This window comes from Streptomyces sp. A0592, from assembly GCF_004795115.1.
Lineage (GTDB): Bacteria > Actinomycetota > Actinomycetes > Streptomycetales > Streptomycetaceae > Streptomyces > Streptomyces erythrochromogenes.
Genome location: NZ_SSBM01000005.1, coordinates 283,235 through 339,833, shown reverse-complemented (window position 1 = coordinate 339,833; position 56,599 = coordinate 283,235). Strand labels below are relative to the sequence as shown.

Here is a 56,599-nt window from a genome sequence, read left to right as displayed (position 1 = left end):
GGATGCCCGGCGGGATGCCGCCGCTGGCCCACTGGGGCCTGCGCTTCAGCGCGTACCTCCTCGACGCCCTGATCATCGCCGGCCCGATGTACGCGCTCACCGGCATCGGCGTCGCGATCGACGGCGGCGAGGGCGGCGTCGGCGCGGTCCTCGGCCTCGTCGGCTTCCTGTACGCGATCGGCATGCTCTTCTTCCAGCTCTACAAGGAAGGCACCACCGGCCAGACGATCGGCAAGAAGGTCGTCGGCATCAGCCTGCACCGCGAGGCCGACGGCGCCACGCTCGGCTTCGGCATGGCCTTCGTCCGCAAGCTGGCGCACTTCCTCGACAGCATCTCCTGCTACCTCGGCTGGCTGTGGCCGCTGTGGGACGCGAAGAAGCAGACCTTCGCCGACAAGGTGTGCAGCACCGTCGTCGTCAAGGTGAACCGGAACGGCTGAGCGGCCACCGGCCACCGGCACCACAGCCACCGGCCGCACCGGCCCACCGGCAGCACAGCCACCGGCCGCACCGCCCCACCGGCCCCACCGGCTACGGAAGCCCCGGTGCCGGGGTCGCCTGCGTGAACTCCGCGCCGGCGACCCCGCACCAGGGCACCGTCCCCACCGGCCACACCGGGCCGACCGCCTCCCCGTACTCGGTCGCGCCCGGGGCCACGCCCGGGATCCGCACCAGCGCCTGGGCGGCCCGCCGCCCCGGATCCGCCTCGGCCCGGTCGCGGAACTCCACCGTCACGACGTACGCGCCTGCACCCTCCGCCCGCCCGGTCGCCTCCACCGCGGCCGCCACCCGCCGGCTGGCCGGATCGACACGGCAGCCGGTGACCCGTACGTCCTGGACCGCCGCCCGCGGCGGCGCCTCCTGCGGTTCCCCGCCGCTCGCCCACACGTACAGGCCCAGCGGGGCGAACACCAGCAGCCCGGCGATCGTCACCAGGCCGACCAGCCAGCCCTGCCACTTCAACGCGCTCACGCCCATGCCCCCGATCCTCCCGGGCGGCCGCCCCGCCCACCAGCACCCGCGAACTCACACAGCATTTCGAAGTGGGACCGCCTGGACACCTGACGTTCACTCAAGACGGCGCGGAATGTGGGTTTCCGTGAGCACGCTGCACCCGTGAGACGCATCCTAGGAATCCTCCTGGGCCTCCTCCTGATCGGCGGCGTGCTCTACGTCGCACTGCAGGGGCGGGAACACCCCAGATCCACGGCAACGAAGACCGTGCGTGGCGTCATCGGTTCGGAGAAGTCCGACTTCTTCCGCGACCCCGACGTCGTCAAGGCCCTTGCCGCCAAGGGCTACATCGTGAAGACGGAGACCTCGGGCTCCTGGGCGATGGACCAACTCGCCCTGAAGGAATTCGACTTCGCCTTCCCCGGCAGCAGCGAACCCGCCAAGGAGGTCGCGGCGGCCGCCGGGCTCAAGGGAGCCCAGGAGACCAAGCCCTTCTACTCCCCGCTCGTCGTGATCGCCAGGCCGGAAGCCGCCCGGGTGCTGGCCGCCGGCGAACTCGCCACCATGACCGGCAAGAACTCCGGGACCCTGCTGATGGGCCCCTTCCTCAAGGCCGCCGCCGAGGACCGCACCTGGCAGCAGCTGCCCGGATCCTCCGCCCACGCCGAGCTGACCGGCACGGTGTTCGTCAAGACCACCGACCCGGCCTCCTCCAACTCCGGCGCGCTCTTCCTTGCCGCCACCTCCAACGTCGCGAACGGCAACAGCGTCGTCTCCGACGACGCCGGGATCGAGCGCACCGCGCCCCTGATGCACAAGCTGATCTCCGTCCAGGGCGCCCTGGAGACCAGCAGCGACGACCCCTTCCGGGCCTTCATCAGCGGCAGCGGCGAACCGCTGATCCTGGTGTACGAGTCCCAGGTCGCCTCGCTGCTGCTGCAGAAGCAGAACCCGGGCGAGATGGTGGTGCTCTACCCGGACACCACCGTGAACACGGCGCACACCTTCGTACCGCTCAGCGACGACGCGAAGGAGCTGGGCGCGCTCCTGGCCACCGATCCGCGGCTGCGCGAGCTGGCCGTGCTCCGCGGGTTCCGCCCGCAGGACGGCGTGGCCGAGTTCACCGCCGCCACCGCCCCGCACGCCGGCTACCTCAACCCGGGGCTCACCGGGATCCGCCAGGTCGGCACACCCACCGTCAAGATCCTCATGGCGCTCGCCCAGCGCGCCAAGGGCTAGGGGGACTTCAGACCCATGACTTCGACACCTCCCGGGGACACCCCGCTCGTCCTCAGCGCCCCCGAGCCCGTCGCCCCCGTCCGCAAGGAGCAGGCCGCCGGACTCGTACCGCTCCAGGACGGCGTCCGCGACGAGATGGCCCGCCGGGCCGGGGAGTACGTCGGCTCGCTCGCCGGGATCGACGCCCGCTCCCCCGAGTTCGCGCAGCGCATCGGCGAGATCACCGCACTCGGCTCGTCCGACGTCCGCACCGCCGCCCAGCAGTCCAACCGGATGCTGGAGCGGGCCGTACGCTCCCTCGGCTCCGACGGCGGCGGCGACGCCCAGGCACGCGTCGCCGGTTCCCTGGTCGAGCTGCGGCGCACGGTCGAGGACCTCGACCCGCGGGACGCGCCCGCCAAGGGCGCCCGCAGGCTGCTGGCGAAGCTGCCGGGCGGCAACCGGTTCCGCGACCACGTGGCGAAGTACGCCTCCTCGCAGGCCACCCTGAACCGGATCGTGGGGGCGCTGCGCAGCGGCCAGGACGAGCTGCGCCGCGACAACGCGGCCCTGCACACCGAGCGCTCCCGGCTGTGGGAGACGATGGGCAGGCTCCAGGAGTACGCGGTGCTCACCGAGGCTCTGGACGGCGCCGTCGCCCGGCGGGTCGCCGAGACCGAGCCGACGGACCCGCAGGGAGCGGACGCGCTGCGCGCGGACGTGCTCTTCCCGGTCCGGCAGAAGCACCAGGACCTGCTGACGCAGTTGGCCGTCTGCGCCCAGGGCTACCTGGCGATGGACGTGGTCAGGCGCAACAACGACGAGCTGATCAAGGGCGTCGACCGGGCGGCCACGACCACCGTCTCGGCGCTGCGCATCGCGGTGATGCTGGCGTCGGCGCTGGAGAGCCAGCACAAGGTGATCGAGCAGGTCAACGCCCTGAAGGGGACCACGGAGGACCTGATCCGCGGCAACGCCGAGATGCTGTCCGCGCAGAGCGGCGAGATCCAGCGGATCGCGGCGGATCCGGCGGTGGGCGCACAGACCCTGCGGACGGCCTTCGCGCAGATCTACAAGACGCTGGACGCGATCGACACCTTCAAGGTGCAGGCAGCGGAGAACATGGCGGCGACGGTGGAGTCCCTGGCCGGTGAGCTGCAGAGCGCGTCGGCGTACCTGGAGCGGACGCGGACCGCCGGTGCCCTTGAGGGCGGTGCCCTGTGAGCGCGGCCGGGCGGGCCGTCCCGGGCGTGGCAGGGGCTCTGCCCCTGCCCCCGCGGCCGGGGCGCCGGCCGGCCCGGACGGGCCTCGCGCTCGCGCTCGCCCTCGCCGTGCTCGCGGCGGCGACGGCCTGCACCTCCGACGAGCCCGCGGGGCCCGCGGAGACGGCCTACCAGGAGGGCACCCTGCGGGTGTTGGCCTCCAGTGAGCTCGCGGACATGGAGCCGGTGCTGGAGCAGGCCCGGAAGGCGACCGGGGTCACCGTGAAGCTGACGTGGTCCGGGACGCTGGACGCCGCCGAGCAGGTCGCCGCCGGGCAGGCCGACGGCCGGTACGACGCGATCTGGCTCTCCTCCAACGACTACCTGCGGCTGCGCCCCGAGGCCGCCGGGAAGCTCTCCAGCGAGACCCCGGTGATGTCCTCGCCCGTCGCCCTCGGGGTGAAGCCGGAAGCACTGGCCCGGCTCGGCTGGAAGCCCGGGGAGGTGACCTGGCCGGCGGTGCACGAGGCCGTCGCCGCCGGGAGGCTGACGTACGGGATGACCGACCCGGTGCGTTCCAACTCCGGCTTCTCGGCGCTGGTCTCGGTGGCCTCGGGGCTGTCGGGGGCGCAGGCGGCGCTGAGCGACGCGGACGTGAAGGCGGCGACGCCCCGGCTGAAGGAGTTCTTCGCCGGGCAGAAGCTGACGTCGGGCTCCTCGGGCTGGCTCGTGGCCGCGTACGGCAGGCGCGGGGACGTGGACGCGCTGGTGAACTACGAGTCGGTGCTGCTGTCCATGAACCGTGACGCGAAGGGCTCCGGAGCTCCACTGACGGTGGTCCGGCCGCGCGACGGTGTGGTCACGGCCCACTACCCGCTGACCCTGCTGACCTCGGCCCCGGCCGGGGCCCGTGATGCGGGGCGGGCGCTGACGGACTGGCTGCGCGGCCCGGAGGCGCAGCAGGCGATCACCGGGCAGACCTTCCGCCGGCCGGTCGCGGCCGGGGTGGCGCCGGCCGCCGGGCTGGACCAGGACAAGCGGCGCGAGCTGCCCTTCCCCGGCTCGCGCGTCGTCGCCGACGGGCTGCTGGCCAGTTACGAGAACGAGCTGCGCCGGCCGTCGCGGACGGTGTACGTGCTGGACACCTCGGGTTCGATGAGCGAGGAGGACCGCATCGGGCGGCTGCGGTCGGCGCTCACCGACCTGACGGGCACGGGCACTTCGGGTACGGGGCGGCGCTTCCGGGACCGCGAGGAGGTCACGCTGCTGCCGTTCGGGTCGAAGGTGAAGGAGGTGAACACCCACGTGGTGGAGCCGGGCAATCCGGGGCCCGCCCTGGACGCGATCCGCCGGGACGTGAAGTCGCTGGAGCCGGACGGCGGGACGGCAATCTACAGCAGCCTGGAGGCGGCGTACGAGCAGCTCGGCAAGGGCAGCGCGGACGCCTTCACCTCGATCGTGCTGATGACGGACGGCGAGAACACCGAGGGCGTCGGGGCCGAGCACTTCGACTCCTTCTACGCGAAGCTGCCCGAGGCGCAGAAGCGGACGCCGGTCTTCGCCGTGCTGTTCGGCGACTCGGACCGCAAGGAGCTCACCCGCATCACCGAACTGACCGGCGGGAGGCTCTTCGACGCCACCGGCGGGAACCGTTCGCTGGCCGGAGCCTTCGAGGAGATCCGTGGCTACCAGTAGGGCGACCGGGGTGACGAGGGCCCTGACATACCTGGAGTCGAGGAAGAACCTGACCGGCTCCGTCTGCGGGGTGGCCGGGCTGGCCCTGGCCCTGGCCGGGGTGGCCGGCGCGTACTGGCCGCTGGTGGTCGCCGGGCTGTATGGGGCGGGCGCGCTGATCGCCCCGCCGGAGCGGACGGCGCCGCCGCCCTTCGATCCGCGTGAGGAGCTCGGCGTGCTGCGCGAGGACTTCGGGAGGCTGCGCGGCTACGTCGCCGAGGTGGAGCTGCCGTCGGGGCCCGGGGAGGCGCTCGCCGGGCTGCTGGAGCTGTACGGGGCGCTGCTGGAGCCGGGGTGGGTGGCGGATGTGCTGGCGGCCGAACCGGAGGCGGTGCACGCGGTGTCCCGGGCGGTCCGGCAGGACGTGCCGGAGAGCGTGGACGCCTATCACCGGACCCGCTGGTGGAGCCGGATGGCGCCGGGCGGCGAGTCGCCGGAGCGGCACCTGGAGCGGCAGCTGGGGCTCCTGCGCGAGGAGGCGCAACGCGTAACGGCGGGCCTCCACGAGGTGGAGGCCCGCCGTCAGCAGACGCACACGACCTACCTGGAGGAGCGCGGACGCTCCTGACAGGGCAGGTCGGTGCTGCGGTGGGCGCCGCTTGGTCGGGGGCTCCCACAGCGGTGGGACGCCGCTTGGTCGGGGGCTCCCACGTTCATCGGCCCTTGTTCAGGGCGTGCCCTTCCTCAGGGCGTGTCCCGGCTCAGCCCAGGCGCTCCACGAGGGCGTGGTACTGCTCCCACAGCTCCTTGGGAGTGTGGTCGCCGTAGGTGTTGAGGTGCTCGGGGACCAGGGCGGCCTCCTCGCGCCAGACCTCCTTGTCGACGGTGAGGAGGAAGTCGAGGTCCTCGGCCGGGAGGTCCAGGCCGTCGAGGTCGAGGGAGTCCTTGGTCGGCAGGATGCCGATGGGGGTCTCGACGCCTTCGGCGGTGCCGTCGAGGCGGCCGACGATCCACTTCAGGACGCGGCTGTTCTCGCCGAAGCCGGGCCACACGAACTTGCCCGCGTCGTTCTTGCGGAACCAGTTCACGTAGTAGATCTTCGGGAGCTTTGCGGCGTCCGCGGAGGCGCCGACCTTGACCCAGTGGGCCATGTAGTCGCCCATGTTGTAGCCGCAGAACGGCAGCATGGCGAAGGGGTCGCGGCGCAGCTCGCCGACCTTGCCCTCGGCGGCGGCGGTCTTCTCGGAGGCGATGTTCGAGCCGATGAAGACGCCGTGGTTCCAGTCGAAGGACTCGGTGACCAGCGGCACGGCGGAGGCGCGGCGGCCGCCGAAGAGGATCGCGGAGATCGGGACGCCCTTGGGGTCCTCCCACTCGGCGGCGATCGTCGGGCACTGGGAGGCCGGGACGGCGAAGCGGGCGTTGGGGTGGGCGGCCGGGGTCCCGGACTCCGGGGTCCAGTCGTTGCCCTTCCAGTCGATCAGGTGGGCGGGCGCCTCTTCGGTCATGCCCTCCCACCAGACGTCGCCGTCGTCGGTGAGCGCGACGTTGGTGAAGACGGTGTTGGCGTACATGGTCTTCATGGCGTTGGCGTTGGTGTGCTCGCCGGTGCCGGGGGCGACGCCGAAGAAGCCGGCCTCGGGGTTGATCGCGTAGAGGCGGCCGTCCTCGCCGAAGCGCATCCAGGCGATGTCGTCGCCGATGGTCTCGACCGTCCAGCCGGGGATCGTGGGCTCCAGCATGGCGAGGTTGGTCTTGCCGCAGGCGGACGGGAAGGCGGCGGCGACGTACTTGGTGTCGCCCTCGCCGGCCGGCGGGGTGAGCTTGAGGATCAGCATGTGCTCGGCGAGCCAGCCCTCGTCGCGGGCCATGACGGACGCGATGCGCAGGGCGTAGCACTTCTTGCCGAGCAGGGCGTTGCCGCCGTAGCCGGATCCGTAGGACCAGATCTCACGGGACTCGGGGAAGTGCGAGATGTACTTGGTGGTGTTGCACGGCCACGGCACGTCGGCCTCGCCCTCGGCGAGCGGAGCGCCGAGGGTGTGGACGGCCTTGACGAAGAACCCGTCGGTGCCGAGCTCCTCGAGGACGGCCTTGCCCATGCGGGTCATGGTGCGCATGGCGACGGCGACGTAGGCGGAGTCGGTGATCTCGACGCCGATCGCGGAGAGCTCGGAGCCGAGGGGGCCCATGCAGAACGGGACGACGTACATCGTCCGGCCCTTCATGGAGCCGCGGAAGATGCCCTTCTCCCCCGCGAAGATCTCCTTCATCTCGGAAGGAGCCTTCCAGTGGTTCGTGGGGCCCGCGTCCTCTTCCTTCTCGGAGCAGATGAAGGTGCGGTCCTCGACGCGCGCGACGTCGGAGGGGTCGGAGGCCGCGTAGTAGGAGTTCGGGCGCTTCGTCTCGTCGAGCTTCTTGAACGTTCCCTTGGCGACGAGCTCCTCGCACAGGCGCTCGTACTCGCCCTCGGAGCCGTCGCACCAGACGACGCGGTCCGGCTGGGTGAGGGCTGCGATCTCGTCCACCCAGGAGATCAGCTCCTGGTGAGTCGTCGGGATGGTGGGAGCCGCGTTGTCGCGCGCCACGATTGCTCCTTGTTGAGGGGTTTGTTTGGTGTAGGCCCCGTGGGGGCTGCGACCCGGACGCTTCGCGCTCCGCTCATCCGGTGTCGACCGCACTCATCTGATCATCCGGTGGATGTGCGCATATGTCCAGAGGGCCTCTCACGTGAGCATTGCCACGTCCGTCAATCTTCCGTAAAGAGGATGAGCAGAAACCTACGGGCCCGTAGGTAGCATGGCGCGCATGACTTCTGACGCCGCCGCCGTCCCCTCCCCCGAGGCCGCCGCGGCCTCCGAGGCTTCCCCGGTCGTCGAGGCCGCGGAAGCCGTCGAGTCCGCGATCGAGGCCAAGCCGCTGCTGCGCGGCTGGCTCCACCTCGGCATGTTCCCCGCGGTGGTCGTCGCCGGCCTCGCGCTGATGGCCTTCACCGACTCGACCCGCGCCCGCGTCGCCTGCGGCGTCTACATCCTCACCGCCTGCCTGCTCTTCGGCGTCAGCGCGGTCTACCACCGCGGGACCTGGGGCCCGCGCGGCGAAGCCATCCTGCGGCGGCTCGACCACGCCAACATCTTCCTGATCATCGCGGGCACCTACACCCCGCTGACCGTCCTGCTGCTCCCGCCCTCCACCGGCCGGACCCTGCTGTGGGCGGTGTGGATCGCGGCCGCCGCCGGCATCGCCTTCCGCGTCTTCTGGGTCGGCGCCCCGCGCTGGCTCTACACCCCCTGCTACATCGCCATGGGCTGGGCCGCGGTCTTCTTCCTGCCCGACTTCATGCGCACCGGCGGCATCGCCGTCCTCGTCCTGGTGATCGTCGGCGGCCTCCTCTACAGCGTCGGCGGGGTCATCTACGGAATGAAGCGGCCCAACCCCTCCCCCCGCTTCTTCGGCTTCCACGAGGTCTTCCACTCGCTGACCCTCGCGGCCTTCGTCGCGCACTACGTCGGCATCTCGCTCGCCGCCTACCAGCACTGAGCCCGCCGGAGGGGCCCGGCCGCACGCTGGCGGCCGGGCCCCTCCTTCGTGCCCCGCGTTCAGCAGGCGCGGCCGTCGCCGTCCGGGTCCAGCCGCAGCGGATCACTGCCGTTGACCTTCAGGCGCTTCGGGTACTTGTGGGAGGCCAGCCACTCGCAGCGGGCCTTCGTCGTCGCCTCCACCCCGGCCGGGAACCGGGTCGGCACGCACACGTTGGCCGTGCCGTAGTGCCGGTCGCAGCCCGCCACGCTCGGCGCGACCGGGACGGAGTCCCGCTTCGCCGGGTTCTGCTTGGCCGGCCCCAGCCTGTCCGCGAAGGCGTGCTCGTGCGCGGACGGCTGCTCCTGGGCCGCGGCCAGCGCGGACGGACCGCCCAGGTGCACCCACGTCGCGATCGACGGGACGCCGTTCGCGTCGACCGCGAAGAGCATGTACCAGCCGGGCGGCGCCAGGTTGGGGTTGCTCGTGACGTTCAGGTCGACGGTGGTGCCGTCCACCGTCATCGGCAGGTCCACGAACCGCTGGTTCGGGTCCGAGGAGTGCGTCACCGCCGCCGGGCGGATCAGCTCCGCCTTGGCGATCGGCCGGTTCACGGTGATCCGCTGCGTGTCCCCGTACACCCACTGCGTGTCGATCACCGAGGTGATCTGCGGACGGGCGCCCTTGAACAGGTACGGCGGCGTGTAGATCGACACGTTGTGGTTGTAGGTGCCGTTGCCCGGGTTGTCGCCCACCGACATGACCCGCCCGTCGGGCATCAGGAACGACGCCGAGTGGTAGGTCCGCGGGATCGGGTCGGTCGCCAGGCCCGCCTGGTAGCTGTTGGTGGCCGGGTCGAAGAACGAGGCCTCGAAGACCGGGTCGGCCCGGTCGTGCAGGCCGCCGCCCGTCTCCAGCACCTTGCCGTCCGGCAGCAGCACCGCCGAGACGTACATCTTGCCCTCGGCGCCGGTCTGCGGCCGCTTCCCGGTGCCCGTGTCGACCAGGCCCTGGGGCAGGTCCGGACCGGCCGTGTAGGCGGGGCTCGGCTGCTTCAGGTCGATGATGTCGGTGATCCGGTTCGCCGCCGGATTGCGCTCGTTGTTGCCACCGCCGATCGTCAGGACCCGCTGGTCCTGGGCCGGGGGCAGCAGCACGCTCGCCGACTCGTCCCGCTCGTCCTTGTTGCGCAGGCCCGGCACGTCGGTGATGGTGTTGGCGTCGTAGTCGTAGATCGAGGCACCCGTCCCCGGGGTGCCGTTGCCGAAGGTGTGGCTGCCCGAGTAGAAGAGCCGGCCGTCCTGCATGAGGATCATCGACGGGTACAGGCCCCAGTACGACCAGGTCTGGTTGACCTCGTTCATCGGCAGCCACTTGTTCTGCGCCGCCGAGAACTTCTCCGCGGTCACGTTCCCCGTGGAGTCCTCCTTCAGCCCGCCGAAGGAGATCACGTCACCGTTGCCGAGGACCGTCGCCGACGGGTACCAGTGCCCGCCGTTCATGTCGTTCGTCCTCGTGTACGTCTCGGTGACCGGGTCGAAGGTGTACGAGTCCTTCAGCCCCTGGTAGCCGATCGAACCGTCGGCCGACGGATAGCCCTTGTTCCCGCTCATCACCAGCACCCGGCCGTCCGACAGCTGCACGTGACCCGCGCAGAACATGTCGACCGGCGTCGGGATCGTCCTGAACGACCCGTTCGCGGGGTCGTAGACGGCGGACGTGAAGGTGCCCGCGTCGAACTGGGCGATGTCGTTGCCCGAGCCCGCGATCAGCAGCACCTTGCCGCCCCCAGAGCCTCCGGCCTGGGAGGTGCCCCCGTTCAGCACGACCGCGTGCATGGAACGCACCGGGTTCTGGGCCGGGATCACCTGCCACCTGCCCTTCGCACACTCCTCCGCCGTACCCGAACAGGCCGGCTGCGCAGGCACCGACCCCACCTCCTCCAGCGCGTAGTCGTCCGTGGTGAGCGTGCCCACCCCGTACACCGACAGACCCCAGGCGATCTTGTCCGTGTTCGGCGGGACGACGGGCGTACGGACCTCCGTACGCGTCCACCCGGCACTCACGGGCGGATTCTGCAGGTCGGTCCAGTACTGCCAGCCCGACGTCGTGTCACGGCGGAACACCGTCACCGACACGTCCGGGGTGTTCGACTTGTACCAGGCGGACAGGTCGTACTGCCTGCCCGGCGTCACCGTCGGCGCGCACGTGTTGTTCTCGGTGACCAGCGCCTTGCGGTCACCGTCCACCCGACGGGTCAGGGACACCCTCATCGCCTTGGTGCCGCTGTGCGCGTCGGCGACGGTCGCGAAGGTGAAGTCGTTGTCGCCCCAGCCGGACTTGGACCAGCAGGACGGCATGTCGGAGCCGGCGGCGCCGGCGGTCTCGAAACCGGGGTTGGAGAGCAGATTGGGCGGACCGGCCGTGGCCTGCTGCGGTGCGGTGAGCAGCAGACCCGCGGCCATCGCCCCGACGGCGAGCAGTGCGGCACGCCGCCCCGCCCTCCGCCGAAAGGTCGGACGCATGGAAAGGTTCCTTTCTGTGCGGCTCAACTCCTGCGGTGACGCCCCGACTCGGACGGGGACGTATCGGCCGGGGACGCAACGGCCGGGGACGTGCGGCGCGGCAGGTACACCAGGGCCTCGGTCGCCGCGAACCGCAGGACGAAGGTGGTCACCAGCGCCAGCGCCGTGGCGGGCAGCACCCCCATCCCCAGCTGGGCGACGAACACCGCGATCAGCGGGATCCGCAGCAGCAGATCGGCATTGGCGAGCAGCGCGAACCGGCCCACCCGGTCCGCCCAGTGACGGTGCCGGCGCCGCTCCCGGAAGAGCAGGACCTCGATGAGGACGAAGTTCCACAGCACCCCGGCCTGGTTCGCGACGATCTCCGCCGGGAGGTAGTGCATCCCCGCGCCCGTCAGCATCCACAGCACCGCCAGGTTCGGCACGAAACCCGTCAGCCCGATCAGCCCGAAGCCGATCATCCGCGCCGACGGGGCCGCCGAACGCAGCGACCCCAGGTGCACCAGGAACCGCATGCCCTCACGCGCCGTCGACTTCGACTCCCCCGCGAAGCGCTCCTGGAAGACGAAGGGCACCTCCGCCACCCGGGCCGGGCGGCAGCGCACCGCCAGCTCCAGCAGGATCTTGTAGCCGAGCGGTTCGAGGGCCCCGGCGGTCACCGCCGAGCGGCGCATCGCGAAGAAGCCGCTCATCGGATCGCTGATCCCGCGCAGCGCCCGCGGGAAGAGCCCCTTCGCCAGCCACGTCGCACCGCGCGACACCGCGACGCGATGGCTCCCGGCGAGCCCGGCCCGGCTGCCGCCGCTGATGTAGCGGGAGGCGACCACCAGGTCGGCGCCGGTGCGCTCGCCCTCACCGACGAGCTCCGGGACGAGGTGGGGCGGGTGCTGCAGGTCCGCGTCCATGACGACGATCCAGTCGGTGTCCGCCCGCCCGATCCCCTCCACGACCGCCCCGCCGAGGCCGCCCTCGGCGACCTCCCGGTGCAGGACCGACACCGGGAAGGGATGGTCGGCCGCGGCCTTCTCGATGACGGCGGGGGTGTCGTCGGTGGAGTCGTCCACGAACAGCACCGCGCAGGGCCGGTCACCGGGGAGCGCCTGCCCGAGCCGGCGCAGCAACTCCACTATGTTCCCGGCCTCGTTGAAGGTCGGGATGATGAGGGTGACACTGCCGGCCGGCACATGCGAAGCATGTCGCTCCGCATCGACCGGGGCGCGCAGGGACCACAGGTCCTCGCTCATGGCGGCTCAGCTCCCACTCTCGCGGTCGGTGCGGCGGATCTCGGTGCGGCTGGTCTCGATGCGGCGGATCTCGATGCGGTCCTCACCCGAACCGAAGACGGCCACCACGGCCGAATGCTCCAGCGCGCCCTTCACTGTCGGCAGGTCCGCCGCGTCACGGCGCACCGTGGGCGAGGAGACCACGTAGTCGATGTCCCGCCAGCCGCCCGGCAGGGTCCTGGTGACCGCGGGATCCAGGTCGGCCTTGTAGAACCAGATGGCACCCGGCCCCGGCTCGAAACCGTGGTGCACGGCGTCCAGCCAGAGCGCGTCGTCGAGCAGCACCCGGGTGCGCGCGGGGTCGCCGACCTCACGGCCGAGCCAGGCCGCGGCCTGCCGGTACGGGGCGTTCGCGTCGACCGTCAGCGCGGTGCGGTTGCCCTCGTACCAGCGCGGCAGCACGTACCCGGCCGCCGACGCGGCCAGTACGCCGAGCACCGCCCAGCGCACCCACACCCGCGCCCCGCGCGCCCCGGCCCCGCGACGGCGGCGCAGCACGGCGTGCGTGACACTGGCCGCGCCGCCCGCCAGGACCAGGGCGAGGAACGGCAGCGCCTGGATCACGTACATCGCGGGCAGGTAGCCCGAGGGCCGCATCGCGACGACAGCCAGGATGACGGCGGCGAGCGCCGGACCGGCCAGCGCCCGGGCGGTCACCGACCGGCGCACGGTGACGATCAGCAGCACCGCCCCGGCCAGCCCGCCGAGCGGGAGGACGGTGTCGTAGTAGAGCCAGGACCGGAACACGCCGTTCGAGCCGGATCCCGGCGTCAGGATGAAACCGGACCCCTCGCGGCCCATCTGGTAGGTGATGCCGTCGATGAGCGAGACGTGCCCGGAGCCTGGCAGCAGCTCGCCGTTGAGCAGCGCGAAGAGCGGGTACGACAGACCGATCAGGACGCAGGCGGTGACGGCGAACTTCCTGGTGTCGCGGTGGCTGTGCCGCCACATCGTCACCAGCAGCGCCGGCAGCACCACCAGCATCGTCTCCTTGGTGAGGACGGCGGTGGCGGCCGCCAGCCCGGAGGCGAAGTGGTGCCACAGGTGGCGGTTCGGCGACGCGGCGAGGCAGAACGCCAGCACCATCCACATCACCGCGATGTTGTCGAGGAAGATCTCCCGCTGGAGGACCACGGACAGCGGCGACAGCCCGAAGAGCCCCATCGCGAGCCCGGCCGCCCACCGCGGCAGCCACAGCCGGCGCGCCAGCACGTACAGCAGCACCGCGGAGGCGGCGGACACCGCGAGCATCGAGAACCGCATCGGCGCGACGGTCATCCACTCCGGGACGAACAGCGACGGCAGGTACGTCAGGGCCGCCACCTGGATCCAGCCGAGCGGCGGATGGTCGTACCAGTACGTGTAGTGGGCCAGGCCCTCGCCCTGCTGGACCGCCCACGCCTGGGCCAGGTAGGTGCCCTCGTCGTCGCTCAGGGTCGGGAAGTTCGTGATGTTCCAGCCCTGGACGGCGACGATCACGAGCAGCAGGGCCCCGCACAGCAGCAGGTCGGGGCGGGAGGAGCGGAAGCGCACGAGCGGGCGGACGGGCGGGGCCGGACGGACGCCGAGCCCGCCGGCCGTGGAGCGCCGGGCGGGGACGGCCGGGGTGTCCGGGGTGTCGGTCCCGGGCTCCGGGGCAGTGGCCGTGGGCAGGGTGGCGGTCACCGGCGGCTGTCCTCTCGGATCGCGGTGGAGGCGGACGCGGAGGCGGAGGCGACGACTGCGGTTGCGGAAACGGCCGGGACGGTCGTCAGATGGGCGCCGGTGTGGCTGGTCAGCTCCCACTCGTTGCGGCCGCGCTGCTCGCGCCAGACGGCACGGATCGCGGCGCCCGCGAGCATCACCTGGTAGAACGGGCCGCCGACGACGAGCTTGACGTAGTGCACGAAGCGGACGCGCAGGCCGTACTGCCGGCCGAAGTCGTGCAGGCCGACGATCTCGAAGACGAACGTCACCATCGCCGTGATCATGGGCAGGAAGGTGATGATCGCGATGCCCACGGGGACGTCGAGGAAGAGCGCGACGGCGACGTTGACCGGGATGATCACACCCGACGCGGCCTGCATGAACGGGGTCATCAGCGTGTAGCGGGCGAGCCAGCGCCGGCCCCGGCCGGGCAGCTGCTGCCAGTCCTTCTTCCGGTACACCTGCAGGAATCCCTGGTTCCAGCGGGTGCGCTGCTTGAGCAGGCTCACCAGCGAGCCCGGCGTCTCCTCGCGGGTCACCATGTCGCAGTCGTAGGCGACGACGACCTTCTTGCCGACCGACGACAGCCGCACCCCCAGGTCGCAGTCCTCGGCCAGGCAGTTCTGGTCCCAGCCGCCGGCCTCGCGCAGCACCTCGGTGCGGACGAAGACGGTGTTGCCGCCCAGCGGGATGAACCCCTTCTCGGCGTGCAGGTGGAGCCGGGAGCGGAACCAGAAGAAGTACTCCAGGCAGTTGCGCAGGCTGTACCAGCTGGAGTGGAAGTTGATCAGCTGGACCCCGCCCTGGACCACGTCGGCGCCGGTGGAGCGGAAGGCGTGGTCGACGTGGGCCAGCAGCTCGGGATGGACCTGGTCCTCGGCGTCGAAGACCCCGACGATGTCGCCGCGGCAGGACGGCAGGGCGGTGTTGAGGGCCTTCGGCTTGTTCTTCGTCTCGTGGTGGTCGACGACCACCCGCACCCGGGCCGGCTCGCGCGCCGCGGCCCGTTCGGCGACGGCGGCGGTCTCGGGGTCGTCGTGCCCGACGATCACGATGATCTCGTAGTCGCTGTGGCTCGATTCCAGCAGCCGGTCGACGGTGTGCTCCAGCACCGCCTGCTCGTGGCGGGCGGGCAGCAGCAGTGAGAACGCCAGGCGCCCCTCCCCGTCGGGACGGTCGAAGCGCGTGGAGGCGAGCGTCTCCGGCGTCCGCCACGCGTGCATCTGCCACCAGAGCGTGAACGCGGCCATCCAGAAGAGCGCCAGTGAAATGGCAGCAATGAACACAGACGTGTACAAAAAGCCCCCCACAGACCCGCCGCCCCCCAGGCGGCGATCAGAAAACCCCCCGGAGACTCGCGGCAGGCCCCCCGGCCCGCCGCCGCCCCGCTTCCCCCCGGACGCACCCCCCAGCGCGTCGTCTCGGTGACTCCCGAAGCCATGAGATTAGGCGGTGAACACGACATCCAGCCTCAGCGTCGATGAAATGCGTGTTTCTGAATCGACATATGCACAAACGGAACTGACGGCACTCCGGGTACTTCAGGGACGAACCGCACCCAACTGCTCCGCCAGCTCGACCGGGTCCGTCGTAGGCCGCGCGCAGACGAAATGTCGACACACATACGCCGCCGGAAGGTCGCGCACCAGTGTGCGCTCGGCCAGAAGAGGGAACTCCCCCTCCCCGCCCTCCGCAGGCTGCGGCAGCCCCACCGCCACGACCGCACCAGGAGCCGTCCCCAGCAACGCCGCCCGGTGCAGCGCCGCCCGTGCCGGATCCTCCGGATGCCCGACCACCGCCACCTCGCGCGGCCCGTCCAGCAGCGCCTCCGCCACCGACAGCCCGTGCCCGATGAACCGCGGCACGCGCGGACCCAGCGCCTGCACCACCCCGAGCGCCCGCTCCGCCGCCGTACGGTGCGCCTGCGAACCGGTGTGCGCCGCGTACGAGAGCAGCGCGCCCGCGGCCGCCGTCCACCCGGACGGCGCGGCCGTGTCCGTCGGATCCTGCGGCCTGCGGATCAGCTTCTCCGCATCGTGCGCCGTGTCGTACAGCGACCCGTCCTCGGCGGTGAAGCGGTCCAGGACCAGGTCCAGCAGGAAGCCGGCGAACTCCAGCCACACCCCCTCGCCGGTCACCGCCGCCAGGGCGAGGAAACCCTCCGCGACGTCGCCGTAGTCCTCCAGCACCCCCGCGTTGGCACCCACGTGCCCGTCCTTGCTGGTCCGCGCGAGACGGGGGGCCCGGCCGGCCGCCGCGTCGAAGTGCACCCGCACCAGCAGGTCGCCGGCCTCGGTCGCCCGCTCCACCAGGTCGGGCCGATCGAAGTACGCCCCGCACTCCGCCAGCGCCGCGATGGCCAGGCCGTTCCACGCGGCGACGACCTTGTCGTCCCGCCCGGGGGCAGGCCGCTCCGCCCGCGCCGCCAGCAGCCGCTCCCTGATCCCGGCGATCCGCTCGGCGTCCACCGCCGGCCCGTCCTGGGGCAGCTGGAGCACGGACGTGCCGTGCTCGAAGGTGCCCTCCTCGGTCACCCCGAAGTACCCGGCGGCCAGCACCCCGTCGTCCTCCCCGAGCACCTCCCGCAGCCGGGCCGGCGTCCAGGCGTAGTACGCCCCCTCCACATGCTCGCCGGTCAGCGGGTCCTCGGAGTCGGCGTCGAGGGCGGAGGCGAACCCGCCCTGGGCGGTCCGCAGCTCCCGGACCATGAAGTCGGCGGTCTCCAGCGCCACCCGCCGAGCGAGCTCCGAACCGGTGGCCCGCCACAGGTGGGCGTAGACCCGGCAGAGCAGGGCGTTGTCGTAGAGCATCTTCTCGAAGTGCGGTACCACCCACTCCCGGTCCACCGAGTACCGCGCGAACCCGCCGCCGAGCTGGTCGTAGATCCCGCCGCGCGCCATCGCCTCACAGGTGTCGGCAGCCATCTGCAGCGCACCCTCGGACCCGGTGCGGGCGTGGTGGCGCAGCAGGAACTCCAGCACCATGGACGGCGGGAACTTCGGCGCCCCGCCGAATCCGCCGCGCACGGCGTCGTACTCGCGCGTCAGCCCGAGCAGCGCCTGCGCGAGCTCCTCGGCCCCGGGAGTCCCGGCCTTCCCGTAGTCCAGCTGCCGCCCGGCCAGGTCCCGCACGATCTTCTGCGCGACCTCGGCGACCTCCTCGGGCCGCCCCACCCAGGCGGCCCGCACGCCTTCGAGCACCTGCATGAAGGAGGGCATCCCGTGCCGGGGCTCGGGCGGGAAGTAGGTCCCGAAGTAGAACGGCTCGGCGTCCGCGGTGAGGAACACGGTCATGGGCCACCCGCCCTGCCCGGTGGCGGCCTGCACGGCCTCCATGTAGACGGCGTCGACGTCGGGCCGCTCTTCCCGGTCCACCTTGATGTTGACGAAGTGCTCGTTGAGATACCCCGCCGTTAGTTCATCAGTAAAGCTTTCAGCTTCGAACACATGGCACCAGTGGCAGCTTGAGTAGCCGACGCTCAGGTGCACGGGCACGCCTCGTTCTCGCGCCTCGGCGAAGGCCTCCGGCGACCACGGCCACCAGTCGACGGGGTTGTCCGCGTGCTGGAGCAGGTACGGCGAGGTCTCGTTCGCAAGGCGATTCGGCATGGGCCCATCCTGCCGCACCACCCCGCGCGCAGCTCATGACCTGGCCATCAGGCCGCCGGTTCGGCACCGTTGATGCGATCAGCCCATTTCCAGACCGGGACCACGCGGGAGTGGTCCCAGGTTCCGACCCCTTTCCGGCCCGGCCTGATCACGAAGTGGGTGAAGACCGACGCGATCACCTTCCGCTTCTCCTCGAACCCCATCCCGCCCGACTGCCAGCGCAGCCTCATCGGCTCGGGCAGCCGGACCCGGCCCTGCCCGTCGGCAGGAAAGAGCAGCTTCTCGATGGCGTCTTCCACGAGGGGGCCGCTGATGGCGCATCTTCCGCAGCCGCGCCCCGATGCGCAGATGTAGTTGTAGGGGCTGCTCCGGCTGGCGGCCTTGCCGCCGCCCATGAGCTGGTCGCACGTACTGCCATCCTCAAGCGGTGCCCCGCAGCGAACGAATCCGGCGGCGAGATACTTCGGGCCGGCCTTCCTCCCCGTGAGGCGTGGACTGAGCGGGCCCCGGTGCATGTAGAGACTTCCGACCGAGAACGTCGCGCAGACCTCCCTCCACTGCTCGGGCGTGACGATGGCCTGCCACACACCGACCAATGGACCTCCGGTGTCGGGATCGATCAGCAGTGCGCCCCGGTTGGCTCGGAAGCCGCAGACCCTCGGGGCGGTGATGATCTGAGTGACCGTCATCGGGTTGGGGCGGCCGCCCCGCGTTCCCGTGATCCCCTGCGCGTCCCACTCGCGTGCCACCTGCCCCATGGAGGCCCCGCCGATCCGGTCCTCGATCGCCTTGCGGACGAGTTCCGACTCCACCGGATGCAGTGTCTGCCGGTCCGGCAGCCACCCGAAAGGCCTCGGGCCGCTGTGCGGCAGCCCGTCCATGGCCCGCGACCAGTGCCAGTCCTGGACCCGGCGGCTGCGCATCTCCCCCTCGGCGACGGCCCCTTGGAGACATGCGGCGCCTTGGAGCAGTCCGGCCTTGGTGTACGGATCACGCAGGCCCTCCCGGTCCACGTAGACACGCCCCGGTGCCGAGGTGAGCGCCGCCATGAAGCGGATGAAGTCCTCGGGCCTGCGGTAGAGGCGGTCGTCCGCGACGGCCACGACGCCCCGCAGGGGGCCGGCCGCGAAGGCGTGGCCCCGGTGGAGGTCGGCGAGGAGGTGGTCGAAGGCGGGGCGTTCCCGGTCGTCCTTGGTCGCGTTGCGCGCGTTGTCGGTGTAGGTGGCGACGACGACGCAGCCGTGTTCGCGTGCCGTGCGTTCGTTGATGCGGTGCTGGTGGCGTACGCCGCGTGCGTCGCGGTGGGGGGTGTCCTGCGAGGTTCGGGCGTAGGAGGCGACCGGTATCTGGTCCATGGAGCGTTTCCCCGTCGAGAGTTGGTGCGATGTTCGCTACAACTGGCGAACAGCACGTCGGGTTACGCACCGGCTGAACCGGCTGGCGTTCATTGCCCTTGATTCACACGGCAGTTGCTCTGTTTCGGCTCGGCTGTGCGAAGGAATGACCGCTTCCCTCTGAACTAGCTCAGATTCCCTCGCGCGCGGCGGAGTCCCGCAGGACACTTGGGGCACGTTGCCGGAGCTCTCTGAGGGGGATGCCGATGCGGGACAGCCATCGTGGTGAGGCCGAGCGTCTGTTGGAGCGGGCCGTGGACGAGGCGGTCCGGCGGGGGGCGGGCTCGGCGGATGCCGTGGGCGGGGCGGTGGTGGACAGGGCGGCGCTGCTGGCGCGCGGCAGGGAGGCCCTGGACGCGCTCGCCGCGAGTGCGGCGCCCGAGTACGCGGCGTACGTGCGGGCGTTGGACGAGGCGGCGGCCGGGGACCAGTCGCTGGGTGAGGCGTTCCGGCGGGGCAACACCTCGACGGCGGTGCTGGTGACCGCGGTCGCGGCGGCCGCGGCCGTCGGGGCGGACCTGTCGCTGGGTGTCGCGGCGGGTACGGCGCTGACGGCGGGGGCCGTGGTCGGGATCGCGGGTGCGGTGGCGACGGTGGCGAAGGTGACGGCTCTGCACGTGCCGGCCGCGAACCGGCGGGCCGGGGAGCTGGGCCGGCCGGGCGGCGCGGAGCAGTTGAAGCTGCAGTGGTTGTCGGCGTTGGAGGTGCGCGGGATACGTCCGTTCCTGGAGCAGCAGCGGGCGGTGGCGGCTGCGGCGCGGGCGCCGCGGCCGGTGGCGCTGTCGTTGGCGCGCACGGCGGGGCGGTTGCGCGGGGCGGACCGCAGTGCGGAGGCCAGGCGGCGCAGTGCGCTGGAGCAGTCCTTCGGGCAGTTGCCGGATGTGGCAGACCGGTTCGCGGGGCGGCGGGCGGAGCTGACGCGGATCGCGCAGTGGGTGCAGGCGGCGCGGGCGAGTACGGAGACGCGCCCGGTGGTCGTGGTGTTGCACGGGGAGCCGGGGGTGGGGCGGACGGCGCTGGCGTTGCGGGCGGCGCATGCGCTGCGGGACCAGTTCCGGGGTGCGTGTGTGGTGGACATGCGGGGTGGTTCGCCCGGCGGGGAGCCGGGCGAGGCGCCGCTGTCGACGCGGGAGGCTCTGTTGCACCTGATGAACCGGCTGGGTGCGCCGCGGGAGCAGTTGCTGTTCCGGGAGGGTGCTTCGGCGGAGCAGCAGGTGAGGCGGTTGGGCGAGTTGTACCACCAGCACTTGCGGGGGTTGCCGGTGACGGTGCTGCTCGACGATGCGGTGGATGCGGCGCAGGTGCGGATGCTGGTGCCGGAGCGTTCGGAGAGTCTGGTGCTGGTGACGGCGCGGGAGCCGTTGGAGTTGCCGGGGGATCTGGCGGCGTGGGTCCATCAGCTGCCGGTGGAGCGGCTGGACGGGGTTGAGGCGGCGGAGCTGGTGCGGGCGGCGGCGCCGGAGGGGGCGGTGGCCGGCGAGGGGGCCGCGGCCGGGGTGGCTGCGGTGGTGGGGGTGGGTGGCGGGTTGCCGCTGGCTCTGCGGATGCTGGCTCCGCTGGTGGGTGGGGGTGCGGCCGGGGATGGGGCCGGGGGCGGGGGCGGGGTGCATCCGGTGGAGGCGGCGCTGCGGGCGGCGGATGTCCGGTTGGCCGAGCCGGCCCGGCTGCTGCTGCGGCGGTTGCCGCTGGCGGGGCGGGCCTCGCTGGGTGGTGCGGCGGCGGCCGCGCTGGCCGACGTACCGGAGCAGGCGGCGTTGCGGACGCTGGAGGAGTTGTGGGAGGCGGGGCTGATCGAGCGGGTGCGGGGTCAGCGGTTCCGGATGCATGACGCGGTGCGCGCGTATGCGGCGGCGCGGCTGGCGGCCGACGAGGACCGGGCGCAGGCGGTGGCGGCGCACGAGCGGTTGATCCGCAACTACGCGCAGCTGGCGGACTCGGTGATCCGGATGGTCGACGGGAAGATGTCGACGCGGGCGAACCAGTTCGGCGGGCACGGCTTCGTCTCGCTGGACGCGGCGCTGCGGTGGCTGGACGACGAGTCGAGTTTCATCACGGCGGCGCTGCGGCATTCGGAGGGGGTGGACCAGCAGGCGGTGCTGGATCTGCTGGGGGCGTTGTGCGACTTCTGTCTGCTGCGCGGGGACCTGTACCGGCTGGGTGAGATCGACGAGCTCACGCAGGCGGTGGCGGCGGGCCGGCAGGGCCAGGAGGGGCAGCAGGGGCGGCTGGTGCGGTCGGTGCAGTGGCGTACGGGTATCGCGGCGCGGCAGCTGGGTGAGCTGGACAAGGCGCGGTCGACGCTGACGTCGGTGGTGGACCAGTACATGGAGGCCCATCAGGAGGCGGGGGCGGCGATGGCGCTGGTGTCGCTCGGGATCACGTTGCACCATCAGGGCAATCTGCCGGAGGCGGCGGTGCGCATCCGTGAGGCGCTGGTGCTGCAGGAGCCGGCGGAGCTGGCGGGTGACCGGGCGTGGGGGTTGCACGCGCTGGCGGCGGTGGAGCGGGATCTGGCGCATCTGGCGGAGGCGACGCGGCTGCTGGAGACGTCGCTGGCGTTGCACCGGGAGAGCGAGAGCGTGCACGGGGAGGCGTGGGCGCATTTCCAGCTGGGGCAGGTGCACCTGCGGTTCGGTGAGGTGGAGCAGGCGGAGAAGGAGCTGGACCTGGCGTTGCAGTTGTACGGGCGGACGCGGGACGACCGCGGTGAGGCCTGGGCGCTGACGCAGCTGGGGCGGGCGCGGGTGGTGGACGGGGATCCTGGGTCGGCGGTGGAGCGGCTGCGGGAGGCGCTTGCGCGGCATCGGGAGGCGGAGGACGCGCGTGGGGAGGCGTGGACGCAGTACTACCTGGGGCAGGCGCTGGAGGTGGGCGGCGAGCGGGACCGGGCGGTGCGGGAGCTGGAGCGGGCGCGGACGATGTTCTCGCGGATGCGGGACGTGTACGGGCTGGCGCACGCCCGGCACCATTCGGGCCGGGTGACGCGGGACCAGCGGGCGGCGCAGACGGGGAACCTGAAGAATTCGGGTTTCGCGCGGCAGCTGCTGGTGGATGCGCGGGCGGATTTCCAGCGGATCGGGCTGGCGCACGGGGAGGCGTGGACGTGCCTGGAGCTGGCGGTGGTGGACGCGGGCAACGGGCGGCTGTCGCAGGCGCTGGGGTTGTGCGAGGAGGCGGTGCGGCTGTTCATCTCGTACGGGGACCGGCGCGGGGAGGACTGGGCGCGGTTCCTGCGGTGCACGCTGTTGCCGTACGTGGGGCTGGCGGGGCCGGGGGTTCCGGAGGAGGCGCGGGCGGAGCTGGCGCGGCTGGTGGAGGCGCCGCACGCGGCGCGTGACGGCCGGCTGGCGGACTGCCTGGAGACGTACGGGGTGATCCTGGGCCGGGGTGTGGATCCGGCGGAGGGCTGGCAGGCGTGGCGGCTGGGTCTGGTGCCGAACCTGCACTCGCGGGAGGTCATGGGCGTACCGCGGGTGTGACCGTCCCGGCCGTGCCGACCGGTGGGGCCCGCGGGCCGGGCTGCGACGGCTGCGCACCGGCCGCCCGGCAGGGGCGCAGGGCCGGCGCGGCTGTGCGGCCCGCACCGCCCGGTGGCCGCGTGGCTGCGGTCGGTGCGGCCACGGCCGCGGACTCGCCCGAAGGGCCCCCGATGCCCGCCTGCCACGGCTGCACGACCTGGTCGGCGGGCGGGGCCGCTGGGCCGGGCCCCCTGCGGCGGCTCCGTCGGCGCGGCTCGCGGTGGCCGTGGGGCTGCACGACCGGGCACCTTGGGGCCGCACGGCTCGGCCGGGGCGGTTGCCGGGCTCGCACCGGGCGGTGTCGGCGGGGCCGCAAGGTCCGGCGGCGGCCGGGCGGGCCCGGCGGCGACGGCATACCCGGGCCGGCCGGCAGGGGCGCAGGGCCCGGCCGCGGGCCCGGTGCGAGGCCCGGTGGCTGTGTGGTCCGGTCGGCGCTCCGCAGGGCCCGGTGGCCACCGCGTCCGGTCGGCGGAGCCGCCGGGCGGGGCGGGGCGGGGTGGTTGCGGCCATGCGCGGGGGCCGCCCCGCCGTCGGGGCGGGGCGGCGTGCGGGTCCGGGGAGGGCGGCCCGGACGCGAGGCGGCCTAGGCGGTCGGCTTGGCCGCGGGGGTCGCGGCGGGGGCCGGTTCGGGGGCCTCTTCGAAGTCGACCCGGCCCATGTGCCGGTTCATGGACTTCATCAGGGCCCACACGCCGACTGCGAGGGCCGCGAACACGATGAAGCCCAGGATGCCGGGGGTCACCTTGTTCTTGTCGAAGGTGTCACCCGCCAGGGGAAGGAGCTGGGTCAGTGCTGCCTGCGTAGCGCTCATAGCTACGCATTCTCCCGGATGCCCGCGAAGAGGTCGGACTCGGGGAGGGAGGTGTCGACGAGCGACTTGGCGAGCTCGTACTCCTCGGTGGGCCAGACCTCCTTCTGGACCTCCATGGGGACGCGGAACCAGCCGCCGTCCGGGTCGATCTGGGTGGCGTGCGCGATGAGGGCCTTGTCGCGGATCTCGAAGAAGTCGGCGCAGGGGATGTGGGTGGTGAGGGTCCGCTCCTTGCGCTCGAACTCCTTCCACCGCTCCAGCCACTCGCCGTAGGGGGAGTCCAGGCCGCGGGAGAGCATCGCCTCGTGCAGGGCGATGGTGCGCGGCTTGTTGAAGCCCTGGTTGTAGTAGAGCTTCTGCGGCTGGTGGGCGGGGCCGTACTCGGCCTCGGGGTACTTCTCGGTGTCGGCCGCGCCGTCGAAGGCCACCATCGAGATCGTGTGGGTCATGATGTGGTCGGGGTGCGGGTAGCCGCCGTTCTCGTCGTACGTGGTGACGACCTGCGGCTTGAAGGCGCGGATCTTCTTGACGAGCTCGCCGGCGGCCTCGTGGACGTCCGCGAGGGCGAAGCAGCCTTCGGGGAGCGGGGGCAGCGGGTCTCCCTCGGGGAGGCCGGAGTCGACGTAGCCGAGCCATTCCTGCTCGACGCCGAGGATCTGGCGGGCCTCCTCCATCTCCTTGGCGCGGACCTCGTGGATGTTCTCCTCGATGTACTTGTCGCCCTGGAGCTTGGGGTTCAGTACGGAGCCCCGTTCGCCGCCCGTGCAGGTCACGACCATGACGGGGACCCCTTCGGACACGTACTTTGCCATCGTGGCCGCGCCCTTGCTCGACTCGTCGTCGGGGTGGGCGTGGACGGCCATCAGTCGAAGCTGCTCGGTCAAAACAGGATCCTCTGCGATTCGGCGCGACACTCGGCTTCTATAGTGACCGAACTGGGGGACGGAAAATTCCAGGGATGACCCACCCTCCCCAGCGAGAGGAAAAGATCATGAGCGCGGTGCGCGAGGGACTGCCCGAGGGCCGGTACGGCCGGTCGGCGGACGAGCGTGCGGACCGGAAGCTCAAGATCATCGGGGCGGCACTGGGTGCCGTGCTGCTGGGTGTGATCGGCTGGATCGGCTGGGACTACGTCGCGGGCCGGAGCGTGAGCGCCGAGGTGATCAAGTTCCAGGTGATTTCGGACACCGAGGTGAAGGTGCACCTGGAGGTACGCAAGGACGCGTCGGTCACCGGCGTGTGCACCATGGTCTCGCAGGACGAGCAGCACGCCGAGGTGGGCCGCGCCGACTTCACCTTCGCCCAACCCCGGTCGCGGGTCGATGAGGTCGTGTCGGTGAAGACCACCGGCCGGGCCACCATGATCGAGCTGGTGGGCTGCCAGCCCGCGGGGTCCGCCGGCTGAAACACCCGGCCGGGAGGGCTCCGCGGAGGCACTCTGCCGGGGTGCTGCGCCGAGGCTTGGGAGGGCGGCCCGCGGGGCAATGGCCCTCTGGGGTCCTCCCCCTTTTCTTCCCGAATTGTTAGGCTCGTGGTTTCGTCCGCCGCTGGCGGCCTTGTAGTCCCCTGTACCGACGAGGAGCACCCGTGACCCAGACGAGCGAGAGCGTCACCTGGCTGACCCAGGCGGCGTACGACCAGCTGAAGGCGGAGCTGGACTACCTCTCTGGTCCCGCCCGCACGGAGATCGCGGCGAAGATCGCAGCCGCCCGCGAGGAGGGCGACCTGCGCGAGAACGGCGGGTACCACGCGGCCAAGGAGGAGCAGGGCAAGCAGGAGCTCCGGGTCCGCCAGCTCACGCAGCTCCTGGAGAACGCCAAGGTCGGGACCGCGCCCGCGTCCGACGGCGTGGTGGCGCCGGGCACCCTCGTGAAGATCGCCTTCGACGGCGACGAGGACGACACGATGGAGTTCCTGCTGGCGTCGCGCGAGTACGCGTCCGGGGACTTCGAGACGTACTCCCCGCAGTCCCCGCTGGGCACCGGCGTGCTCGGCAAGTCGATCGGCGAGGACGCCGAGTACGAGCTGCCGAACGGCAAGAAGGCCTCCGTCAAGATCCTGGACGTCAAGCCCTTCACCGGCTGATCACCCTTCGTTCGCCCGTGATGCCCCGGCCGGTTCTCCGGCCGGGGCATCACGCGTACGCGGCCTACGCGCTCGCCGAGCGGTACTTGCGGACCGAGAGGGTCCGGAAGACCACGATGATCAGCAGCGACCAGAGGACGGATGCCGTGACAGGGTGCTGCATGGGCCAGGCGTCGGGGACCGGGTAGCCGGGCGGCAGGTTCCCGAAGAGCTCGCGGCACGCCTGGACGGTGGCGCTGAAGGGGTTCCACTCCGCGATGGTCCGCAGGAACGGCGGCATGTTCTCGGAGGGGACGAAGGCGTTCGAGATGAAGGTCAGCGGGAAGAGCCAGATGAGCCCGCCGGAGGTGGCCGCCTCGGGGGTGCGCACGGACAGGCCGATGAGGGCGCCGATCCAGGAGAAGGCGTAGCCGAGCAGGAGCAGCAGGCCGAAGCCGGCGAGCACCTCGCCGGGGCTGGTGTGGGTGCGCCAGCCGACCAGCAGGGCCACGACGGCCAGGATCACGAGGGTGAACGAGGTCTGGACGAGGTCGGCGAGGGTGCGGCCGGTGAGGACCGCGCCGCGGGCCATGGGCAGCGAGCGGAAGCGGTCGATCAGGCCTTTGTGCATGTCGTCGGCGATGCCCGCGCCGGCGCCGGCGGTGGCGAAGGTGACGGTCTGGGCGAAGATGCCGGCCATCAGGAATTCGCGGTATGCGGCGGGTGAGGTGCTGCCGCCGACGCTGATCGAGCCGCCGAAGACGTAGCTGAAGAGCACGACGAACATGACCGGCTGGATCACACCAAAAATGATCATCTCGGGAATTCGGGACATACGAATCAAATTCCGCTTGGCGATCACCAGTGAGTCGTTGACGCCCTGGGCGAGCCCGCCGCGTGGGCGCGGTGCCGCGAGGTCCCCGGTCGGGGAGGTGAGGGTCACTTCGCCGCCTCCTTACGGGCCGCCCGGCGGCCCCTGGCCTCGGCGCCGGCCCCGCCGTCGCCGTTCTCCTCCTCCGCCGCCCGTTCGGCCGCGTGGCCGGTCAGGGAGATGAACACGTCGTCGAGGGTGGGGCGGCGCAGGCCGATGTCGTCGATCTCGATGCCCCGGCCGTCCAGTTCCCGGATGACCTCGGCGAGCAGCTTGGCCCCGCCGGACACCGGTACGGTCAGCTTGCGGGTGTGCTCCTCGACCGTGGTCTCGCCCTTGCCGAAGCCGGCGAGCACCTCCCGCGCGCCTGGGATGTGGGCGCGTTCGTGGACGACGACCTCGACGCGCTCGCCGCCGGTGCGGGCCTTCAGCTCGTCGGAGGTGCCGCGGGCGATGACCTTGCCGTGGTCCACCACGCAGATGTCGTCCGCGAGGTGGTCGGCCTCCTCCAGGTACTGGGTGGTCAGCAGCAGGGTGGTGCCGCCGGCGACCAGTTCCTGGATGATGCCCCAGAGCTGCTGACGGTTGCGGGGGTCGAGTCCGGTGGTGGGCTCGTCCATGAACATGACGGGCGGGCTGACGACGAGCGCGGCGGCGAGGTCGAGGCGCCGGCGCATGCCGCCGGAGTACGTCTTGGCGGGGCGGTCGGCGGCGTCGGCGAGGTTGAAGCGGTCGAGGAGCTCGACGGTCCGCGCCTTGGCCGCCTTGGCCCTCATCTGGTAGAGCCGGCCGACCATCTGGAGGTTCTCGCGGCCGGTCAGGTATTCGTCGACGGCCGCGAACTGGCCCGAGAGGCCGATGGCGCGCCGGACCTCGTTGGGGTGCTTGAGGACGTCGATGCCGGCGACGACGGCCTTGCCGCTGTCGGGGCGCAGGAGTGTGGTCAGGACGCGTACGGTCGTGGTCTTGCCCGCGCCGTTCGGGCCGAGCAGGCCCAGGACGGTGCCTTCGGGGACGTCGAGGTCGACGCCGTCCAGAGCCCGTACGTCGCCGAAGGTCTTGACCAGTCCCTCGGCGTGGATGGCACCTGGCATATGGATTCTCCCCATGTGAATCGGGCCAGTGGGGTCGAGCTGTTCAGGACATTTCTCCGCAAATGCTATGGGGGCAGGGCAGGTCCCGCTCGGCCGAACGGGGGGTGCGGGGGTGTGGGTGGTGGGGAGCGCGGGGGTCCGCCGATCTGGTCCGCCGAAGCGCTGGTCCGCTAGCCCATCACCTTGTATCCCGCGCCGTGCAGCGTCCGCGCGACCTCCGCGCAGTGCTCCGGCCCCTTGGTCTCCAGGTGCAGTTCCACCTCCACCTCCGTGAGCCCCAGCCGCGGGTCCGTCCGTACGTGGCTCACGTCCAGCACGTTCGCATCGACCACTGACAACACCCCCAGGAGCCCGGCCAGCGCCCCGGGCCGGTCCGCCACGCGCAGCCGCAGGGACAGGTACCGGCCCGCCGCCGCCATGCCGTGCCGCAGGATCCGCTGGAGCAGGAGCGGGTCGACGTTGCCGCCGGACAGCACGGCCACGACCGGGCCAGCGCCGTACAGCTCGGGCTCGCTCAGCAGGGCCGCCACCGTACTGCACCCGGCCGGCTCCACGACGAGTTTCGCCCGTTCCAGGCACAGCAGCAGGGCGCTGGAGAGCGCGTCCTCGGACACGGTGCGCACGTCGTCGAGGAGCTCGCCGATGATCCTGAAGGGGACGTCGCCGGGGCGGCCCACCCTGATGCCGTCGGCCATCGTGTTCGGGTCGTCGATCGAGACCGGGTGGCCGGCCTTGAGGGAGGGCGGGTACGCGGCCGCGCCCGCCGCCTGCACCCCCACGACCCGGACGTCGGGCCGCAGCGCCTTCACGGCGACGGCCACCCCGGCGGCGAGCCCGCCACCGCCGATGCCGACGAGGATGGTGCGCACCTCCGGGCACTGCTCCAGGATCTCCAGGCCGACCGTGCCCTGGCCGGCGATGATGTCGTGGTGGTCGAAGGGGTGGATGAACACCGCGCCCGTGCGGTCGGCGTACTCCTGGGCCGCGGCGAGGGTCTCGTCGACGACCTGGCCGTGCATGCGTACGTCGGCCCCGTAGTCCTGGGTCGCGGCGACCTTCGGCAGCGGCGCCCCGACCGGCATGAACACGGTGGAGCGGACACCGAGGAGCGAGGAGGCCAGCGCCACGCCCTGGGCGTGGTTGCCGGCGCTGGCGGCCACGACGCCGGCGGCCCGCTGCTCGGGGCGCAGGCCGGCGATGCGGACGTAGGCTCCGCGGAGCTTGAAGGATCCGGTGCGCTGGAGGTTCTCGCATTTGAAGTGGACGGGCGAGCCGGTGAGCGCGGAGAGGTGCCTGCTGCCTTCCATCGGCGTGACCCGGGAGACGCCGGAGAGCATCTTCTGCGCCCCCCGGACGTCGTCGAGGATGACCTGGGGAACGGGCTGGGGCACGCGGTAGTTCATGCCGTCAGTCTCGCAGTCCGGGCCCGGCCCGGCGCGGAGCGTCCGCGGCGGCTGCGGGAGCGCCCGGGGCGGATACCGGGGCCAAGGCTGGGGCAGGGGCGAAATCTCGCCATCCGGGACGGCCGTGGGACGGGTGCCCGGGCGGGCCGTATCAGTTCTCGTACGAGGCGTACGAGCCGCCGCAGGGCCGCGTACTCTGTCCCCCATCCTTGTCGGACCCACGCGAAGAGAGCCCACGGCCATGCCTTCCTCCCCGGCCAATTCCGATCTGCCCGTGCAGGCCGAAGCGCCCGCCGGAGCCGGTCTCCTCGACGCGCTCCAGCACCAGGTGGCGGTCTTCGCCCGGCGCGCCGAGCAGACCCGCCTGGGCGGCGTGGGCCAGGCCCGCAACTCGATGGACCGCGCCGCCTACCTGCTGCTCAACCGGCTCGACCTGGAAGGCCCGATGGGCGTCAAGGCGCTCGCCGGCGGCATGGGGATCGACTCCTCGACGGTGACCCGGCAGGTCGCGCCGCTGGTCGACGGCGGTCTGGTCAAGCGGACCTCGCACCCCGAGGACGGGCGGGCCGTGGTCCTCGCGCTGTCCCCGCGGGGGCTGGCGCGGCTGGAGGAGGTGCGGTCCTCGCGGCGCGAGCTCATGGCGCGGGTGACGGAGGGCTGGAGCGAGGACGAGCGCGAGTCCTTCACCGGGCTGCTGACGCGCTTCAACCTGTCGCTGTCGGAGCTGATGGCGGCCGTGGCCGAAGCCGGGCCGGCCTCCTGAGCGGAGTCCGTCCGTCCTATTGACCTGACCGGTCCCACCGGCCGCACTATGTGAATATGCGGGCGGTTGATCAACAGACGGGCTCCTACGGGGAGTTCGAAGCGTTCGTCGCGGGGGCGGCGGGGCGGCTCCTGCATGTCGCGGTGCTGCTGACCGGTGAACCGGAGTCGGCCCGCCGACTGCTCGCGGGCGCGCTGGCCCGTACGTACGCCCACTGGCGGCGCCTGCGCGCGGACGACCCGTACGACTTCACCCGCCACGAGCTGTGCGCGGCCTTCGCCCGGACCGGCTGGCGCCACCACGGCGGGAGCGGGGTGCTGGCGCGGCTGAGCCCGCCGGAACGGCTCGTGCTCGTCCTGCGGCTCTACGAGGGGCTCGCGGAGGAGGTCACGGCGGCGCAGCTCGGGATGCCGGTGGAGCGGGTCCGGGTGCTGTGCAACCGGGCCGTGTCCCTGCTGCGGGCCCGGGAGGCGGCGTGAGCGGGCTCCCGGACCGGAAGGAAGCCCAGGTCAAGCAGCTCTTGGAAGGCCCGTACCCGGTGGTGCCGACGGGCCTGGCCGCGGGCGCGGCGGCCCGCGGGGACCGACTGCTGCGCCGGCGGCGGGCGTTGCGCAGGTTCGGCTGGGCGGTGCTGTTCGCTGCCGCGGTGGCCTTCACGGTGTGGGCGTCCCTGACCCGCCCCTGGGCCGGGCCCCCGGCCGGCATCTCCCCGCCCCTGGAGGGCTGGTAGCTGCACCGGCCGTGCCCCCACCGGGTCCGGGCGGAGCCCGGTGGGGGTGCGGCGGTGGGTCAGCCCAGCGCCTGCGTCAGGTCCGCGATCAGGTCGTCGGCGTTCTCGATGCCCACCGAGACGCGGATCAGGTCCGCCGGGACCTCCAGCGCCGAGCCGGCCACCGACGCGTGCGTCATGCGGCCCGGGTGCTCGATGAGGGACTCGACGCCGCCCAGGGACTCGGCCAGCGTGAAGATCTTGGTGCGGCCGCAGACGGCGACGGCCTCTTCCTCGCCGCCGGCGACCTGGAAGGACACCATGCCGCCGAAGTTGCGCATCTGCTTGGCGGCGACCTCGTGGCCCGGGTGCTCGGGCAGGCCCGGGTAGAGGACCTTGGTGACCTTCGGGTGCCGCTGGAGCACCTCGACGATCTTGGCCGCGTTCTCCGCGTGCCGGTCCATGCGCACGGCCAGGGTCTTGATGCCCCGCAGTACGACCCACGAGTCGAACGGCCCGGCCACCGCGCCCATCGCGTTCTGGTGGTAGGCCAGTTCCTCACCCAGCGCCTCGTCGGCGGTGACGAGCGCACCGCCGACCACGTCGGAGTGCCCGCCCATGTACTTGGTCAGCGAGTGCACGACCACGTCCGCGCCCAGTGCCAGGGGCTGCTGGAGGTAGGGAGAGGCGAAGGTGTTGTCCACGACCAGCTTGGCGCCGGCGGTCCGCGCGATGTCGGCGACGACGGCGATGTCGGTGATGCCGAGGAGCGGGTTGGAGGGGGTCTCGACCCAGATGACCTTCGTCTTCGGGGTGAGGGCGGCACGTACGGAGTCGGCGTCGGAGGTGTCGGCGACCGACCACTCCACGCCCCAGCGGGAGACGACCTTCGCGAAGAGGCGGAAGGTGCCGCCATAGGCGTCGTTCGGGATGACCACGTGGTCGCCCGGGGAGAGCAGCGTACGCAGCAGGCAGTCCTCGGCGGCCAGGCCGGACGCGAAGGCGAGGCCTCGGCGGCCGCCCTCCAGCGCCGCGAGGTTCTCCTCCAGCGCGGTGCGGGTCGGGTTGGCGCTGCGGCTGTACTCGTAGCCGCCGCGCAGGCCGCCGACGCCGTCCTGCTTGTAGGTGGAGACCTGGTAGATCGGCGGCACGACCGCGCCGGTCTGCGGGTCGGCGGTGTTGCCCGCGTGGATCGCGCGGGTCTCGAAGCTCTGGTGCTCGTGGCTGTCGTCGCTCATGGTCAGATGCTATGCCCAGGCCCGGTGTGCACCCCCTATTCGCTTGCCGCCCCCTCGGTCTGGTTCGCTGGAGGCATGGAGATTCTGTGGTTCCTGTTCGCCGTGCTCATGATCTTGTTCATCGTCGGCCCGTTCGTCCGGCGCCGGCGCGGCGGCATCCGTCTGGTCGCGCCGGGCAGCCCTGACGCCGCCGACCCGGCGAACTACGGATTCGACCGGCAGGAAGACCTCGACATCCGCATCCCCGGGCCCGACCAGGACCTGATGGACGCCCTGGAGAACGTGCGGCGCACCGGGCAGTGGCAGGCGGCCTCGCAGCTGCTGGCCGGGACCCCGCGGGAGGGCGAGCGGCGCTGGCAGCGCGTACAGGCCTTCGGCGGCGCGGCGGCGCTGGAGCTGGTGGCTCAGCCGGGTGTGGGCGCGCAGTGGCTGAAGGCGTGGCGGCTGGAGGCGGACAAGGACGCGGGCGGTGCGCAGGTGCACGCGGAGCTGCTGGTGCAGCAGGCGTGGCGGCACTCGGGCGGCGTCGGGTCCGACGACCACCGGATCATCCTGGAGGAGGCCCGGGACGCGTGCCGCAAGGCCGCGCTGCTGGCGCCGGGGGACCCGGTCCCGTACATCACGGAGCTGGCGATCGCGCGGGGTCTGGCGTATCCGGAGGCGCAGTTCGACGAGCTGTGGGCGAAGGTCGTCGACCGGGCTCCGGAGCACATGGGCGCGCACCTGTCGGCGCTGCACTACTGGTGCGCGAAGTGGCACGGTTCGCGGGAGAAGGCCGACGCTTTCACGCACGCGGCCGCGGCGCGCGCCCCGCAGGGCTCGCTGCTGGCGGCGCTGCCGCTGTTCGCGCTGTACGAGAACCTGCCGGACGTGATCCTGAGCAGCGGTTTCTACCGCGGTGAGGCCGTGACGCGGGCGGTGGAGGGCGCGCTGTACGCGGTGCACACGGCCCGGCCGGACGACCCGATGCTGGCGCACGTACGGCACCTGCTGCTGCTGTTCCTGGTCCACATGGAGCGGTGGGCCGAGGCGATGGAGCAGGTCCGGCACGTGGACGGGTACGTGGGCGCGCTGCCGTGGTCGGCGGCGGAGGACCCGGCGGCGCAGTATGCGCTGTTCCGGGCCCTGGCGGTGGCCGGCTACGAGGCCAACGGCGGTTCCCCGGCGACCCTCCCCCACTAGGCGGTCTACCGGCGGGTACCCCCACGACCAGCGGCGACGAGCGGTGAATAAGGTTGCCGTCAACATTCTCTGAGCCGCATGATGCGGCGTGGCGGCCATCGACCCTCGCCACGCACCTCAGCACCGCTTTCATCCCGTGGGGGGATCTGTCCATATGGGCGCTTCTTTGCGCGCCGTCCGCGCGCTCGTCCTGCTCGCAGGCTTCTACCTGCTCGGCGTTTTCCTGCTCGCCGCCCTCGTCGGCGTGGACTTCGCCGTCGTCGCCTGGCTGCACGGCCCGGTCGCCTTGAAGATCATAATCGTCTCGGTCGTCCTCGCCGTTCCGATCGTCCGCGGTCTGTTCATGCTCCGCACCCCCAAGGGCGAGCCGCCGGCCGGCATCACCGTCACCGAGGCGCAGGAGCCGCTCCTGTGGCAGACCGTGCGGGAGATCGCGCAGCAGGTCGGCACCCGTGCCCCCGACGAGATCGTGCTGATCGACGGGGTCAACGCGGCCGTCGCCGAGGAGGCCCGGCTGCTGGGCCTGCGGCCCGGAACCCGCCGCCTCTACCTCGGTCTGCCCCTGATGACGGGCCTGGACGAGATGCAGCTGCGGGCCGTGCTCGCCCACGAGATGGGCCACTACGCCAACTTCGACACCCGCCTCACCCCGCTGATCGCCCGCGGCCGCGCCCAGCTGATTCGTACGATCGGCCACTTCCACGAGCGCGCCGACAGCAAGGTCGCCAAGGAGCGGGCCCGCCAGGAGAAGCGGGACGAGAAGCGGGTCGCCAAGGGCAAGGGCGCCAAGGGCGTGGACACCTCCGGCCAGGGCGCGACGTACCGCGCCATGGCCAAGATCTACATGGCGTACGGCAACTTCTACATGCGGGCGACCCGCACCGCCGGCCGCCGCCAGGAGCTCGCCGCCGACCTCGCCTCGGTGCGCGTCGCCGGCCGGAACTCCGCCGCCTCCGCCCTGCGCGAGATCAACGCCCTGGACTCCGCGCACGACTTCTACATGAGCTCGTACGCCACCCTCGGCGTCGGCGCCGGCCTGCTGCCCCGCCCCGGCGAGGTCTTCGGCGGCCTGCGCAAGCTGCTCGACGCCCGCTCGGAGGACCTGGACGACCTGCGCCGGGAGCTGTCGACCGAGCCCGCGTCCCCGTACGACTCCCACCCGCCGCTCGCCGAGCGCGTCGCCCGGATCGAGGCCCTGCCCGACGACGGCCGCGGCGGGCAGAGCGCCCGTCCCGCCCTGGAGCTGCTGTCCGACGCGGGCGCCGCGCTGGCCGCGCTGGAGCAGGTCGTCCTCACCCCCGAGGCCCTCGCGCTCAAGCGGGTCGGCTGGGAGGACCTCGTCCACGAGTCGATGACGCAGTACGTCGGCCAGGGCGCGCAGGAGATCCGCGAGGCCTTCGCCGCCGAGGGCGCCGGCCCCGCCCTGCCCGCCCTGCTCGACGCGATCGACGCCGACCCGGCGGTGCGCTGGCGCATCGCCGACCGCTTCCCGAAGTCGGAGGAGGCCGCGGCCGCCACGGGCCGCACGGCCCGCGAGTTCGCCCGCCCGGTGGTCCGGCGCGCCCTGAACCAGCTGGTCACCGTGGAGCTGACGGGCCGCGGCGCCGCCCGCTGGCAGCTGTCCTGGTCCGATTCGGCCGCCCTGCGCTACCCGGCCGACGGCTTCGAGGAGCAGCTGCGGCTGGCCCTCGACGCGGTCGTCGCCGACCTGCCCGACACCGAACCCCTGCGAAAGCTGGTGCTTGCCCCGTGATCGGCCTGTACATCCTGGGCGCCATGCTGCTCTTCGGCGCCTTCAAGCTCCTGCGCGGCGCCTACTACCTGCGCAAGGCGAAGCGGCTGGAGGCGGAGATCGCCGTCATCGAGGGCCGGACCGCGGCCACGAACGCCGAGACGGACGCCGTCAAGGCGGAGCGGAAGGCGCAGCAGGCCGCGGCGGTCGTCGCGCTGGGCTTCGTGCCGGAAGCCGAACTCGACACCGAGAACGCACGGCCCGTCCCGCCCGAGCAGACCGCCGCCGTCGCGGCGGTCAAGGCCGGCGACTGGGAAGCGGCCGCGGCCTATCTCGACGCGGCAGGGCAGGACTGGGAGGAGCGCTGGCAGCGCATGCGCCCCCTGTCGGAGCTCGCCGCCGAGGACGACGCGTGGCTGCTGGCCTGGCGCGCGGCCCGGCCGTCGGACCCGTCCGCGGCGCTGGTGAACGCGGACACGGGCGTCCTGGTGGCCTGGAACGTGCGGGGCTCCGCGCGGGCCAGCCACACCACCCAGGAGCAGTTCCGGATCTTCCGCGAGCTGCTGCTCAAGGCGCAGGAGCAGGCGCGCGAGGCCCAGCGGCTGGCGGACCCCGCGGACCCGGTTCCGTTCATGGTGGAGCAGTCGATCAGCCAGGGCCTGGGCTACTCGCACGAGGACTACCGGGAGCTGTGGTCGCAGATCACCAAGCGTGACCCGAAGAACCTGTCGGCCCACACGAGTGCCATGCAGTACTGGAGCCAGAAGTGGCGCGGCTCGCACGAGCTGGCGCTCGCCTTCGCGCGCGAGTGCGCCGCCGGGGCCGAGCCGGGTGAGCTGCTGTCCGTGCTGCCGCTCATCGCCTACATCGAGCAGGAGCTGCACGAGTCGGACCTGAAGCCGGAGACCTTCTTCAAGGAGCCGGAGGTCCTGGCGGCGGTGGACAGCGCCCTGGCCGACCTGGCGGCGGCCGATCCGCAGGACTGGCGGTCGATCCGGCTGCGGCACCTGCTCGCGTGGTTCCTGTTCTGGCAGGACCGGGACGCGGAGGCGGTGGAGCAGTTCCGCCACATCGACGGGTACATCGGGGCGATGCCCTGGTACTACTGGTCGCCGTCGCGCTACGTGTACGCCCGGGACTGGGCGGTGCGCGAGGTCACGCCGGGCCTGTGAGGCGCGGCAGCGGGGGCGGGCCGGGAATCCGGCCCGCCCCCGCTGCCGTTGTCACTCCCACAAGGAGGCAATCGATGTTCTCGTACCGCCGCACGCCCGAGCTCCCCTCCCGCGAGGAGGCCCTGACGGGCCGCGCGGAGCCGCTGTTCGCCCTTCCGGAGAGGCACACCGTGCTGGGCAGCCCGCTGGCCGGCCCGTATCCGGAGCACCTGGAGGTCGCCGACTTCGGGCTGGGCTGTTTCTGGGGCGCGGAGCGCACGTTCTGGCGGACGCCGGGGGTGTGGACGACGCTGGCCGGCTACCAGGGCGGCTTCACCGAGAACCCGACGTACGAGGAGGTGTGCTCGGGCCTGACGGGCCACACGGAGGTCGTCCGCGTGGTCTTCGACCCCGCGCAGGTCACCTACGCCACGCTCCTGAAGCTCTTCTGGGAGTCCCACGACCCCACCCAGGGCTTCCGCCAGGGCAACGACGTGGGCACCCAGTACCGCTCGTCGGTCTACACGCACTCCCCCGCCCAGCAGGCGGCGGCGGAGGCCTCCCGCGAGGCCTACCAGCAGGTCCTGGTCCACTCGGGCCACGGCCGCATCACCACGGCCGTCCTCCCGGCGGCGGACCGCCCCTTCTGGCCCGCGGAGGCCCACCACCAGCAGTACCTGGACAAGAACCCGGGCGGCTACTGCGGCATCGGCGGGACGGGCGTCTCCTGCCCGATCGGCGTGGCCGCGGCCCGCGGAGAGTGAGCGGCCCCCCGCTCCCGGACCCGGCGCACGAACGTCTGACCCGGATCCGGCCTTCCACACGCGCTGGTACTTCTACGCCGACCGCCGCCCCTGGGAGCGCGGCTGCCTCGACCCACTGCTGCGGGCCGTCGCGGACGACGCGTTGCCGGGCATCTTCGTGACGGACCCCGGGCTCACCCGTATCCACCACCCGTACGACGGCGGCGCGGATGTCGTCCTGCCCGCCCCCGGGGAACGGGACCGCCTGCGCGAGCTGCACTCCGCCTGGCTGTCCGCGCATCCGTCAGGGTACTGATTCAGGACGGGGCGTGGCCGTGGACCCGCTTCGCGTCCAGGTGGAGTTCGTAGGGGCCCATGCAGTCTGCGGCGAGCGTGGCCACTCGGGCGCCGCAAGGACAGGCACGGTTGAGTCCGCTTCCTCCTGACGGTCCGCAGCATCCGACGCCGTTCTCGCCGTTCGGCAGCGGCCGGAGACCGGGCGCGTCCTCGGGATGGATCACGATGTTGTGGCGCGGCCCGGCTGAGATCATGGCCACCCCTGCGTCGCTCAGGCCGAGCCCGCGCGGCTGCGTGGGTCCGTCGTACTCCTGGTCCGGGTGCGGCACGTACGGGGCGCCCCACGGTTCGGGCTCGATCGCGTAGTGCCCGTGCGGCATCGTGGCCGGCGCCCGCCCGCTGCTCGTGTCGCGTTCGTCGTCGGGCGCGGGGGGAACGGTGGGCAGCGGTCCCAGGTCCGGAGTGAGGGTGCCGCCGCACTTCTTGCACAGGAACACGGTCATGCTGCCGTTGTAGCCGCCCCTCGTGCCCCGGCGCATCCTCGATTCCCGGCCGCTCGGTCTTCGGGCCCTGCGCCGCAGCGTCAGATCGTCGAGGTGTCGATCACGAAGCGGTAGCGGACGTCGCTCGACAGGACGCGGGCGTAGGCCTCGTTGATGTGGTCGGCGTCGATCAGTTCGATCTCCGAGCCCAGGCCGTGCTCCGCGCAGAAGTCCAGCATCTCCTGGGTCTCGGCGATGCCGCCGATCATCGATCCGGCGAGGGTCTTGCGGCCGCCGATGACGGAGAAGAGGTTGAGGGAGACCGGCTCCTCCGGGGCGCCCACGTTCACCAGGGCGCCGTCGACCTTCAGCAGGCCCAGGTAGGCGTCCAGGGCCAGCGGGGCAGAGACCGTGGACAGGATCAGGTCGAAGGTCCCGGCGAGCTTCTCGAAGGTGGCCTCGTCGCCGGTGGCATGGAAGTGGGTGGCGCCCAGTCGCCGGCCGTCGGCCTCCTTGCGGAGGGTCTGCGACAGTACGGTGACCTCCGCGCCCAGCGCGTGCGCCATCTTCACTCCCATGTGGCCCAGGCCCCCGAGCCCGACGACCGCGACCTTCTTGCCCGGGCCCGCCTGCCAGTGCCTCAGCGGCGAGTAGAGGGTGATGCCCGCGCACAGCAGCGGGGCGGCCACGTCCAGGGCGAGGCCCTCGGGGATGCGCACGGTGTAGTTCTCGTCCACGACGAGGTGGGTCGAGTAACCGCCGTACGTGGGCTCGCCGTCCCGGCCGACGGCGTTGTAGGTGCCCGTCATGCCCTGCACGCAGTGCTGCTCCCGGCCGCCCCGGCAGTGCTCGCACACGCGGCAGGAGTCGACCATGCAGCCGACGCCCACCCGGTCCCCGACGGCGAACCGGGTGACGTCCGCGCCGACTTCGGCGACGACTCCGGTGATCTCGTGGCCGGGGACCATGGGGTAGATGCCCTCGCCCCAGCCGTCGCGCACCTGGTGGATGTCGGAGTGGCAGATGCCCGTGTACTTGATGTCGATGAGGACGTCGTGCGGGCCGACCGGGCGGCGCGGGACCGTGGTGCGCTCCAGCGGGACACCGGGGGGCGGGGGCGGCGTACGCGGCGACCCGGGTGATCGGGGCGGTCGCGGGGGCGGTGACGGACATGGGGGTGCTCCTCGAAGCGGTGGTGTCTGCGGTGCGCACCACGCTGCCGGTCCGCCCTGCCGGCACCCAGACCCCTGTGCTTCCTACGACTGGCGAACGTACTACTGGTGGGGTCAGGCTGACGCCCTCCGGGCGGTGGGCCGCCCGGAGATACTGGGCGGCATGGACCAGCTTGATCAGCGAGCGTGCCTGGGCGAGTTCCTCCGCTCCCGCCGCGCACGGCTGCGCCCGGAGGACGTGGGCCTGACGGACTACGGGCGCCGGCGGCGCGTGCCGGGGCTGCGCCGTGAGGAACTGGCGCAGCTGGCGGGGGTGTCGGTCGCGTACTACACGCGGCTGGAGCAGCGCGACGGGCACAACGTCTCGGCGGAGGTCCTGGACGCCATCGCGCGGGCGCTGCGCCTGGACGGGACCGAGCGGGCGCACCTGATGGACCTGGCGCGGCCGAAGGCGCGCAGGCGCCGTCAGAGCCGGCGGCCGCAGCAGGTGCGGCCGGCGCTGCGCACGCTGATGGACGCGATGGAGGGCGTACCGGCCTACCTCGTGGGGCACCGGCAGGACGTCATCGGCTGGAACCGGCTGGGGGCCGCGGTCTTCGGGGACTTCGGGGCGCTTCCCGCGGCGGAGCGGAACCTGGTCCGGCTGATGTTCCTGGACCCGGCGACCGCCGAGCTGTACGGGGAGTGGGAGTGCCAGGCGTGCTGGGTCGTCAGCAACCTGCGGCTGTACGCGGGCCAGCATCCGGACGACGAGCAGCTGTCGGCGCTGGTCGGGGAGTTGTCTGTGAAGAACGAGGAGTTCCGGCGGCTGTGGGCGGCGCACACGGTGGCGGACAAGACGCACGGGGTGAAGCTGCTGCGGCACCCGCTGGTGGGGGAGATGCGCCTGTCCTTCGAGACGCTGACGCTGCCCGACGATCCGACGCAGGCCCTGGTGACCTTCCATGCGGAGCCGGGCTCGGCCTCCGAGGACGCGCTGCGCCTGCTGGCGTCCTGGGACGCGCAGCGGACCGCCGAGAAGGCCGCCGAGAAGGCTGCTGAGCCGGCCGCCGGGCAAGCCGCCGGGCAGGCCGTGTGACCCGCGGCGGCGGCCTGCGTCGCGGGATCCCGGATCCCGGATCCGCTACAGCTTGATCTGGTAGATGCCGACGCCGCGCTCGCGCCGGTAGCCGAGCGCCTCGTTGACCGCCCGCATGGGGGCGTTCTCGTCCGCCACCGTGGTGGCGATGCGGCGCAGCTGCGGGTGGCGGGCGGCGGCCTGTGCGGCCATGTGCCGTTTCACGGCGCGTCCGAGGCCGTGGCCGCGGTGGGCGGGTACGACCACCGTGTCGTACTGCAGGGCGGCCGTGCCCCAGGGATCCGGCAGGACGATCTCCGTGTAGGCCGCCACCTCGCCCCCGGGGGTCACCGCCGCGACGGTGATCATGTCCCCGCCCCGGTCGAGGATCAGCTGCTGGAGCGTGTGCAGCCGCTCGGGCGTCCAGGTCTGGATCCGCTCGTCCATGTCGCCGGTCGGCGCGTCCTCCATGGCCGCGTGGGCCGCGGCCGCGGCGGGCGCCCATGCATCGGGGACGAGGCCGTACCAGGTCAGGAGCTCGTAGCCGGGTGTGGCAGGGGGCTGCGCGGGCCCGTCCGCCGGGGCGCCCGCCGGTGGTGCGCCGTCGGCGGGAACGTCCTGTACGTACCAGGCCATCGGCAGGACGTTCTCGAAGCCCAGTGCCTCCGCGAAGGCCTGGCCGGGACCGCCGAGGTCCAGCATGGCCGCGACCGAGGTCCGGCCGTCCGCGAGCAGTTCCGCGCGGACCCGCTCCCACAGGGCGGTGCCGACGCCCCGGCGGCGCGCCTCGGGGCGCACGGTCAGCGCGTCGAGGAAGGCGGTGTGCGTGTTGCCCTTCTCGGTGAACAGGAGCAGGGCGGCCACGCCCCCGCTCTCCCCCGCGCCCTCCCCCGCGCCGGCCGTCCACAGGACGGGCCGGCCGCGCGCCGGCGTCACGCACAGCCGCCCGGCGACCTCGACCCGGGAGGGCGGCGGCAGCTGCGGCAGGTCGACGGCCGCGGCGGAGGTCAGGACCGCCAGCCAGGCGTCCACCTCGGCGTCGGACGGGGGCAGGGCGAGAGAGTGGATCATCATGGGCCCGACCCTAGAGCGCGCCCGGAGCCGCCGCCCGGGAGTTTTCGGCCACGGTGTCCGGCACCACCGCCTTCCGCGGGAACGCCGAACGGCGGGGAACCCGTGGGGTTCCCCGCCGTTCGGCGTTCATGCGGTGGGCCGGGCCCGGTGTCAGGCGGCCGAGCCGGCCTTCCAGTCGGCCCAGTTCATGTTCCAGCCGTTGAGGCCGTTGTCCGGCTTGATCGTCTTGTCCGGGGAGTTGACCACCGTGACGACGTCGCCGATGAGCGAGTTGTCGTAGAACCAGGCGGCCGGCTGGTTCGGGTCGCCCGCGCCCTTGACGTCGTTCAGGCCCACGCATCCGTGGCTGGTGTTGGCGCTGCCGAAGATCGAGTCCGCGCCCCAGTAGTTGCCGTGGAGGAAGGTGCCGGAGTTCGACAGGCGCATCGCGTGCGGCACGTCCTTGATGTCGTACTCGCCCTTGCCGTCGGCGTCCGTGAAGCCGACGGTGGCACCGTTCATCCGGGTCTCCTTGAACTTCTCGGAGATCACCATCTGACCGTTGTAGGTCGGGTTGGCCGGGGCGCCCGCGGAGATCGGGATGGTCTTGAGGACCGCGCCGTCCCGGGTGACCGTCATCTTCTTCGTCTTCACGTCGACCGTGGAGACCTGGCTCCGGCCGATCTTGAAGGTGACGGTCTTGCTCTGGACGCCCTGGACGCCGGGAGCGCCCTGGACGCCTTCCAGCGCCAGCTTCAGCGTGACGGTGGAGCCCGCCTGCCAGTACTGCTCGGGGCGGAAGTCCAGGCGCTGGGCGCTGAACCAGTGGCCGACGACCTCCTGGCCGCTGCTGGAGGAGACCGAGATGCCCGCCTGGACGGCCTTCTTGTCCTTGATCGCCTTGTTGAAGGTGATCGAGACCGGCATGCCGACGCCGACGGTCTGGCCCTCCTCCGGCACGAAGGAGGCCACGAAGCTGTTCTCCGGGGAGACGGTCGTGAAGGAGGCGTTCTCGTGCGCCTCCTTGCCGTCCGCGTCCTTGGCCGTCGCCGACAGGGCGTACTTGGTGGAGCGCTTGAGCGCGCCCTTGGGCTTCCAGCTCTTGCCGTCGGCGGCTATGTCGCCGGCCACGGCCGTGCCCTCGCTCGTCTTGAGCTCGACCTGGGTGAGCGTACCGTCGGTGACGGTGACGTTCGCCGCGTCGTTGAGACCGACGTTGGTCGCGCCGTCCTTCGGCGCGAGCGTGATCTTGGCCTTCGAGGTGTCCTTGGCCGCTGCCGCGTCCACGTCCGCCTGGGACTTGCTGGCCTCACCGTTGCTCTTCGGGTCCCCGCCCCCGCCGCCCCCGTCGCTGCACGCCGAGAGCACCAGTACGCCGCCGAGCACGACGGATATGGCCGCCAGGGACCTTCTCCGCCGCTTGCTGTCCGTCCTCACACGCCACTCCATCGTTGCCGGTAACCCCGAGACCGCCGTCCCGGGGTTGGCCCGGCAGGGGGCGCACCCCCCTGCCCGGTCCTGACAACGCGTTAACGGCGCCGGCCGGTTCCACATTCCGTTGGGATGTGGGCAACCGCACGGTCAGGCGTTGTCGGGTTCTTCGTCGAAGTCCCCATCTTCCTCGTCGAGGTCCCACTCCATCGACTCGGGGTCGTATTCGACGGGCTCGCTGCTCCAGGAGGCCTGCGCGAGCTCCACCCCGGGGATGTCAACGACCAGGTCAGTGGGGTCGACGAGGTAGGCGAGGGCTTCCGATTCGTCTTCCCGGACGGCGGCTTCCGCATGACTGCGTTCCTCGTCCGGCATGAACTCGTCGGCCTTGATGTGGGCGAGCGCGGCCCCCGTGAGCGCCTGGGCGTCCGGCACTTCAAGCACCAGATCCACCCGAAGTCGTACATATCGTGATGTCTCAGAAGGGTTCATACGACGGAGAGTAAGCCCGCGGAAGCCCTGACTTTCCCACGACCCGCCCCTTTCCGTAGCATCGGCGCACACGGCCAATTCGCTGCTGCCACAAGGGGGATCGCACCGTGTCCGCACGCCGACCGCTGCTCACCGCTCTCGGAGCGACCACCCTCCTCGCCGCCCTGTGGTTCGTGCCCTCGGCGGGCGCGACCGCACCGGAAGCGGCGGAGAGCGCCTCCGCCGTACCCGCGGGCGCGAACACGCAGGAGGCGGCCCCGGGGACGGCGGCCATCGGGACGATCTCGGGCTCGGCGCCTTCCGCTTCGGGCGCGCGGTCCTCGTCCCTCTCGCTCGCCGACACCGGTTCCGTCGACACCGCCCCGTACCTCCTGGGCGGTACCTTCTGCCTCGGCATCGGGGCGGCCTTCGTGGCCTTCTCGGTGCGCCGCTCCCCCGGGTCGTAGAAGCGCCCCGCACCACCGCGACGAACGCGTACGACGGCGGAAGGGCCGCCCCGGGAGGTCCCGGGGCGGCCCTTCCGCCGTCTGGTGCGCAGGTGCCGGCCGTCAGGCGAGCGGACCGGTCACCGGCTCCACCGCGGCGAGGAGCCCGCCGGTACGGACGAACGCGTCGGCGGCGGCCAGGTCGGGGGCGAGGAAACGGTCCGGCCCGGGACCCTGGACGCCCGCCGCGCGGGCGGCGGCGATCGCGGCCAGGCTGGCCGGGGCCGCCGTCAGCCCGTGGCGCAGCTCGATGGCGCGGGTGGCCGCGTACAGCTCGATGGCGATGATCCGCGTCAGGTTGTCGACGGCGGTACGCAGCTTGCGCGCGGCCGACCAGCCCATGGAGACGTGGTCCTCCTGCATGGCGGAGGAGGGGATCGAGTCGGCCGAGGCCGGTACCGCGAGCCGCTTCATCTCGCTGACGAGGGCGGCCTGCGTGTACTGGGCGATCATCAGACCGGAGTCCACGCCGGCGTCGTCCGCGAGGAACGGCGGCAGGCCGTGGGAGCGGTTCTTGTCGAGCAGCCGGTCGGTGCGCCGCTCGGCGATGGAGCCGAGGTCGGCGGCGGCGATGGCGAGGAAGTCCAGTACGTAGGCGACCGGGGCGCCGTGGAAGTTGCCGTTGGACTCCACGCGGCCGTCGGGCAGCACCACCGGGTTGTCGACGGCGGAGGCCAGCTCGCGCGAGGCGACCAGGGCGGCGTGCGCCATGGTGTCGCGGCCCGCGCCGGCGACCTGCGGGGCGCAGCGCACGGAGTAGGCGTCCTGCACGCGCGGTGCGGACTCCTCCTGGAAGTGCCCGGTCAGCCCGGAGCCCTTCAGCACGGCGGCCATGTTGGCGGCGGAGGCGCCCTGGCCGGGGTGCGGGCGGATGGCGTGCAGCTCGGGCTGGAGGACCTTGTCGGTGCCGAGCAGGGCCTCCAGGGTGAGGGCGGCGGTGATGTCGGCGGACTTGTAGAGCCTGTCGAGGTCGGCGAGGGCCATGACGAGCATGCCGAGCATGCCGTCGGTGCCGTTGAGGAGGGCCAGGCCCTCCTTCTCGCGGAGTTCGACCGGCTCGATGCCGTGCTCGGCGAGCAGCTCGCCGGCGGGGCGGACGGTGCCGTCGGGGCCCTCGGCGTCACCCTCGCCCATGAGCGCGAGCGCGCAGTGGGACAGCGGGGCGAGGTCGCCGGAGCAGCCGAGGGAGCCGTACTCGTGGACGACCGGGGTGATCCCGGCGTTGAGCACGTCGGCCATGGTCTGCGCCACGGAGGGGCGCACCCCGGTGTGGCCGGAGGCGACGGTCTTGAGCCGGAGGAACATCAGCGCGCGGACCACCTCGCGCTCGACGCGCGGGCCCATGCCGGCGGCGTGCGAGCGGACGATGTTGCGCTGGAGCTGGGCGCGCAGCTCGGGACTGATGTGCCGGGAGGCGAGGGCGCCGAACCCGGTGGACACCCCGTAGACGGGTTCGGGCTTGGCGGCCAGCGCGTCGACGATCTCGCGGGCGCGGGCGAGTGCGTCGAGCGCCTCGCCGGACAGCTCGACCCGTGCGTTGCCGCGGGCAACGGCGATGACGTCCTCGGCGGTGGTACCGGACGTCCCCACCACGACAGTGTGCATATCCATATTCAGCACCCTACGGATTGAATCGCTACATGTCACTAGCTGGCGCTGTCACGATCGCGCAGCCACTGGACCCCTTACGCAAGGACACGCCCGCCCGGCGCCCGGCCGGCGGTCACTGGCGGCCGCGGAAACGCCGCCGCTCACCGGGAGCCTCCTGGGCGGCGGCGTCCGCCAGCCGCACCACCGCCGTGTCCCGGCCCGCGACCACCGGCTCGGCCGAACGTGCCGCCTTCGCCTTGTACTGGGCGGCGTCCGCGAGGCGGAACAGCCGCCGGGAGGACTTCACCGGCCCGATCGGGTCCCCGGTGGAGGCCACCCCGCAGGCCACGCCCTCGCCCAGCTCCAGCCCGGCGGCGCGCGTACACAGCTCCTCGGCGACCCGGACGACGTCGTCCGCCGGCGGGCCGACCCCGACCAGGCAGAACTCGTCGCCGCCCAGACGCGCGACCAGCGCGCCCGGCAGTATGGCCCCGCACAGGCTCAGCACCGAGCCGAAACGCTCCAGCAGCCGGTCGCCCATGGCGTGCCCGAGGGTGTCGTTGACCTTCTTCAGCCCGTTCAGGTCGCAGACGACGAGGCTGACGACGGCACCGGTCCGCCGGTGCTCCTCCAGGGCCTCGTCGAGGCGCATGTCGACGGCCCGGCGGTTGGCGAGCCCGGTCAGCGGATCGGTGAAGGCGAGCCGCCGCGCCTCCTCCAGGCGCTCGTTCTGCGCGAGGCCGGCCGCGACCACGGCGGCGAGCACGGTGGCGAACTCCGCATCGCCCTCGTCGAAGTCGGGCAGCCCCTCGTCCCGGGCCACGTACAGCTCGCCCCAGGCCCGCCCGCTGAGCACGACGGGCGCGACCACGCACGTACCGCGGCCCCGGCGGCGCAGGGCCTCGCCACGCCGCCCCGGCCGGTCGCCGACGGCGCTCTCGACCCAGGCGTGGGGGCCGCCCCCGCCCACCCACCGCTCGTGCAGGAACTCGGTGATCTCGGGGAAGTCGTGGACCGGATAGGACTCGTCCTCGGGGAACTCCTCCTCGCCCGCCCGCCGCTCACCCTCGTTGACGAGCACGCGCAGGCACCCGCGCTCCCGCTCCCACGCGGAGATCGCGGCGAACGAGCCGTCCATCGCCAGGCGCGCGCCCCGCGCCGCCGCACGCACACTGTCGCGCGGCGTGCTCGCCGCGGCCATCGCCTGGGCGAGGCCCACCACGGCTCGCAGCCGCCCGTCAGCTCCCATCACCCCAGGTTAGGGAGTTTTGTCGGATTTTGAGATAGTTGGCGCGAGTTTAGACGCGACCAAGATCACCTGAGGTCCGCCCGGGAGGTCCGGCCCGGCCCTCGGTGCGGGCCCTACTCCCCCGGCCAGTTCGGCTTGCGCTTCTCGTTGAAGGCCGCCACGCCCTCCGCCCGGTCGCCGGAGAAGGCGACCGTCCGCCAGGCGGCGTCCTCGATCTCCAGGCCGGCCGCCAGGTCCATCCCGTGGCCCAGCCGCAGCGCGCGCTTGGCGGCCCGCAGGCCCACCGGCGAGTTCGCGGCCATCCGCGACGCCAGCGCCAGCGCCTCGGCCGTGTCCCGGCCCGCCGGCACCACGGAGTCCACCAGCCCCAGGGAGAGCGCCTCGGCGGCCTCCACCCGGCGTGCCGTGAAGATCAGCTCGGCGGCCCGCGCCGCACCCACGCGGCGCGGCAGCAGCTGCGTACCGCCGCCGCCCGGGATCACGCCCACGGAGACCTCGGGCAGGCCGACCACCGCGGTCTCGTCGGCGACGATCACGTCGCAGGCCAGGGCCAGCTCGAAGCCGCCGCCCAGCGCGAACCCGTGCACCGCCGCGACCGTCGGCATCGGCAGCTCCAGCACGCCGCCGTAGGCCCCGCGCGTGGTCGGCCGCTGCCGCACCAGCTCGGCGTCGGAGAGCGAGTTGCGCTCCTTGAGGTCGGCCCCCACGCAGAAGGCCCGCTCCGCGGCGGAGGAGAGCACGACCACCCGCACGGAACGGTCCGCGGCCAGCGCGGCGCAGGCCGCGCCGATGGCACGGGCCATGTCGGTCGAGACCGCGTTCATGGCCTTGGGGCGGTCCAGGACCAGCTCCGCGACCCCGCCCTCGTGGCGGCGTACCGCCACGAACTCCGACTCGAACTCGGACGCCATAGGACCCTCCCGGTTAACGAACGTTACGTCGGGATAGTAGGCGGTGTCCCGCCGATCGGTAGGGGCCCGTGGCGCATTGCAGTGGGGTCGTGACGTCCGCCCGCCCGGCCGCGGCCGGCTGCGCCCGGGGGCACACCTGCGCCAGTGCCGACACCGGCGGCGGGCGGGCAGGGGTCAGCGGCGCTTGCGGCGCGTCAGCGACCAGGGCTCCACGACGCCCAGGCCGCGCACCGGCCGCTGCCACATCGGCTGGAGGGCGAACCGGTAGGCCGCGCCCTCGTCGGGCTCCGTCTCCGCCTCCTTCTCCGACACCGGAGCGGCGCCGGTCCGGGAGAGCTCCTCGGCCATGGCCCCGTCCACCAGCACGGCGTCCTTGGGCGCTATGGACGTCAGGCGGCTCGCGAGGTTCACCGTGGTCCCGAAGACGTCGCCCATCCGGGTCGTCACCGTGCCGAAGGCGATCCCGACCCGCAGCTCGGGCATCTGCGGGTCCGCCTCCATCGTCTCGATGAGCCGCAGCGCGATCTCCGCGGCGGTCGCCGCGTCGTCGGCGCAGTACAGCACCTCGTCACCCAGCGTCTTGATCAGCCGGCCGCCGTACGCGGCCACCAGGTCCGCCGCGGTCGTCTCGAAGGACTCGACGAGCTCGCCGAGCTCCTCCTCCTCCAGCCGGCGCGTCAGGCGGGTGAAGCCCACCAGGTCGGCGAAGCCCACCGCGAGCCGCCGGTCGACCATCTCCTCGTCGTCCGCGACCTGCACCACGCGTCCGGTGGCCGCCGCCAGCTGGCGCCGCCACACGTAGACGAGGAACTCCTCCAGCTCCGGCAGGAGCAGCTCGACCAGCGGGTACGTGACCTCCGTACGGGTCATCCCCGGCTCCGGCGGCTCCGTGAGCCCCTCCAGGAAGGAGTCGATCTGCCACTCCGCCAGCCGCGCCGTGGTCTGCCCGGTGGACCGCGCCACCTGCACCGCCATCGGCTCGGACAGCAGCCCGGCCTCCACGAGGCCGGCGAGCCGGCGCAGGGCCAGGACGTCCGCCTCCGTCAGCGCCCGGGCCTGGCCGATGTCGGCGAAGCCCATGGCCCGCCAGAAGCGGGAGGCGAGCTCCATCGACACCCCGGCGCTGCGGGCGGCCTGGAAGGGCGTGTACCGGCGCTCGGCGCCCAGGATCAGCTGCTCCAGGCGGATCGCGAGGGGATCCGCCGTCGGCTGCACGGTGTGGTCGACCTCGTGGTGGGGAGTGTGCTGGTCGCGCCCGATCGGGGTACCCGGACCACTGGGCCCGGGGGCGGACGCGCCGGAAGCAGAGTCGTCGACGGTCAAGGGCCGCCTCCTGTCCATTCCGTGCGCACTGCCCTGCCGAACCGGTTGATCACCACGAGCAGCGGGATCGCCTAAACCATACGGCAGGTGTGCCGTAGCTCACTCCCCCTCCCCGGCTTCGATCCGGGACCGACCCCGGGCCCCGCACGGCGGCGCATGAGGCCGCACGCACCCGAAACGCTGCATTCCGCGCATTTCGCTGCACGCCCGGCCCCACCCCCGTCAGTGCACGGACCGCAGGTGGACGACGTCGCCGGCCCCTACCGCCTCGTGCGTGCCTTCGGCCGTACGGATCACCAGGCGGCCATCGGTGTCGACGGCTTCGGCCGTTCCGGTGAGGGTGCGCCCGCCCGGGAGCTCCGCGCGCACGTGCCGGCCGAGGGTGGCGCAGCCCGCCGCGTAGGTCTCCTGGAGGCCGCTGGCCGCCGGGTCGCCGCCGGCGGCGCGCCAGTTCCCGTACCACTCCTCCAGGGACCGCAGCACGGCCTTCAGCAGGGGTTCGCGGTCGGTCACGGTGGCCTTGGCCAGCAGCAGCGATCCGGCGGCCGGCACCGGGAGCTCCTCCTCGGTCAGGGTGACGTTGAGCCCGATGCCGACGATCACGCCGTCCTCGACCCGCTCGGCGAGGATGCCGCCGGTCTTGCGCTCCTCCCCGTCCACACTGACCAGCAGGTCGTTGGGCCACTTGAGGGCGGTGTCCACGCCGGCGGCCCGGGAGAGCCCGGTCGCGGTGGCCACGCCGGCCAGGAGGGTCAGCCACCCCCACTGCTCCTGCGGCACCGCGTCGCCCGGCTTGAACAGCACGGAGAAGAAGAGCCCGGACCGGGCGGGCGCGACCCAGCTCCGGTCGAGCCGGCCGCGTCCGGCGCTCTGCTCCTCGGCGACGACCACGGCTCCCTCGGGCAGCTCCGCCGCCCGCGTGGCAAGGTCGGTATTGGTGGACCCGGTGGAGGCGACCACCTCCAGCGAGGTCCACAGCCCGTCCCCGGTGACGAGGGCCCGCCGCAGCGCGGCGGCATTGAGCGGCGGCCGGTCCAGGCTCGACCAACGACCTGCGGAGGCTCCGGCTGATGCATCTGATGACATGGTCGGATTCCTTATGTCGCCGTGTGTGATCCTCTGACCCGGGCTTGTGTTCGGATCTTGACTGACCCTAGCTTCCCCGCTGTGGGCAATTCTGCGGTAAAGCGGGCATTCAAGTTCCGTTTCTACCCCGACGACGCGCAGGCAACAGAGCTCTCCAAGACATTCGGCTGCGTGCGGAAGGTCTACAACCTGGCGCTCTCCGCCCGTTCCGAGGCTCGGGCCCACAGGGAGCACCTCGGCTACGCGCAGACTTCGGCGCTGTTGACCGCATGGAAACAGAGCCCGGAATTGGCCTTTCTGAACGAGGTGTCCTGTGTGCCCCTCCAGCAGGCGCTGCGGCACCTCCAGCGGGCGTTCGTCGCATTCTGGGACGGGCGGTCGCGCCACCCCCGGTTCAAGTCCAAGCGGAAGTCCCGGGCGAGCGCCGAGTACACCCGATCCGCCTTCCGCTTCCGCGGCGGCCGGCCGACTCTCGCCAAGATGGCGGCCCCCCTGCCGGTGGTCTGGTCGCGTCGACTGCCGGCAGACGCGGAGCCGACGACCGTGACCGTGTCCCGGGACCCGGCCGGCCGCTGGTTCGTCTCCCTGCTCTTCGAGGACAGCCCTGAGCCGTTCCCCCCTGTGGCACATGCGGTGGGGATCGACGCGGGGCTGACAGCGCTGGTCACCTTGTCGACCGGAGAAAGGGTCATCAACCCGAAGCACGAACGCAAGGACCGCGCCCGCCTGGCACGGGCCCAGCGGGCCCTGTCGCGCAAGGAGAGGGGCAGTAAGAATCGGGCCAAGGCTCGCATCCGGGTAGCGAAAGTCCATGCGCGCATTGCCGACCGCCGCCGGGACCACCTGCACAAACTGACGACTCGACTCGTGCGCGAAAACCAAACGCTCGTGATCGAAGACCTCGATGTCCGCACCATGCAACAGCACCCGGGGCTCGCCCGGGCCATCTCCGACGCGTCCTGGCGCGAGATGCGGAGCATGCTGGAGTACAAGACAACCTGGTACGGGCGGGAGCTGATCACCATTGACCGGTGGCATCCCAGCTCGAAGCTGTGCTCGGTATGCGGCGCCCTCGCCCGGGACATGCCCCTGAGCATCCGGGCCTGGAGGTGCGCCGACTGCGGGACGGAGCACGACCGCGACGAGAACGCGGCGATCAACCTCTTGGCCGCCGGGCTGGCGGTGTCCGCCTGTGGAGCGGGCGTAGGACCCCGGCGGGCATCCGCCACGCCGGGGCAGCGCGCGATGAAGCAGGAAGGCCTGTCCGCGAGGGCGGGAAAGCCCCCTTTAGGGAAGGCGACGAGGCCAAGCAACCCAATGTAGGTGTGTCAAACGCCGCACTGCCGAGCGCCATGCCCGCCGATACGCTACGCACCAGTAGCCAGCAGTAGTCAATCAATTGACCAGGCAGTTGACACCATGCAGGGAGCCGCGACCCCGATGTCACATCCGTCAGAGCCGATCGACATGCACACCACCGCGGGCAAGATCGCGGATCTGCAGCGCCGCATCGACGAAGCCACCCACGCCGGTTCCGCCCGTGCCGTGGAGAAGCAGCACGCCAAGGGCAAGCTGACGGCGCGTGAGCGGGTTGCCCTACTGCTGGACGAAGGATCCTTCGTCGAGCTCGACGAGTTCGCCCGGCACCGTTCCACCAACTTCGGGCTGGAGAAGACCCGCCCCTACGGCGACGGCGTCGTCACCGGCTACGGCACGGTCGACGGGCGCCCCGTCGCCGTGTTCTCGCAGGACTTCACCGTCTTCGGCGGAGCCCTCGGCGAGACCTTCGGCCAGAAGATCATGAAGGTCATGGACTTCGCGCTGAAGACCGGCTGCCCGCTCGTCGGCATCAACGACTCCGGCGGCGCCCGCATCCAGGAGGGCGTCAGCGCGCTGGGCATGTACGGCGAGATCTTCCGCCGCAACGTCCACGCCTCGGGCGTGATCCCGCAGATCAGCCTGGTCGTCGGACCCTGCGCCGGCGGCGCCGTGTACTCCCCGGCCATCACCGACTTCACGGTGATGGTGGACCAGACCTCGCACATGTTCATCACCGGCCCGGACGTCATCAAGACGGTCACCGGCGAGGACGTCGGCTTCGAGGAGCTGGGCGGTGCGCGGACGCACAACAGCACGTCCGGCGTCGCGCACCACATGGCGGGTGACGAGAAGGACGCCATCGAGTACGTGAAGTCGCTCCTGTCGTACCTGCCGTCGAACAACCTCTCCGAGCCGCCCGCGTTCCCGGAGGAGGCCGACACCGAGGTCTCCGACACCGACCGCGAGCTCGACGTGCTGATCCCGGACAGCGCGAACCAGCCGTACGACATGCACACCGTGATCGAGCACGTGCTCGACGACGCGGAGTTCCTGGAGACGCAGTCGCTCTTCGCGCCGAACATCCTGACCGGCTTCGGCCGGGTCGAGGGCCACCCGGTGGGTGTCGTCGCCAACCAGCCGATGCAGTTCGCCGGCTGCCTGGACATCGACGCCTCCGAGAAGGCGGCCCGCTTCGTGCGGACCTGCGACGCCTTCAACATCCCGGTGCTGACCTTCGTCGACGTCCCGGGCTTCCTTCCGGGCACCGACCAGGAGTACAACGGAATCATCCGGCGCGGCGCCAAGCTGATCTACGCGTACGCCGAGGCCACCGTCCCCCTGATCACCGTCATCACCCGCAAGGCCTTCGGCGGCGCCTACGACGTCATGGGCTCCAAGCACCTCGGCGCGGACCTGAACCTGGCCTGGCCGACCGCGCAGATCGCCGTCATGGGCGCGCAGGGCGCGGTGAACATCCTGCACCGCCGCACCCTCGCCGAGACCGCCCCCGAGGAGGTGGAGGAGACCCGGACCCGGCTCATCGCCGAGTACGAGGACGCGCTGCTCAACCCGTACACGGCGGCCGAGCGCGGCTACATCGACGCGGTGACCATGCCGTCCGAGACCCGTGCGCACGTGGTGAAGGGGCTGCGGCAGCTGCGCACCAAGCGGGAGTCCCTGCCGCCGAAGAAGCACGGCAACATCCCCCTCTAGTCCCTCCAGGAGGTCACCGTGGTGATCAAGGTCGTCAAGGGCAATCCGACCCCGGAGGAGCTGGCCGCCGCACTGGCGGTGGTCCAGGCGCGCGCGGCGCTGCTGGCTTCGTCGCAGCCGTCGGGCGCCCCGCAGGTCTCGGACGAGTGGTCGACGCCGTCCCGGGTGGCACGGCGGCGGCTTCCGCAGCCGGGGCCGCGGGCCTGGGGGCGGACCTACTGGCCCGGATAGCCGGCATGTGGTGAACGCGGGGCGGCGCTTGAGTACCCGTACTCAGGCGCCGCACCCGTTTCCGGGGCCAGGATCGGAACATGCTCTGGTCCGACCCGAAGAACGAGCCGCCCAAGGACATGCGCGACGCGCAGGCGATGATCCGGCGGCTCACCGTGGTGCTCGCCCTCGCCATGCTCGTGGTGGTCTACGTCCTCGGTGTGGGCCACTTCTGAGCCGTGCCCGGGCGCACCTACGATGGCGGGCATGACTGCCACACCCCAGCCCGCGAGCGGGCGCAAGCTCGTCCTCGCCTCCGCCTCCCCCGCCCGGCTGAACCTGCTGCGGCAGGCCGGTCTCGCCCCGCACGTGATCGTCAGCGGCTTCGACGAGGACACCCTGGAGCACGACGAGCCGGCCGGGCTGGCCCTGGCGCTGGCCGAGGCCAAGGCGGCCGTCGTGGCCGGCCTGGACGAGGCCTCGGGCGCGCTGGTGATCGGCTGCGACTCGGTGCTGGAGCTGGACGGCGAGGCGCTGGGCAAGCCCGCGGACGCCGAGGAGGCCACCGCGCGCTGGAAGGCGATGCGCGGCCGGGCCGGCGTGCTGCGCACCGGGCACTGCGTGATCGACACGGCGACCGGGCGGCAGGTCTCGGCCACGGCGTCGACGACGGTCCGCTTCGGCGAGCCGACGGACGCGGAGGTGGCGGCGTACGTGGCGAGCGGCGAGCCGCTGCACGTGGCGGGGGCGTTCACCCTGGACGGGCTGTCGGCGCCGTTCATCGACGGCATCGACGGGGATCACGGCAACGTGATCGGGCTGTCCATGCCGCTGCTGCGCTCCCTGCTGGGCGAACTGGACGTGTCCATCACGGACTTGTGGGCTTGAGCTCCCCGAACGGCGGCGGTGGCGGGGCGTCCTCGACCGGGCCGCCGCCGTCACCCTCGCCGGTCTGCCGGGCGGCGGGGTAGAGCGTGAGGATCAGTACGAGCAGACACAGGATCACCATCAGCGCCGCGAAGGCCGCCCAGCCGACCAGGCCGACGGCGAGCATGCCCAGCACCGCGTGGGTGACGGCGGCGCTGATGAGCACGACGCGGCCGAAGCGGCCCGGGGAGCGGTCGCGCAGCGCGGCGAGGACGGCGAGCACGGCGCACAGCAGGAGGAAGGCGCCCATGCCCGCGCCCATGGCGTAGGTGGCCTTGGACATGACGTCGGGATCGCTGCCGGCGATGGACATCGACTGGTTGGCCGTGGTCCGGCCCAGCACGATGTGGACGAGCACCAGCACGGCGGCTTCCGCGACCAGCACGATCGCGGCCAGTCCGGCCACGAGTCTTCGCACCACGTGCACCCACCCCCCAAGCGCCATACGCCCGTTCGACGCCTGGAGGCTACTAACGGGTAGCCCCGCGGGCAAGGGATGTGTCCGCATCGCCCGTCCGGAGTACACGCCCGGCGCGCTGCGGCCCGTCGGGACCGCGGTCGGCCGCCCGGCTGTGGGTACGGTGTTGTCCCGGTTCGCCCTGCGGGACGACGGAGCTACCAATCAGTAAACAAGGGGACAACTCCGCGCTCGCCAGCAAAGAAAATGTGGGCCGTTCGTAGGGACTCGACAAAGAATCACCCGGGGCCGCTGACCGGGGAGACAGAGACCTTGGATACATGACGGGGTTACTGTGCAGTCGGGGATCCCCCTGACCTGGGGCGCCACAAGGGTTCTCCGGCGGAGCGGGCCTCGCATCACACTCTGTGTGGGCAAGGTCACCACCGGGGAAGGGTCGAAAGGCCGTGTGGGCTGTCCCTAAACTCAGCTTGTTTCAAGGAGGGAGCCATCGTGCGCAAGGTGCTCATCGCCAACCGTGGCGAAATCGCTGTCCGCGTTGCTCGGGCCTGCCGGGACGCCGGGATCGCGAGCGTAGCCGTCTACGCCGATCCGGACCGGGACGCTCTGCACGTCCGCGCGGCCGACGAAGCTTTCGCGTTGGGCGGTGACACCCCGGCCGCCAGCTACCTGGACATCTCCAAGGTCCTCCAGGCCGCCGCCGACTCGGGTGCGGACGCCATCCACCCCGGATACGGCTTCCTGTCCGAGAACGCCGACTTCGCCCAGGCCGTGCTCGACGCCGGCCTGACCTGGATCGGCCCGCCGCCGCAGGCCATCCGCGACCTCGGCGACAAGGTGGCCGCCCGCCACATCGCCCAGCGCGCCGGTGCGCCGCTGGTCGCCGGCACGCCGGACCCGGTCTCCGGGGCCGACGAGGTCGTCGCCTTCGCCAAGGAGCACGGCCTGCCGATCGCCATCAAGGCGGCCTTCGGCGGTGGCGGCCGCGGCCTGAAGGTCGCCCGCACCCTCGAAGAGGTGCCGGAGCTCTACGATTCCGCCGTCCGCGAGGCCGTCGCCGCCTTCGGCCGCGGCGAGTGCTTCGTCGAGCGCTACCTCGACAAGCCGCGCCACGTCGAGACCCAGTGCCTGGCCGACTCGCACGGCAACGTCGTCGTCGTCTCGACCCGCGACTGCTCCCTCCAGCGCCGCCACCAGAAGCTGGTGGAGGAGGCTCCCGCACCGTTCCTGACCGAGGCTCAGAACGCGGAGCTGTACGCCGCGTCCAAGGCCATCCTGAAGGAGGCCGGCTACGTCGGCGCCGGCACCGTGGAGTTCCTGGTCTCCGCCGACGGCCTGATCTCCTTCCTGGAGGTCAACACCCGCCTCCAGGTCGAGCACCCGGTCACCGAAGAGGTCGCCGGCATCGACCTGGTCCGCGAGATGTTCCGCATCGCCGACGGCGAGGAGCTCGGCTACGGCGACCCGGTCCTGCGCGGTCACTCCATCGAGTTCCGCATCAACGGCGAGGACCCGGGCCGCGGCTTCCTTCCGGCGCCCGGCACGGTGACGAAGTTCGTCGCGCCGACGGGCCCGGGCGTCCGCCTCGACGCGGGCGTCGAGTCCGGCTCCGTCATCGGCCCGGCCTGGGACTCCCTGCTGGCCAAGCTGATCGTCACCGGCGCCACCCGCGAGCAGGCGCTGCAGCGTGCCGCGCGCGCGCTCGCCGAGTTCGAGATCGAGGGCATGGCCACGGCCATCCCCTTCCACCGCGCGGTCGTCGCCGACCCGGCGTTCGCCCCCACCGACGGCAGCCCCTTCACCGTCTTCACCCGCTGGATCGAGACCGAGTTCGTCAACGAGATCCCGGCGTTCACGGCTCCGGCCGCGGAGGAGACCGAGGACGAGCCGGGCCGCGAGACGGTCGTCGTCGAGGTCGGCGGCAAGCGCCTGGAGGTCTCGCTGCCGTCCTCCCTCGGCATGACCCTGGCCCGCACGGCCGCCGCGGGCGGCGCGAAGCCGAAGCGCCGCGCGGCCAAGAAGTCCGGCCCGGCAGCCTCCGGCGACACGCTCGCCTCCCCGATGCAGGGCACGATCGTCAAGGTCGCGGTCGAGGAGGGCCAGCAGGTCACCGAGGGCGAGCTGATCGTCGTACTGGAGGCGATGAAGATGGAGCAGCCGCTCAACGCGCACCGCTCCGGCACCATCGTCGGCCTCACCGCCGAGGTCGGCGCCTCGGTCACCTCGGGCGCCACGATCTGCGAGATCAAGGACTGACGTCCACGGCATCCGCGTCACGAGAGCGGCCCGTGCACCCCTTCCGGGGTGCACGGGCCGCTCTCGTGTCCGGACTCCGCCCTGCCGGGCCAGGACCCTTCCTTCGCGCCGCCCTTCCGTGCGCCGTGGTGGGCGGCGGTGGCGGTGTCAGCGGCGCCGCATGTCCGCCACCCGGGCACGCTCCCGCTCCCGTTCGCCCGGGTCCCCCAGGGGCAGCGCACTGCGCAGCTGGGCCGTGGGGCCGCCGCGGCGCTGGACCGGGAGGGGGGAGTCGCGGCGGGGTCGGCGGGCGCCCATGCCGTCCACGCCGCCGGAGGCGACGGGGCCGCCGGCCACGGTGATCTGGACGCCTTGGTCCGCCAGGGCCTGGAGCTCGGTGGCCGCGCGGTCGTCGTGCGGCGGGGGCTCGTCCGTGACCAGGCGGGTCATCACGTCCGTCGGCACCGTCTGGAACATGGTGTCCGTGCCGAGCTTCGTGTGGTCCGCGAGGACGACCACCTCCGCCGCGGCCTGGACGAGGGCGCGGTCCACGCTCGCCGACAGCATGTTGGACGTGGACAGGCCCCGCTCCGCCGTCAGACCGCTGCCCGAGAGGAAGGCGCGGGAGACCCGGAGCCCCTGGAGGGACTGTTCGGCTCCGCTGCCGACGAGGGCGTAGTTGGACCCGCGCAGGGTGCCACCGGTCATGACGACTTCGACCCGGTTGGCGTGGGCGAGCGCCTGGGCGACCAGGAGGGAGTTGGTGACGACGGTCAGGCCGGGCACGCGGGCGAGCCGGCGGGCCA

General features: G+C 72.2%; 50 protein-coding genes and 1 pseudogene (2 of these 51 cut by a window edge). 25 read left to right on the top strand and 26 right to left on the bottom strand.

The window, feature by feature from the left end:
• On the top strand, positions 1-440 hold the 3' portion of the coding sequence (locus E6U81_RS10880) for an RDD family protein (protein WP_136229844.1). 205 nt of this gene lie to the left of the window's left edge; the window shows 440 of its 645 coding nt (coding positions 206-645); the start codon falls outside the window, past its left edge; the stop codon is at positions 438-440.
• Positions 441-531: 91 nt separating this feature from the next.
• On the opposite strand, the gene E6U81_RS10875 is transcribed toward E6U81_RS10880, so the two are convergent.
• Complete coding sequence (locus tag E6U81_RS10875; protein ID WP_136229843.1) at positions 532-972, bottom strand: hypothetical protein; 441 nt, start codon at positions 970-972, stop codon at positions 532-534.
• A gap of 144 nt (positions 973-1,116) precedes the next feature.
• Here E6U81_RS10875 and E6U81_RS10870 point away from each other — a divergent pair, with 144 nt between their 5' ends.
• From E6U81_RS10870 to E6U81_RS10855, 4 genes are read left to right on the top strand one after another with little or no spacing between them, the layout of a single operon-like run.
• Positions 1,117-2,193 (top strand): substrate-binding domain-containing protein, encoded by a 1,077-nt coding sequence (locus E6U81_RS10870; protein ID WP_136229842.1) that lies wholly within the window; start codon positions 1,117-1,119, stop codon positions 2,191-2,193.
• 15 nt (positions 2,194-2,208) lie between these two features.
• The gene (locus tag E6U81_RS10865; protein ID WP_136229841.1) at positions 2,209-3,396 is read left to right on the top strand and encodes a toxic anion resistance protein; all 1,188 of its coding nucleotides are present in this window, start codon (positions 2,209-2,211) and stop codon (positions 3,394-3,396) included.
• Positions 3,397-3,440: 44 nt separating this feature from the next.
• Positions 3,441-5,069 (top strand): VWA domain-containing protein, encoded by a 1,629-nt coding sequence (locus E6U81_RS10860; protein WP_136229906.1) that lies wholly within the window; start codon positions 3,441-3,443, stop codon positions 5,067-5,069.
• Positions 5,056-5,676: a hypothetical protein gene (locus tag E6U81_RS10855; protein WP_206309895.1), complete on the top strand. Its 621-nt coding sequence runs from the start codon at positions 5,056-5,058 to the stop codon at positions 5,674-5,676. The genes E6U81_RS10860 and E6U81_RS10855 overlap by 14 nt, the downstream gene beginning before the upstream one ends.
• 133 nt (positions 5,677-5,809) lie before the next feature.
• Here the strand turns inward: E6U81_RS10855 and E6U81_RS10850 are convergent, their stop codons facing one another.
• Positions 5,810-7,636 carry a phosphoenolpyruvate carboxykinase (GTP) gene (locus E6U81_RS10850; RefSeq protein WP_136229840.1) on the bottom strand — a complete coding sequence of 609 codons (1,827 nt, stop codon included), beginning with the start codon at positions 7,634-7,636 and terminating at the stop codon, positions 5,810-5,812.
• Between the two features lie 211 nt (positions 7,637-7,847).
• Between E6U81_RS10850 and E6U81_RS10845 the strand changes: the two genes are divergently transcribed.
• Positions 7,848-8,588, top strand: a complete 741-nt coding sequence (locus tag E6U81_RS10845; protein ID WP_206309894.1) for a hemolysin III family protein — start codon at positions 7,848-7,850, stop codon at positions 8,586-8,588.
• A 59-nt stretch (positions 8,589-8,647) separates the two neighbouring features.
• Here E6U81_RS10845 and E6U81_RS10840 read toward each other — a convergent pair whose 3' ends face one another.
• The 6 genes from E6U81_RS10840 to E6U81_RS10815 form a co-directional block, all read right to left on the bottom strand.
• Complete coding sequence (locus E6U81_RS10840; RefSeq protein WP_240803755.1) at positions 8,648-11,092, bottom strand: galactose oxidase-like domain-containing protein; 2,445 nt, start codon at positions 11,090-11,092, stop codon at positions 8,648-8,650.
• 23 nt (positions 11,093-11,115) lie between these two features.
• Entirely contained in the window at positions 11,116-12,336 is a 1,221-nt protein-coding gene (locus tag E6U81_RS10835) for a glycosyltransferase family 2 protein (RefSeq protein ID WP_136229839.1), read from the bottom strand.
• A 6-nt stretch (positions 12,337-12,342) separates the two neighbouring features.
• Entirely contained in the window at positions 12,343-13,908 is a 1,566-nt protein-coding gene (locus E6U81_RS10830; protein WP_240803758.1) for a phospholipid carrier-dependent glycosyltransferase, read from the bottom strand.
• 128 nt (positions 13,909-14,036) lie between these two features.
• Positions 14,037-15,359, bottom strand: a complete 1,323-nt coding sequence (locus E6U81_RS10825) for a glycosyltransferase (protein ID WP_240803754.1) — start codon at positions 15,357-15,359, stop codon at positions 14,037-14,039.
• 243 nt (positions 15,360-15,602) lie between these two features.
• Positions 15,603-17,669: a thioredoxin domain-containing protein gene (locus E6U81_RS10820; RefSeq protein ID WP_168714602.1), complete on the bottom strand. Its 2,067-nt coding sequence runs from the start codon at positions 17,667-17,669 to the stop codon at positions 15,603-15,605.
• 47 nt (positions 17,670-17,716) lie between these two features.
• Positions 17,717-19,024, bottom strand: a complete 1,308-nt coding sequence (locus tag E6U81_RS10815) for a recombinase family protein (RefSeq protein WP_136229837.1) — start codon at positions 19,022-19,024, stop codon at positions 17,717-17,719.
• A gap of 245 nt (positions 19,025-19,269) precedes the next feature.
• Here E6U81_RS10815 and E6U81_RS10810 point away from each other — a divergent pair, with 245 nt between their 5' ends.
• Positions 19,270-22,542, top strand: coding sequence for a tetratricopeptide repeat protein (locus E6U81_RS10810; RefSeq protein ID WP_206309893.1), 3,273 nt, complete (start codon positions 19,270-19,272; stop codon positions 22,540-22,542).
• Between the two features lie 622 nt (positions 22,543-23,164).
• Here E6U81_RS10810 and E6U81_RS10805 read toward each other — a convergent pair.
• Positions 23,165-23,392, bottom strand: a complete 228-nt coding sequence (locus tag E6U81_RS10805) for a hypothetical protein (protein ID WP_136229835.1) — start codon at positions 23,390-23,392, stop codon at positions 23,165-23,167.
• Positions 23,393-23,394: 2 nt separating this feature from the next.
• Positions 23,395-24,276 (bottom strand): mycothiol conjugate amidase Mca, encoded by an 882-nt coding sequence (gene mca, locus E6U81_RS10800; RefSeq protein WP_031149797.1) that lies wholly within the window; start codon positions 24,274-24,276, stop codon positions 23,395-23,397.
• A 107-nt stretch (positions 24,277-24,383) separates the two neighbouring features.
• On the opposite strand from mca, the gene E6U81_RS10795 reads away from it, so the two are divergent.
• Positions 24,384-24,797 (top strand): DUF4307 domain-containing protein, encoded by a 414-nt coding sequence (locus E6U81_RS10795; protein ID WP_031149795.1) that lies wholly within the window; start codon positions 24,384-24,386, stop codon positions 24,795-24,797.
• Between the two features lie 182 nt (positions 24,798-24,979).
• A complete protein-coding gene (gene greA, locus E6U81_RS10790) occupies positions 24,980-25,477 on the top strand; it encodes a transcription elongation factor GreA (RefSeq protein WP_136229834.1) in 498 nt (165 codons plus the stop codon).
• A 64-nt stretch (positions 25,478-25,541) separates the two neighbouring features.
• On the opposite strand, the gene E6U81_RS10785 is transcribed toward greA, so the two are convergent.
• The 3 genes from E6U81_RS10785 to ilvA form a co-directional block, all read right to left on the bottom strand.
• On the bottom strand, positions 25,542-26,399 hold the full coding sequence (locus E6U81_RS10785; RefSeq protein WP_136229833.1) for an ABC transporter permease: 858 nt from the start codon (positions 26,397-26,399) through the stop codon (positions 25,542-25,544).
• On the bottom strand, positions 26,396-27,421 hold the full coding sequence (locus tag E6U81_RS10780; RefSeq protein WP_136229832.1) for an ATP-binding cassette domain-containing protein: 1,026 nt from the start codon (positions 27,419-27,421) through the stop codon (positions 26,396-26,398). Before E6U81_RS10780 ends, E6U81_RS10785 begins: the two co-directional genes overlap by 4 nt.
• A 170-nt stretch (positions 27,422-27,591) precedes the next feature.
• Positions 27,592-28,824 carry a threonine ammonia-lyase gene (gene ilvA, locus E6U81_RS10775; RefSeq protein WP_136229831.1) on the bottom strand — a complete coding sequence of 411 codons (1,233 nt, stop codon included), beginning with the start codon at positions 28,822-28,824 and terminating at the stop codon, positions 27,592-27,594.
• 241 nt (positions 28,825-29,065) lie between these two features.
• Here ilvA and E6U81_RS10770 point away from each other — a divergent pair, with 241 nt between their 5' ends.
• The 3 genes from E6U81_RS10770 to E6U81_RS10760 are packed head-to-tail and all read left to right on the top strand — an operon-like array spanning position 29,066 to position 30,317.
• Positions 29,066-29,587 (top strand): MarR family transcriptional regulator, encoded by a 522-nt coding sequence (locus E6U81_RS10770; RefSeq protein WP_046779115.1) that lies wholly within the window; start codon positions 29,066-29,068, stop codon positions 29,585-29,587.
• Between the two features lie 56 nt (positions 29,588-29,643).
• On the top strand, positions 29,644-30,066 hold the full coding sequence (locus E6U81_RS10765) for a sigma factor-like helix-turn-helix DNA-binding protein (protein WP_136229830.1): 423 nt from the start codon (positions 29,644-29,646) through the stop codon (positions 30,064-30,066).
• Positions 30,063-30,317 (top strand): hypothetical protein, encoded by a 255-nt coding sequence (locus E6U81_RS10760; RefSeq protein WP_136229829.1) that lies wholly within the window; start codon positions 30,063-30,065, stop codon positions 30,315-30,317. The genes E6U81_RS10765 and E6U81_RS10760 overlap by 4 nt, the downstream gene beginning before the upstream one ends.
• A 59-nt stretch (positions 30,318-30,376) precedes the next feature.
• Here the strand turns inward: E6U81_RS10760 and E6U81_RS10755 are convergent, their stop codons facing one another.
• Positions 30,377-31,534 carry a cystathionine gamma-synthase gene (locus E6U81_RS10755; RefSeq protein WP_136229828.1) on the bottom strand — a complete coding sequence of 386 codons (1,158 nt, stop codon included), beginning with the start codon at positions 31,532-31,534 and terminating at the stop codon, positions 30,377-30,379.
• Between the two features lie 75 nt (positions 31,535-31,609).
• Here E6U81_RS10755 and E6U81_RS10750 point away from each other — a divergent pair, with 75 nt between their 5' ends.
• The 5 genes from E6U81_RS10750 (at position 31,610) to E6U81_RS39750 (ending at position 36,658) form a co-directional block, all read left to right on the top strand.
• Positions 31,610-32,716 (top strand): hypothetical protein, encoded by a 1,107-nt coding sequence (locus E6U81_RS10750; protein WP_136229827.1) that lies wholly within the window; start codon positions 31,610-31,612, stop codon positions 32,714-32,716.
• Between the two features lie 154 nt (positions 32,717-32,870).
• Entirely contained in the window at positions 32,871-34,469 is a 1,599-nt protein-coding gene (locus E6U81_RS10745; protein WP_136229826.1) for a M48 family metallopeptidase, read from the top strand.
• Entirely contained in the window at positions 34,466-35,620 is a 1,155-nt protein-coding gene (locus E6U81_RS10740; RefSeq protein WP_136229825.1) for a hypothetical protein, read from the top strand. Before E6U81_RS10745 ends, E6U81_RS10740 begins: the two co-directional genes overlap by 4 nt.
• Positions 35,621-35,694: 74 nt before the next feature.
• On the top strand, positions 35,695-36,363 hold the full coding sequence (msrA, locus tag E6U81_RS10735) for a peptide-methionine (S)-S-oxide reductase MsrA (protein ID WP_136229824.1): 669 nt from the start codon (positions 35,695-35,697) through the stop codon (positions 36,361-36,363).
• Between the two features lie 142 nt (positions 36,364-36,505).
• A complete protein-coding gene (locus tag E6U81_RS39750; RefSeq protein WP_168714593.1) occupies positions 36,506-36,658 on the top strand; it encodes a hypothetical protein in 153 nt (50 codons plus the stop codon).
• A 1-nt stretch (position 36,659) separates the two neighbouring features.
• Here E6U81_RS39750 and E6U81_RS10730 read toward each other — a convergent pair whose 3' ends face one another.
• Positions 36,660-37,142, bottom strand: coding sequence for a hypothetical protein (locus E6U81_RS10730; protein ID WP_136229823.1), 483 nt, complete (start codon positions 37,140-37,142; stop codon positions 36,660-36,662).
• Positions 37,143-37,222: 80 nt separating this feature from the next.
• Positions 37,223-38,294 (bottom strand): annotated as a pseudogene (locus tag E6U81_RS10725) (NAD(P)-dependent alcohol dehydrogenase).
• 162 nt (positions 38,295-38,456) lie between these two features.
• Between E6U81_RS10725 and E6U81_RS10720 the strand changes: the two are divergent.
• Positions 38,457-39,371 carry a helix-turn-helix transcriptional regulator gene (locus tag E6U81_RS10720; protein WP_136229821.1) on the top strand — a complete coding sequence of 305 codons (915 nt, stop codon included), beginning with the start codon at positions 38,457-38,459 and terminating at the stop codon, positions 39,369-39,371.
• Positions 39,372-39,416: 45 nt separating this feature from the next.
• On the opposite strand, the gene E6U81_RS10715 is transcribed toward E6U81_RS10720, so the two are convergent.
• The 3 genes from E6U81_RS10715 to E6U81_RS10705 form a co-directional block, all read right to left on the bottom strand.
• Entirely contained in the window at positions 39,417-40,424 is a 1,008-nt protein-coding gene (locus E6U81_RS10715) for a GNAT family N-acetyltransferase (protein WP_136229820.1), read from the bottom strand.
• A gap of 150 nt (positions 40,425-40,574) precedes the next feature.
• Positions 40,575-41,852, bottom strand: coding sequence for an Ig-like domain-containing protein (locus E6U81_RS10710; protein ID WP_136229819.1), 1,278 nt, complete (start codon positions 41,850-41,852; stop codon positions 40,575-40,577).
• Between the two features lie 132 nt (positions 41,853-41,984).
• Positions 41,985-42,287: a hypothetical protein gene (locus tag E6U81_RS10705; protein ID WP_240803753.1), complete on the bottom strand. Its 303-nt coding sequence runs from the start codon at positions 42,285-42,287 to the stop codon at positions 41,985-41,987.
• 146 nt (positions 42,288-42,433) lie between these two features.
• Between E6U81_RS10705 and E6U81_RS10700 the strand changes: the two genes are divergently transcribed.
• Entirely contained in the window at positions 42,434-42,772 is a 339-nt protein-coding gene (locus tag E6U81_RS10700; protein ID WP_136229817.1) for a hypothetical protein, read from the top strand.
• 102 nt (positions 42,773-42,874) lie between these two features.
• Here the strand turns inward: E6U81_RS10700 and hutH are convergent, their stop codons facing one another.
• The 5 genes from hutH to E6U81_RS10675 all read right to left on the bottom strand — a co-directional run bounded on the left by hutH (position 42,875) and on the right by E6U81_RS10675 (position 48,970).
• Complete coding sequence (gene hutH / locus E6U81_RS10695) at positions 42,875-44,416, bottom strand: histidine ammonia-lyase (protein ID WP_046779124.1); 1,542 nt, start codon at positions 44,414-44,416, stop codon at positions 42,875-42,877.
• Between the two features lie 118 nt (positions 44,417-44,534).
• On the bottom strand, positions 44,535-45,650 hold the full coding sequence (locus tag E6U81_RS10690; protein ID WP_136229816.1) for a GGDEF domain-containing protein: 1,116 nt from the start codon (positions 45,648-45,650) through the stop codon (positions 44,535-44,537).
• Positions 45,651-45,763: 113 nt separating this feature from the next.
• Positions 45,764-46,561: an enoyl-CoA hydratase-related protein gene (locus tag E6U81_RS10685; RefSeq protein ID WP_136229815.1), complete on the bottom strand. Its 798-nt coding sequence runs from the start codon at positions 46,559-46,561 to the stop codon at positions 45,764-45,766.
• Between the two features lie 174 nt (positions 46,562-46,735).
• A complete protein-coding gene (locus E6U81_RS10680; RefSeq protein ID WP_030661663.1) occupies positions 46,736-47,884 on the bottom strand; it encodes an adenylate/guanylate cyclase domain-containing protein in 1,149 nt (382 codons plus the stop codon).
• 222 nt (positions 47,885-48,106) lie between these two features.
• Positions 48,107-48,970 (bottom strand): biotin--[acetyl-CoA-carboxylase] ligase, encoded by an 864-nt coding sequence (locus E6U81_RS10675; protein WP_136229814.1) that lies wholly within the window; start codon positions 48,968-48,970, stop codon positions 48,107-48,109.
• Between the two features lie 81 nt (positions 48,971-49,051).
• Here E6U81_RS10675 and E6U81_RS10670 point away from each other — a divergent pair, with 81 nt between their 5' ends.
• From E6U81_RS10670 to E6U81_RS10655, 5 genes are all read left to right on the top strand, one after another.
• Positions 49,052-50,293, top strand: coding sequence for a transposase (locus tag E6U81_RS10670; protein WP_240803752.1), 1,242 nt, complete (start codon positions 49,052-49,054; stop codon positions 50,291-50,293).
• Positions 50,294-50,410: 117 nt separating this feature from the next.
• Complete coding sequence (locus E6U81_RS10665; RefSeq protein WP_136229813.1) at positions 50,411-52,003, top strand: acyl-CoA carboxylase subunit beta; 1,593 nt, start codon at positions 50,411-50,413, stop codon at positions 52,001-52,003.
• A gap of 18 nt (positions 52,004-52,021) precedes the next feature.
• Positions 52,022-52,234, top strand: coding sequence for an acyl-CoA carboxylase epsilon subunit (locus E6U81_RS10660; protein WP_136229812.1), 213 nt, complete (start codon positions 52,022-52,024; stop codon positions 52,232-52,234).
• Between the two features lie 80 nt (positions 52,235-52,314).
• Positions 52,315-52,449: a hypothetical protein gene (locus E6U81_RS41700; RefSeq protein WP_266353118.1), complete on the top strand. Its 135-nt coding sequence runs from the start codon at positions 52,315-52,317 to the stop codon at positions 52,447-52,449.
• A 31-nt stretch (positions 52,450-52,480) separates the two neighbouring features.
• Positions 52,481-53,101 carry a nucleoside triphosphate pyrophosphatase gene (locus E6U81_RS10655; protein WP_168714600.1) on the top strand — a complete coding sequence of 207 codons (621 nt, stop codon included), beginning with the start codon at positions 52,481-52,483 and terminating at the stop codon, positions 53,099-53,101.
• On the opposite strand, the gene E6U81_RS10650 is transcribed toward E6U81_RS10655, so the two are convergent.
• Positions 53,082-53,561: a hypothetical protein gene (locus E6U81_RS10650; protein ID WP_240803751.1), complete on the bottom strand. Its 480-nt coding sequence runs from the start codon at positions 53,559-53,561 to the stop codon at positions 53,082-53,084. The two genes, E6U81_RS10655 and E6U81_RS10650, sit on opposite strands and share 20 nt — an antisense overlap.
• Positions 53,562-54,050: 489 nt before the next feature.
• On the opposite strand from E6U81_RS10650, the gene E6U81_RS10645 reads away from it, so the two are divergent.
• Positions 54,051-55,814 carry a biotin carboxylase N-terminal domain-containing protein gene (locus E6U81_RS10645; RefSeq protein WP_136229809.1) on the top strand — a complete coding sequence of 588 codons (1,764 nt, stop codon included), beginning with the start codon at positions 54,051-54,053 and terminating at the stop codon, positions 55,812-55,814.
• 147 nt (positions 55,815-55,961) lie between these two features.
• Here the strand turns inward: E6U81_RS10645 and E6U81_RS10640 are convergent, their stop codons facing one another.
• On the bottom strand, positions 55,962-56,599 hold the 3' portion of the coding sequence (locus tag E6U81_RS10640; protein WP_136229808.1) for a DeoR/GlpR family DNA-binding transcription regulator. 319 nt of this gene lie beyond the right edge of the window; the window shows 638 of its 957 coding nt (coding positions 320-957); its start codon lies off the right edge, out of view — the gene reads right to left on this strand; its stop codon occupies positions 55,962-55,964.

What these genes read in the sequence shown, in the direction of transcription:
- E6U81_RS10865 (WP_136229841.1), top strand. Translation starts at nt 2,209, where the DNA reads ATGACTTCGACACCTCCCGGGGACACCCCGCTCGTCCTCAGCGCCCCC.
- E6U81_RS10845 (WP_206309894.1), top strand. Translation starts at nt 7,848, where the DNA reads ATGGCGCGCATGACTTCTGACGCCGCCGCCGTCCCCTCCCCCGAGGCC.
- E6U81_RS10840 (WP_240803755.1), bottom strand. Translation starts at nt 11,092, where the DNA reads ATGCGTCCGACCTTTCGGCGGAGGGCGGGGCGGCGTGCCGCACTGCTC.
- E6U81_RS10835 (WP_136229839.1), bottom strand. Translation starts at nt 12,336, where the DNA reads ATGAGCGAGGACCTGTGGTCCCTGCGCGCCCCGGTCGATGCGGAGCGA.
- E6U81_RS10820 (WP_168714602.1), bottom strand. Translation starts at nt 17,669, where the DNA reads ATGCCGAATCGCCTTGCGAACGAGACCTCGCCGTACCTGCTCCAGCAC.
- E6U81_RS10815 (WP_136229837.1), bottom strand. Translation starts at nt 19,024, where the DNA reads ATGGACCAGATACCGGTCGCCTCCTACGCCCGAACCTCGCAGGACACC.
- E6U81_RS10810 (WP_206309893.1), top strand. Translation starts at nt 19,270, where the DNA reads ATGCGGGACAGCCATCGTGGTGAGGCCGAGCGTCTGTTGGAGCGGGCC.
- E6U81_RS10805 (WP_136229835.1), bottom strand. Translation starts at nt 23,392, where the DNA reads ATGAGCGCTACGCAGGCAGCACTGACCCAGCTCCTTCCCCTGGCGGGT.
- E6U81_RS10795 (WP_031149795.1), top strand. Translation starts at nt 24,384, where the DNA reads ATGAGCGCGGTGCGCGAGGGACTGCCCGAGGGCCGGTACGGCCGGTCG.
- E6U81_RS10780 (WP_136229832.1), bottom strand. Translation starts at nt 27,421, where the DNA reads ATGCCAGGTGCCATCCACGCCGAGGGACTGGTCAAGACCTTCGGCGAC.
- ilvA (WP_136229831.1), bottom strand. Translation starts at nt 28,824, where the DNA reads ATGAACTACCGCGTGCCCCAGCCCGTTCCCCAGGTCATCCTCGACGAC.
- E6U81_RS10770 (WP_046779115.1), top strand. Translation starts at nt 29,066, where the DNA reads ATGCCTTCCTCCCCGGCCAATTCCGATCTGCCCGTGCAGGCCGAAGCG.
- E6U81_RS10765 (WP_136229830.1), top strand. Translation starts at nt 29,644, where the DNA reads ATGCGGGCGGTTGATCAACAGACGGGCTCCTACGGGGAGTTCGAAGCG.
- E6U81_RS10755 (WP_136229828.1), bottom strand. Translation starts at nt 31,534, where the DNA reads ATGAGCGACGACAGCCACGAGCACCAGAGCTTCGAGACCCGCGCGATC.
- E6U81_RS10750 (WP_136229827.1), top strand. Translation starts at nt 31,610, where the DNA reads ATGGAGATTCTGTGGTTCCTGTTCGCCGTGCTCATGATCTTGTTCATC.
- E6U81_RS10745 (WP_136229826.1), top strand. Translation starts at nt 32,871, where the DNA reads ATGGGCGCTTCTTTGCGCGCCGTCCGCGCGCTCGTCCTGCTCGCAGGC.
- msrA (WP_136229824.1), top strand. Translation starts at nt 35,695, where the DNA reads ATGTTCTCGTACCGCCGCACGCCCGAGCTCCCCTCCCGCGAGGAGGCC.
- E6U81_RS10730 (WP_136229823.1), bottom strand. Translation starts at nt 37,142, where the DNA reads ATGACCGTGTTCCTGTGCAAGAAGTGCGGCGGCACCCTCACTCCGGAC.
- E6U81_RS10720 (WP_136229821.1), top strand. Translation starts at nt 38,457, where the DNA reads ATGGACCAGCTTGATCAGCGAGCGTGCCTGGGCGAGTTCCTCCGCTCC.
- E6U81_RS10715 (WP_136229820.1), bottom strand. Translation starts at nt 40,424, where the DNA reads ATGATGATCCACTCTCTCGCCCTGCCCCCGTCCGACGCCGAGGTGGAC.
- E6U81_RS10710 (WP_136229819.1), bottom strand. Translation starts at nt 41,852, where the DNA reads ATGGAGTGGCGTGTGAGGACGGACAGCAAGCGGCGGAGAAGGTCCCTG.
- hutH (WP_046779124.1), bottom strand. Translation starts at nt 44,416, where the DNA reads ATGCACACTGTCGTGGTGGGGACGTCCGGTACCACCGCCGAGGACGTC.
- E6U81_RS10690 (WP_136229816.1), bottom strand. Translation starts at nt 45,650, where the DNA reads ATGGGAGCTGACGGGCGGCTGCGAGCCGTGGTGGGCCTCGCCCAGGCG.
- E6U81_RS10685 (WP_136229815.1), bottom strand. Translation starts at nt 46,561, where the DNA reads ATGGCGTCCGAGTTCGAGTCGGAGTTCGTGGCGGTACGCCGCCACGAG.
- E6U81_RS10675 (WP_136229814.1), bottom strand. Translation starts at nt 48,970, where the DNA reads ATGTCATCAGATGCATCAGCCGGAGCCTCCGCAGGTCGTTGGTCGAGC.
- E6U81_RS10665 (WP_136229813.1), top strand. Translation starts at nt 50,411, where the DNA reads ATGTCACATCCGTCAGAGCCGATCGACATGCACACCACCGCGGGCAAG.
- E6U81_RS41700 (WP_266353118.1), top strand. Translation starts at nt 52,315, where the DNA reads ATGCTCTGGTCCGACCCGAAGAACGAGCCGCCCAAGGACATGCGCGAC.
- E6U81_RS10655 (WP_168714600.1), top strand. Translation starts at nt 52,481, where the DNA reads ATGACTGCCACACCCCAGCCCGCGAGCGGGCGCAAGCTCGTCCTCGCC.